Source organism: Tenebrionibacter intestinalis (assembly GCF_016632365.1).
GTDB lineage: Bacteria > Pseudomonadota > Gammaproteobacteria > Enterobacterales > Enterobacteriaceae > Tenebrionibacter > Tenebrionibacter intestinalis.
This window is the reverse complement of record NZ_JAEPBH010000016.1, coordinates 1-57,671: the sequence shown is the minus strand read 5'-3', so window position 1 is coordinate 57,671 and position 57,671 is coordinate 1. Positions and strand designations below refer to the sequence as shown.

General features: G+C 51.7%; 51 protein-coding genes, 2 pseudogenes and 1 other annotated feature (1 of these 54 running past the window's edge). Of the genes and pseudogenes, 34 read left to right on the top strand and 19 right to left on the bottom strand.

Going from position 1 to position 57,671, the window contains the following annotated elements:
• The 16 genes and pseudogenes from JJB97_RS07855 to JJB97_RS07780 form a co-directional block, all read left to right on the top strand.
• Nucleotides 1-238, top strand: a pseudogene (locus JJB97_RS07855) (polysaccharide export protein Wza); its annotated part reaches 154 nt to the left of the window's first position; the annotation flags it as partial.
• 204 nt (nucleotides 239-442) lie between these two features.
• Nucleotides 443-823, top strand: coding sequence for a hypothetical protein (locus JJB97_RS07850; RefSeq protein WP_238713490.1), 381 nt, complete (start codon nucleotides 443-445; stop codon nucleotides 821-823).
• Between the two features lie 392 nt (nucleotides 824-1,215).
• Entirely contained in the window at nucleotides 1,216-2,109 is an 894-nt protein-coding gene (gene galF / locus JJB97_RS07845; RefSeq protein ID WP_238713471.1) for a UTP--glucose-1-phosphate uridylyltransferase GalF, read from the top strand.
• Nucleotides 2,110-2,499: 390 nt separating this feature from the next.
• Nucleotides 2,500-3,627 (top strand): non-hydrolyzing UDP-N-acetylglucosamine 2-epimerase, encoded by a 1,128-nt coding sequence (wecB, locus tag JJB97_RS07840; protein ID WP_238713470.1) that lies wholly within the window; start codon nucleotides 2,500-2,502, stop codon nucleotides 3,625-3,627.
• Nucleotides 3,628-3,676: 49 nt separating this feature from the next.
• Complete coding sequence (locus tag JJB97_RS07835; RefSeq protein WP_238713469.1) at nucleotides 3,677-5,077, top strand: lipopolysaccharide biosynthesis protein; 1,401 nt, start codon at nucleotides 3,677-3,679, stop codon at nucleotides 5,075-5,077.
• The gene (locus JJB97_RS07830) at nucleotides 5,074-6,306 is read left to right on the top strand and encodes a glycosyltransferase family 4 protein (protein WP_238713468.1); all 1,233 of its coding nucleotides are present in this window, start codon (nucleotides 5,074-5,076) and stop codon (nucleotides 6,304-6,306) included. Before JJB97_RS07835 ends, JJB97_RS07830 begins: the two co-directional genes overlap by 4 nt.
• Nucleotides 6,307-6,321: 15 nt before the next feature.
• A complete protein-coding gene (gene glf / locus JJB97_RS07825) occupies nucleotides 6,322-7,434 on the top strand; it encodes a UDP-galactopyranose mutase (RefSeq protein WP_238713467.1) in 1,113 nt (370 codons plus the stop codon).
• Nucleotides 7,435-7,453: 19 nt separating this feature from the next.
• Nucleotides 7,454-8,500: an EpsG family protein gene (locus tag JJB97_RS07820; RefSeq protein WP_399198271.1), complete on the top strand. Its 1,047-nt coding sequence runs from the start codon at nucleotides 7,454-7,456 to the stop codon at nucleotides 8,498-8,500.
• A gap of 25 nt (nucleotides 8,501-8,525) precedes the next feature.
• Nucleotides 8,526-9,344 (top strand): glycosyltransferase family 2 protein, encoded by an 819-nt coding sequence (locus JJB97_RS07815; RefSeq protein ID WP_238713465.1) that lies wholly within the window; start codon nucleotides 8,526-8,528, stop codon nucleotides 9,342-9,344.
• 1 nt (nucleotide 9,345) lies between these two features.
• Nucleotides 9,346-10,263 carry a glycosyltransferase family 2 protein gene (locus JJB97_RS07810; protein ID WP_238713464.1) on the top strand — a complete coding sequence of 306 codons (918 nt, stop codon included), beginning with the start codon at nucleotides 9,346-9,348 and terminating at the stop codon, nucleotides 10,261-10,263.
• 38 nt (nucleotides 10,264-10,301) lie between these two features.
• Complete coding sequence (locus tag JJB97_RS07805) at nucleotides 10,302-11,468, top strand: nucleotide sugar dehydrogenase (protein WP_238713463.1); 1,167 nt, start codon at nucleotides 10,302-10,304, stop codon at nucleotides 11,466-11,468.
• 124 nt (nucleotides 11,469-11,592) lie between these two features.
• Nucleotides 11,593-13,002 carry an NADP-dependent phosphogluconate dehydrogenase gene (gndA, locus tag JJB97_RS07800; RefSeq protein ID WP_238713462.1) on the top strand — a complete coding sequence of 470 codons (1,410 nt, stop codon included), beginning with the start codon at nucleotides 11,593-11,595 and terminating at the stop codon, nucleotides 13,000-13,002.
• Between the two features lie 147 nt (nucleotides 13,003-13,149).
• Nucleotides 13,150-14,217 (top strand): dTDP-glucose 4,6-dehydratase, encoded by a 1,068-nt coding sequence (gene rfbB / locus JJB97_RS07795; protein ID WP_238713461.1) that lies wholly within the window; start codon nucleotides 13,150-13,152, stop codon nucleotides 14,215-14,217.
• Nucleotides 14,218-14,231: 14 nt separating this feature from the next.
• Complete coding sequence (gene rfbA, locus JJB97_RS07790) at nucleotides 14,232-15,119, top strand: glucose-1-phosphate thymidylyltransferase RfbA (protein ID WP_238713489.1); 888 nt, start codon at nucleotides 14,232-14,234, stop codon at nucleotides 15,117-15,119.
• Between the two features lie 158 nt (nucleotides 15,120-15,277).
• Nucleotides 15,278-16,267, top strand: a complete 990-nt coding sequence (gene wzzB / locus JJB97_RS07785) for an LPS O-antigen chain length determinant protein WzzB (protein WP_238713460.1) — start codon at nucleotides 15,278-15,280, stop codon at nucleotides 16,265-16,267.
• Between the two features lie 79 nt (nucleotides 16,268-16,346).
• On the top strand, nucleotides 16,347-16,601 hold the full coding sequence (locus tag JJB97_RS07780; protein WP_238713459.1) for a hypothetical protein: 255 nt from the start codon (nucleotides 16,347-16,349) through the stop codon (nucleotides 16,599-16,601).
• A 120-nt stretch (nucleotides 16,602-16,721) separates the two neighbouring features.
• On the opposite strand, the gene hisIE is transcribed toward JJB97_RS07780, so the two are convergent.
• Genes hisIE through hisG form a run of 8 tightly spaced genes read right to left on the bottom strand, consistent with a single transcriptional unit; the run spans nucleotide 16,722 to nucleotide 23,755 of the window.
• Complete coding sequence (gene hisIE / locus JJB97_RS07775) at nucleotides 16,722-17,342, bottom strand: bifunctional phosphoribosyl-AMP cyclohydrolase/phosphoribosyl-ATP diphosphatase HisIE (protein ID WP_238713458.1); 621 nt, start codon at nucleotides 17,340-17,342, stop codon at nucleotides 16,722-16,724.
• Entirely contained in the window at nucleotides 17,336-18,112 is a 777-nt protein-coding gene (gene hisF, locus JJB97_RS07770) for an imidazole glycerol phosphate synthase subunit HisF (RefSeq protein WP_238713457.1), read from the bottom strand. Before hisF ends, hisIE begins: the two co-directional genes overlap by 7 nt.
• Entirely contained in the window at nucleotides 18,094-18,831 is a 738-nt protein-coding gene (gene hisA, locus JJB97_RS07765; RefSeq protein ID WP_238713456.1) for a 1-(5-phosphoribosyl)-5-[(5-phosphoribosylamino)methylideneamino]imidazole-4-carboxamide isomerase, read from the bottom strand. The genes hisF and hisA overlap by 19 nt, the downstream gene beginning before the upstream one ends.
• Nucleotides 18,832-19,422, bottom strand: coding sequence for an imidazole glycerol phosphate synthase subunit HisH (gene hisH / locus JJB97_RS07760; RefSeq protein WP_238713455.1), 591 nt, complete (start codon nucleotides 19,420-19,422; stop codon nucleotides 18,832-18,834).
• On the bottom strand, nucleotides 19,422-20,489 hold the full coding sequence (gene hisB / locus JJB97_RS07755) for a bifunctional histidinol-phosphatase/imidazoleglycerol-phosphate dehydratase HisB (protein ID WP_238713454.1): 1,068 nt from the start codon (nucleotides 20,487-20,489) through the stop codon (nucleotides 19,422-19,424). The genes hisH and hisB overlap by 1 nt, the downstream gene beginning before the upstream one ends.
• On the bottom strand, nucleotides 20,486-21,550 hold the full coding sequence (gene hisC / locus JJB97_RS07750; RefSeq protein ID WP_238713453.1) for a histidinol-phosphate transaminase: 1,065 nt from the start codon (nucleotides 21,548-21,550) through the stop codon (nucleotides 20,486-20,488). Before hisC ends, hisB begins: the two co-directional genes overlap by 4 nt.
• Nucleotides 21,547-22,851 carry a histidinol dehydrogenase gene (gene hisD, locus JJB97_RS07745; RefSeq protein WP_238713452.1) on the bottom strand — a complete coding sequence of 435 codons (1,305 nt, stop codon included), beginning with the start codon at nucleotides 22,849-22,851 and terminating at the stop codon, nucleotides 21,547-21,549. Before hisD ends, hisC begins: the two co-directional genes overlap by 4 nt.
• Before the next feature lie 4 nt (nucleotides 22,852-22,855).
• A complete protein-coding gene (gene hisG, locus JJB97_RS07740; protein ID WP_238713451.1) occupies nucleotides 22,856-23,755 on the bottom strand; it encodes an ATP phosphoribosyltransferase in 900 nt (299 codons plus the stop codon).
• A 45-nt stretch (nucleotides 23,756-23,800) separates the two neighbouring features.
• Nucleotides 23,801-23,926: a sequence feature (His leader region), on the bottom strand.
• 271 nt (nucleotides 23,927-24,197) lie between these two features.
• Here hisG and JJB97_RS07735 point away from each other — a divergent pair.
• The 11 genes from JJB97_RS07735 (at nucleotide 24,198) to JJB97_RS07685 (ending at nucleotide 34,103) form a co-directional block, all read left to right on the top strand.
• Nucleotides 24,198-25,022, top strand: a complete 825-nt coding sequence (locus tag JJB97_RS07735) for an SDR family oxidoreductase (RefSeq protein ID WP_238713450.1) — start codon at nucleotides 24,198-24,200, stop codon at nucleotides 25,020-25,022.
• Nucleotides 25,023-25,402: 380 nt separating this feature from the next.
• On the top strand, nucleotides 25,403-26,764 hold the full coding sequence (locus JJB97_RS07730) for an APC family permease (protein ID WP_238713449.1): 1,362 nt from the start codon (nucleotides 25,403-25,405) through the stop codon (nucleotides 26,762-26,764).
• Nucleotides 26,765-27,331: 567 nt separating this feature from the next.
• A complete protein-coding gene (gene hinT, locus JJB97_RS07725; RefSeq protein WP_238713448.1) occupies nucleotides 27,332-27,691 on the top strand; it encodes a purine nucleoside phosphoramidase in 360 nt (119 codons plus the stop codon).
• 2 nt (nucleotides 27,692-27,693) lie between these two features.
• On the top strand, nucleotides 27,694-28,068 hold the full coding sequence (locus JJB97_RS07720; RefSeq protein ID WP_238713447.1) for a YcfL family protein: 375 nt from the start codon (nucleotides 27,694-27,696) through the stop codon (nucleotides 28,066-28,068).
• 13 nt (nucleotides 28,069-28,081) lie between these two features.
• The gene (gene lpoB, locus JJB97_RS07715) at nucleotides 28,082-28,723 is read left to right on the top strand and encodes a penicillin-binding protein activator LpoB (protein WP_238713488.1); all 642 of its coding nucleotides are present in this window, start codon (nucleotides 28,082-28,084) and stop codon (nucleotides 28,721-28,723) included.
• Entirely contained in the window at nucleotides 28,707-29,525 is an 819-nt protein-coding gene (thiK, locus tag JJB97_RS07710) for a thiamine kinase (RefSeq protein WP_238713446.1), read from the top strand. The genes lpoB and thiK overlap by 17 nt, the downstream gene beginning before the upstream one ends.
• On the top strand, nucleotides 29,522-30,562 hold the full coding sequence (gene nagZ, locus JJB97_RS07705; protein ID WP_238713445.1) for a beta-N-acetylhexosaminidase: 1,041 nt from the start codon (nucleotides 29,522-29,524) through the stop codon (nucleotides 30,560-30,562). Before thiK ends, nagZ begins: the two co-directional genes overlap by 4 nt.
• Before the next feature lie 23 nt (nucleotides 30,563-30,585).
• Entirely contained in the window at nucleotides 30,586-31,128 is a 543-nt protein-coding gene (gene ycfP, locus JJB97_RS07700; RefSeq protein ID WP_238713444.1) for an alpha/beta hydrolase YcfP, read from the top strand.
• A 227-nt stretch (nucleotides 31,129-31,355) separates the two neighbouring features.
• Nucleotides 31,356-32,657, top strand: coding sequence for an NAD(P)/FAD-dependent oxidoreductase (locus tag JJB97_RS07695; protein ID WP_399198263.1), 1,302 nt, complete (start codon nucleotides 31,356-31,358; stop codon nucleotides 32,655-32,657).
• 201 nt (nucleotides 32,658-32,858) lie between these two features.
• Nucleotides 32,859-33,398, top strand: coding sequence for a glycine zipper 2TM domain-containing protein (locus tag JJB97_RS07690; RefSeq protein ID WP_238713443.1), 540 nt, complete (start codon nucleotides 32,859-32,861; stop codon nucleotides 33,396-33,398).
• A gap of 441 nt (nucleotides 33,399-33,839) precedes the next feature.
• Nucleotides 33,840-34,103, top strand: coding sequence for a YdgH/BhsA/McbA family protein (locus JJB97_RS07685; protein ID WP_238713442.1), 264 nt, complete (start codon nucleotides 33,840-33,842; stop codon nucleotides 34,101-34,103).
• A 95-nt stretch (nucleotides 34,104-34,198) separates the two neighbouring features.
• On the opposite strand, the gene ldtC is transcribed toward JJB97_RS07685, so the two are convergent.
• The 3 genes and pseudogenes from ldtC to JJB97_RS07670 form a co-directional block, all read right to left on the bottom strand.
• Nucleotides 34,199-35,164 carry a L,D-transpeptidase LdtC gene (ldtC, locus tag JJB97_RS07680; protein WP_238713441.1) on the bottom strand — a complete coding sequence of 322 codons (966 nt, stop codon included), beginning with the start codon at nucleotides 35,162-35,164 and terminating at the stop codon, nucleotides 34,199-34,201.
• A gap of 135 nt (nucleotides 35,165-35,299) precedes the next feature.
• Complete coding sequence (gene mfd, locus JJB97_RS07675; protein WP_238713440.1) at nucleotides 35,300-38,746, bottom strand: transcription-repair coupling factor; 3,447 nt, start codon at nucleotides 38,744-38,746, stop codon at nucleotides 35,300-35,302.
• 357 nt (nucleotides 38,747-39,103) lie between these two features.
• Nucleotides 39,104-39,323: pseudogene (locus JJB97_RS07670) on the bottom strand (acyltransferase family protein); the annotation flags it as partial.
• Between the two features lie 292 nt (nucleotides 39,324-39,615).
• Here JJB97_RS07670 and lolC point away from each other — a divergent pair.
• The 4 genes from lolC to cobB all read left to right on the top strand — a co-directional run bounded on the left by lolC (nucleotide 39,616) and on the right by cobB (nucleotide 43,739).
• A complete protein-coding gene (lolC, locus tag JJB97_RS07665) occupies nucleotides 39,616-40,815 on the top strand; it encodes a lipoprotein-releasing ABC transporter permease subunit LolC (protein WP_238713439.1) in 1,200 nt (399 codons plus the stop codon).
• Nucleotides 40,808-41,512, top strand: coding sequence for a lipoprotein-releasing ABC transporter ATP-binding protein LolD (gene lolD / locus JJB97_RS07660; RefSeq protein WP_238713438.1), 705 nt, complete (start codon nucleotides 40,808-40,810; stop codon nucleotides 41,510-41,512). Before lolC ends, lolD begins: the two co-directional genes overlap by 8 nt.
• On the top strand, nucleotides 41,512-42,759 hold the full coding sequence (gene lolE / locus JJB97_RS07655) for a lipoprotein-releasing ABC transporter permease subunit LolE (RefSeq protein ID WP_238713437.1): 1,248 nt from the start codon (nucleotides 41,512-41,514) through the stop codon (nucleotides 42,757-42,759). Before lolD ends, lolE begins: the two co-directional genes overlap by 1 nt.
• 167 nt (nucleotides 42,760-42,926) lie before the next feature.
• Entirely contained in the window at nucleotides 42,927-43,739 is an 813-nt protein-coding gene (gene cobB / locus JJB97_RS07650) for a Sir2 family NAD+-dependent deacetylase (protein ID WP_238713436.1), read from the top strand.
• A gap of 184 nt (nucleotides 43,740-43,923) precedes the next feature.
• Here the strand turns inward: cobB and potD are convergent, their stop codons facing one another.
• The 4 genes from potD to potA form a co-directional block, all read right to left on the bottom strand.
• The gene (gene potD / locus JJB97_RS07645) at nucleotides 43,924-44,970 is read right to left on the bottom strand and encodes a spermidine/putrescine ABC transporter substrate-binding protein PotD (protein WP_238713435.1); all 1,047 of its coding nucleotides are present in this window, start codon (nucleotides 44,968-44,970) and stop codon (nucleotides 43,924-43,926) included.
• 65 nt (nucleotides 44,971-45,035) lie between these two features.
• Nucleotides 45,036-45,818 carry a spermidine/putrescine ABC transporter permease PotC gene (gene potC, locus JJB97_RS07640; RefSeq protein ID WP_238713434.1) on the bottom strand — a complete coding sequence of 261 codons (783 nt, stop codon included), beginning with the start codon at nucleotides 45,816-45,818 and terminating at the stop codon, nucleotides 45,036-45,038.
• Entirely contained in the window at nucleotides 45,815-46,672 is an 858-nt protein-coding gene (gene potB, locus JJB97_RS07635) for a spermidine/putrescine ABC transporter permease PotB (RefSeq protein WP_238713433.1), read from the bottom strand. Before potB ends, potC begins: the two co-directional genes overlap by 4 nt.
• Nucleotides 46,656-47,780 carry a spermidine/putrescine ABC transporter ATP-binding protein PotA gene (gene potA / locus JJB97_RS07630; protein ID WP_238713432.1) on the bottom strand — a complete coding sequence of 375 codons (1,125 nt, stop codon included), beginning with the start codon at nucleotides 47,778-47,780 and terminating at the stop codon, nucleotides 46,656-46,658. Before potA ends, potB begins: the two co-directional genes overlap by 17 nt.
• Nucleotides 47,781-48,142: 362 nt before the next feature.
• Here potA and pepT point away from each other — a divergent pair, with 362 nt between their 5' ends.
• A complete protein-coding gene (pepT, locus tag JJB97_RS07625) occupies nucleotides 48,143-49,375 on the top strand; it encodes a peptidase T (RefSeq protein WP_238713431.1) in 1,233 nt (410 codons plus the stop codon).
• 104 nt (nucleotides 49,376-49,479) lie between these two features.
• On the opposite strand, the gene JJB97_RS07620 is transcribed toward pepT, so the two are convergent.
• From JJB97_RS07620 to JJB97_RS07605, 4 genes are all read right to left on the bottom strand, one after another.
• Nucleotides 49,480-50,601, bottom strand: coding sequence for a ribosomal protein uL16 3-hydroxylase (locus JJB97_RS07620; protein ID WP_238713430.1), 1,122 nt, complete (start codon nucleotides 50,599-50,601; stop codon nucleotides 49,480-49,482).
• 73 nt (nucleotides 50,602-50,674) lie between these two features.
• On the bottom strand, nucleotides 50,675-52,135 hold the full coding sequence (gene phoQ / locus JJB97_RS07615; protein ID WP_263457903.1) for a two-component system sensor histidine kinase PhoQ: 1,461 nt from the start codon (nucleotides 52,133-52,135) through the stop codon (nucleotides 50,675-50,677).
• Nucleotides 52,135-52,806, bottom strand: a complete 672-nt coding sequence (gene phoP / locus JJB97_RS07610; RefSeq protein ID WP_238713429.1) for a two-component system response regulator PhoP — start codon at nucleotides 52,804-52,806, stop codon at nucleotides 52,135-52,137. Before phoP ends, phoQ begins: the two co-directional genes overlap by 1 nt.
• Before the next feature lie 97 nt (nucleotides 52,807-52,903).
• A complete protein-coding gene (locus JJB97_RS07605) occupies nucleotides 52,904-53,827 on the bottom strand; it encodes a DUF7916 family protein (protein WP_238713428.1) in 924 nt (307 codons plus the stop codon).
• 573 nt (nucleotides 53,828-54,400) lie between these two features.
• Here JJB97_RS07605 and JJB97_RS07600 point away from each other — a divergent pair.
• Both JJB97_RS07600 and JJB97_RS07595 read left to right on the top strand, forming a co-directional pair.
• Nucleotides 54,401-56,773, top strand: coding sequence for a type VI secretion system Vgr family protein (locus JJB97_RS07600; protein ID WP_238713427.1), 2,373 nt, complete (start codon nucleotides 54,401-54,403; stop codon nucleotides 56,771-56,773).
• A 2-nt stretch (nucleotides 56,774-56,775) separates the two neighbouring features.
• The gene (locus tag JJB97_RS07595; RefSeq protein ID WP_238713426.1) at nucleotides 56,776-57,558 is read left to right on the top strand and encodes a DUF4123 domain-containing protein; all 783 of its coding nucleotides are present in this window, start codon (nucleotides 56,776-56,778) and stop codon (nucleotides 57,556-57,558) included.
• Nucleotides 57,559-57,671: the final 113 nt, after the last annotated feature.

Here is a 57,671-nt window from a genome sequence, read left to right as displayed (position 1 = left end):
ACAGGGGAGGCGAAAAAAAGCACCTTCAAAATGGACTTTAGCGGCATCTTTGTGCTTCATCCCATCAGGGGACAGAGGGGGCAGGTTTGCCAACGTTGACCAGGTGGATATGTCTTGCCACATCGGGGTGATGGCGAACACGCTCCGTCTGCAACCGTATGACGTAGTTTACATGACCGCTGCGCCGGTTGCGCGCTGGAACCGCCTGGTCAGTCAGCTTCTGCCGACTATCAGCGGATCAATAACAACTGCTAACGCGATATGTTCAACAACATTCTTGTGCATGCGTGGGCAATATTTGCCATTCTCTGCGGCGGAGCGTCTGCCTGAGCGCTATCAGCCGCGGCTTGTGTTCGCTTGCGCCGGTGGGCAAGGGGCAAACGCATGGCCTGTCGCAGGCAGGTCACCGCGCCCGCCAACGCACCGCCGATATGGGCCGTGGTTGCATTTTATTTTCCGCATTATTTATGCACAAAATATTACGCCTAAATTCAGTAAGAATGCAGGTATAGATAATGTAACAGCAGCTAATTATGGCTGTGATACGTTCGTTCTGGATAATATAAATGTGATAAACAATGCCGGGTTGTTGACAGGCTACGGCACGGTAAAAGATAGATATCTTTCGATTGCGCAAAATTTCCGAATTAATCAGTTGTTGTTAAATAATAAAGCGTTGCCCTGTAATGTGCGCGGTGCGCAAATAGCAGCCGGGACCCCGGCATTGTTTATATCGCTCACGAATATGATGCTGCGCTACGCCAGCCTGGAATTGCACAACAAGCCGCAGCGCCTGTTTATGCGTAACCTTCTCGTCATGTAAACTGTGTCGCGCGGCCCCGCAATCAGACTGCACATTGACCGGCGTAAAGTTGTGCGTGGACAAATTATGGCAAAGCAAGACACGCTTCTGTCTGTGGAAAAATTGAGACGGTTAACGGAAATGGAGAACAGTTGGTTAACGTAGAGGAGGTGAGCAGACTTATGTTTATGTTAAGAAAATAAATTTCACTCTCCTGTAGCGCGGTAATAATGAGGAACCCGTGCATGTTTTTCGATAACTCTGATTGATATTTAGACGAGAGCTGCTTTTCTTTAACTTGCAGCCTTAAAAAGCTGCGAAGAAGTCAATGAATTAATTGTAGTTAACAAAACATGCTGGCTTCAGGACGTGAAAAGGTTATAATTCGTAAATTATTCAAAGGTGGGATTGAAATGGTGAATTTAAAAGCAGTCATCCCGGTAGCTGGTCTTGGCATGCATATGCTCCCTGCGACTAAAGCGATACCTAAAGAAATGTTGCCGATCGTTGATAAGCCAATGATCCAGTACATTGTCGATGAAATCGTCGCGGCAGGCATCAAGGAGATTGTGCTGGTTACTCACTCTTCCAAAAATGCTGTTGAAAACCATTTCGACACCTCCTATGAGCTGGAATCTCTGCTGGAGCAGCGCGTTAAGCGTCAGCTTTTAGCGGAAGTGAAGAATATTTGTCCGCCGGGTGTGACGATAATGAACGTGCGACAGGCGCAGCCGCTGGGGCTTGGACACTCTATACTTTGCGCGCGCCCTTCGGTGGGTGATAATCCTTTTGTTGTTGTGTTGCCAGATATTATTTTGGATGATGCGAGTGCCGATCCGTTAAGGTATAATCTGGCGGCAATGGTGGCGCGTTTTGAAGAAACAGGGCGCAGCCAGGTACTGGCAAAGCGTATGGCGGGCGATCTTTCAGAGTATTCCGTTATTACCACTAAAACAGCGCTGGAAAACTCAGGTGATGTAGGGCGTATCGTTGATTTTATCGAAAAGCCTGATGAACCGCAGACGCTGGATTCAGATTTAATGGCGGTAGGCCGCTATGTATTGTCGGCAGATATCTGGCAGGAGCTGGAGAAAACCGAGCCGGGCGCATGGGGGCGTATTCAGCTCACCGATGCTATTGCAGCGCTGAATGGAAAACAGCCTGTAGAAGCGATGCTAATGACCGGTGAAAGCTATGACTGTGGCAAAAAAATGGGCTACATGCAGGCGTTTGTAAACTATGGTTTACGTAATCTCAAGGAAGGGCAGAAATTTCGTGAAGGGATTGAGAAACTACTGGCAAAATAAGCGCGAAATCTGTGCTTGTAGTGTCTGACAGAACGGCAGTCGCAGGTCGGGAGAAATCCTGATGCGTACTGCCGTTTTTGCTATATATAAATATAAAATTTATATTCCAGAATATATAATGTATATGCTTTTTGTTACTTTAAGGGATTCTTGATTGTGAGTTTTAGCTGTTTTTGCAAACTTAAATTAAGAGAAACTATTGTTGTCATGTGACAACTTATGACATAAGTATATTCCTGTCAGGGTGAACACCTCACCTCCAGTGCACTGGTAGCTGTAGAGCCAGGGGCGGTAGCGTTTTTTATGCAAAGAATATTGCATCATTAATAACATTTTCACTAAATTTGAAAGTTTAGCGTAGATCGAATTAATTAAAATGGATAAATAGTTATGTTAAAAAAAGTATTAGTTGTTTTTGGTACTCGTCCTGAAGCCATAAAAATGGCTCCGCTTGTTCATGCTTTAAAATATGATGTGCGTTTCGAACTTAAAATTTGTGTTACTGCTCAGCATAGGGAGATGTTAGATCAGGTATTACAGCTATTTTCCATCAAGCCAGATTATGATCTGAACTTAATGCGTACGGGACAGTCGCTTAATGATGTTACAGCAAAAATTATCATTGAGATGAAAAATATTTTAAAGGATTGTCAGCCAGATATAGTATTAGTTCATGGGGATACGGCCACAACGCTCGCTACAAGTCTGGCCGCATATTATGAAAAAATTCCTGTGGGGCATATTGAAGCTGGTTTAAGAACGGGCGACATATACTCTCCATGGCCAGAAGAAGTAAATCGAAAAGTAACGGGTGCCATTGCTAAATATCATTTTTCTCCGACTAATCAGTCGAGAGAAAACTTGCTTAAAGAAAATTATGACAGCAACTATATATATGTAACAGGTAATACCGTTATTGATTCGCTCTTCATGGTTAAAAACAAAATTGAGAGCGATAAACAATTAAATAATTCTTTAAGAAATATGTTTCCTTTCCTTGAACTGGAAGGAAAAACACTTCTAGTTACAGGACATCGACGTGAAAATTTCGGCGATGGATTTGAGAGTATTTGTAGTGCAATTGCTGAAATAGCGAATTCAGAAAAAAATATTAAGGTGATATATCCAGTACATTTAAACCCAAATGTACAAGAACCAGTAAGAAGGATATTGGGGGGGATAAAAAATGTTTATCTTATCTCTCCTCAGGATTATTTACCCTTTGTTTATCTAATGATGAAAGCTGATATTATACTTACAGACTCCGGCGGCATTCAGGAGGAAGCCCCATCGCTGGGAAAACCTGTGCTGGTAATGAGAGATACTACTGAAAGGCCTGAGGCCGTTACTTCCGGTACGGTACGCTTAGTTGGAACAGATAAGAAAAATATCATTAATCAGTTGAAATTGTTGCTTAATGATGAGTCTCAATATAATGCTATGGCATATTCTCATAATCCATATGGAGATGGAAAAGCTTGCGAGAGAATAATTGATATACTTTCTCTTAATTTATAATGTTTATATATTCTTAGTCTAGGGTTTGGCTGATTATTATTGAGAATGTATGTTTAATATTAATAGAACAAATAAACTTTTTTTTGTACTGGGTACAGGACTTAGTGGGATAATATCTATTTTAACTTTACCGATATTAACATGGTTTTATGCTGTAGATATTATTGGTATCTACAGTATTTTTACAGTTACTTTCATACTATTTAGTACGTTATTTAGTCTCGCTCTTGAACAAGCGGTTATCCGGGAATATTATGAGACGGAGAATAAAACTGCACTTATTTCAGGCGCTTTTTGTAGTGGGATTCTGGCTGCGATAATCCTATCATTGTCATTTGCTGTTTTTTATCAATATATATCAGAGTTTGTTTTTGAAACTCATAATGGTTATGGCTTCATTTTAATTATTTTATCCGCGCTAGTTTATCACTGGTATCGATATCAGTCTTTGCTCTTAAGAATGGAAGGGGAGTCTTTTTATTTTTTCATTCTACAGATAAGTCAAAAAATATTTTTTCTAGTTATAACATGGGTTGTTTTTATATTTAAAAAGAAATTGGGTTGGATTGATATAGTTAGTATTTTCATATTCTCATCAATATTATCCAGTTTGATTTCTGTCGTTTGTATGCGTAAATTAAAAGTAACATTATATGCTGGAATAAAAAAATCATATAAAAAGAAATTTAAAGTTTATATAAATTATTCATTACCGCTTTTATTTTCATGTGTTATAGTTTGGGGGATGGGAGCAGTGGATAAATATGCTTTAAAAATTTATTCAAATGCTTACGAGCTTGGTATTTATGCTAATGCTTTTAGAGTTGCATCGGCGTTAGTTTTATTACAGCAATTGATATCCACGATCTGGATACCTACGGCTATGAAATGGTATACAGATGGTGAACCAATAAATAAATATGAACGTGTTGCTTCATTAGTTTTATTCATTTCGGCAGTCTCCTTTTTTATCATTTGTGCTGCTTCACCTTTGCTGCACCATCTGATTCATCCTGATTACTGGCCATCGATAAAACTAATTCCTATAATTTTACTTTATCCAGTATTTTACATTCTTTCAGAAATTACAGGCGTTGGTTTATATTTTAACAGAAAAACTAAACATACGGTGTTTATTTCATTTTGTACTTTTATTTTCTGTATGCTCATAAACGCCGTTTTAGTTAAGAAATTTCAATCACTGGGAGCAAGTGTTGCCATCGCAACCAGTTATTTTATTTTTTTCTTCCTTCGTACTATTTTCTCATCAATAGCGTGGAAATATCTGTTATCTATAAAGGATTTGTTTACTTTATTCCTGTTGGTTGCGGGTGGAATTGGTATATATAGGGAAGTTATTTCTTTTACGCTTATTATTTGTATAATAATAACGCTTTTTGTATTGTACTATAGCTTACTGAAAGCTGTAATCAAGGAGGGAATCAAATGAATATTGGCATAGTCACAACGTGGTTTGAACGCGGGGCAGCGTATGTATCACGTCAGTATAAAGATGCCTTTGAAGAACAAGGGGGAAGTGTATTTATTTATGCCAGAGGCGGAGAAAAATTTGCAAAAAATGATCCTAACTGGGATTCCTCGAAAGTTTACTGGCAAGAAAAAAATGCTTTTCCTATATATAATTATGTGGATAAAAAAGAGTTTGAGAGTTGGTTATTACAAAAAAAAATAGATGTTGTTTTATTCAATGAACAAGTGTGGTTTGAGCCTGTAATCTTATGTAAACGCCTTGGTATCAAAGTTGGCGCTTATGTTGATTACTATACGGAGTTGATGTTGCCATGTTACGATATTTATGATTTCCTTATTTGTAATACTAAAAAACATCTATCAGCGTTTTCTACGCATAAAAATGCTATTTATTGTCCATGGGGAACCGATGTAAATATCTTTGCTGCACATGAACAAAGAGTAAAATCAGATAAAGTTCGTTTTTTTCATTCTTGCGGAATGAATGCTCACCGTAAAGGTACCGATCTACTATTAAAAGCTTATCTTTCGTTAACAATAGCTGATTTAAAAAAATCAGAGCTTATAATACATAGCCAGTTAAGTATAGATCAACTTGGAGAAAAACTTACATGTGAAGAGAAAAAATTATTTGAGAGTTATGTGAAAAATAATAATATTAAAATAATTACCAAAACGGTAACTGCACCAGGACTATATCATTTAGGTGATGTTTATGTTTATCCATCGCGGCTCGATGGGCTTGGTTTAACGATGGCAGAGGCAAAAAGCTGTAGCATGCCTCTCATTGTACCTAATGATGGACCGATGAATGAATTTATAAACCAATCGATAGATACCGCAATTAAAATTAATAAAAAATTTGCACGAGCAGATGGATACTATTGGCCACAAAATGAATGCTCAATAACAGATTTAACCTCAGGATTAGTAACTTATATAGAAAACAGGGAACAATTATCTGAATGGCAGGAAAAAGCAAGGGCCGATGCTTTGGAGAATTATGTCTGGAAAAAGAATTCTGCCTTCCTTTTAGATAAAATTAAGGATATTAGTATTACTCCTTTAGATGAGACTGTTGTCAAATTATGTGTTGCTTTTAACGAGAAAAGATTCCCTAAAATTTATCAATGGAAAACACTTTATGCTTTAGCATTTAAAATTTATAATTCTATATTTAAAAGCTAATAAGGATATGAAGATATGTACGATTACACTATAGTTGGTGCTGGCTTTTTTGGTGCAGTGTGTGCACATGAATTAAATAAATTAGGTAAAAAAGTACTGGTAATTGATAAAAGAGGACATATTGCAGGTAATGCATATACAGAAGACTGTAATGGAATACAGATGCATAAATATGGAGCTCATATATTTCACACAAATGATAAAATAATATGGGATTACGTTAACTCTTTTTGTGAGTTTAATCGTTTTACTAACTCACCGATGGCCAATTTCAAGGGAAAACTTTACAACTTACCGTTTAATATGAATACTTTTTATCAGTTATGGGGAACTATTACACCCGCTGAAGCTATTGCTAAAATTAAAGAACAAAAAGAAGGTTTTGTTCTTGATCTAAATGGCGAACCTTCTAACCTTGAAGAAATGGCTATCTCATTAGTTGGTAGTGATATATATAATATTTTAATTAAAGGATATACAGAGAAACAGTGGGGAAGAAAAGCTACTGAACTGCCTTCATTTATTATCAAGAGGATTCCTGTAAGATTTACATTCGATAATAATTATTTTTCTGATAAGTATCAAGGTATCCCTATAGGTGGCTATACAAAGTTAATACAAAAGATGCTTTCAGGAGTTGAAGTGAAGTTAAACTACGATTACTTCGAACATAAAGAAAACATACAACAAAATACAAAAAAGTTAATTTATACAGGGCCTATAGATCGGTATTATGACTATAAGTATGGAGAACTTGAATATCGTTCTCTGGACTTTAAAACTGAAAAACTAGATATAGAAAATTATCAAGGTTGTGCTGTTATTAATTTTACGGATGCAGAGACGCCTTTTACCAGAATAATTGAACATAAACATTTTGATTATGTAGATACTGATTTTACTCTTATTACTAAAGAATATCCACAGAATTGGGATAGGTCAAAAGAAGCTTATTATCCGGTTAATAATGAAAAAAATATGCATGTTTATAAACAATACGCTAAATTGGTGAAGCAGGAAGTGGATGTAATATTTGGTGGAAGGTTGGCAGAGTATAAGTATTATGATATGCATCAAGTAATACGATCAGCCTTACACACAATACAAAAAATTACTGCTCTGAGTTAATATTAAATAAGGGCCGTTTGTGATATATATATTAATTCTCATACCATTGTTTGTTGGAGCTTGTACGTCTATTTTCTCTCGAAGGAAATACGCGGGCTTTGCTTTTATAGTAATGCTGTCACTTGCTATTATCGCTTCAATAAGACCGGGCACTGGTACTGATTATCAAGAGTATAGTAACATATGGTATGCTATAAGTGCATCATTGAATACCAGTCAGTTGGACCTACATTATGCTGGTATTGAGTTTGGATATAAGTATTTTATATATTTCCTTTCGGCAGTAGGCGATATAGATACATTTTTTGTACTGAATGCTGTAATAACGATAGGCTTAGTTTATATTGGCTTGTATCGATTGCGTGATATATTAAAATTTAACCTATTGCTGGCTGTTTTTATTTTTTTTTGCTGCTTTTATATCCCCTATGTATTTAATGCAATGCGACAAGGTATAGCTATGGGGATGTTTGTTTTTGCTCTAAAAGATTTCTTTAATAAAAAGACGTTTAGAGTTTTAACTATTAGTGTATTAGCGAGTATGTTGCATTCTACGGGATCTTTGATTTTTATATCCTATCTCATATTTATTGCAGAATTACGTTTAACTTTATTTTGTTATATCACGATAATAATATCTACAATTCTTTATTTGAGTAATGCCCTTGTCAAACTGGTAAATATTATAGCACCAGGGAAATTTGAGCATTTTATGGTTTCATGGGGTGGGGTAGATATTGTATCTCTGTTGCTTCGATTAATAATAATTTTTTGTCTATTATTTTTTCGATATTCATCGCTACAAAAATCAAAGGCTCTAGATAACTTACTGATAATATATATAACAGGATTCTGTTTGTACCTTATTTTTTATGATGCCGCTATGCTGGCAGCAAGGTTTAATATGTTTTTTAGGGTGTTGGAGATAGTAATATATCCTTGCTTATTAGTGTTTCTTCGAAAACGTGAAAAAATTCTATTTTTCTTGTTTGTTATTTCCGTGTGTTCTGCTCAATTATATATAGCAGCATCAAACCCTGATAATTATTGGGAAGGATTCTTTTGAGGTTTATATGATAAGTAACAATAATATGAAATTTATAGATGTAGTTATACCAAGCTATGAGCGACTTGAATTGCTTGTAAGTGCAGTGAAATCTGTACTGTTGCAAACCATTCCAGTAAAAACTATATTTGTTATTGATGATAATTCTTCCTTTACTGAAGTAGAGCTTAGAGCACATTTGACTTCGGTTGGTTTAGATGACAGTAAAGTGCTTTTTTATAGAAATGAAAAAAATCAAGGGGCCTGCTTCAGTCGTAATCGAGGTATTAATTTATCTTCAGCTAAATTTGTCGCTTTTCTTGATGATGATGATACATGGCAAGAAAATCACCTTGAAACTTTGATGAACCAATTTATAGAAGTACCTGAAGCAGTATTAGCTTATAGTGGTAAGAATATTATAAATTATTCAAAAAATAAAATCCGAAGATCCTTAAATATTATTCCAAAAAACGATCAATTTAATGCTATGTTGGGATGCAATTACCCTGGATCAACTTCTTCCGTATTAGTTGATAGAGAAGCAATAATTTCTATCGGGGGGTTCGATTCCTCGCTTCCGGCTATTCAAGATTACGATATGTACTTGCGATTAGCTAAAAAAGGAAGCATAGTTACTTCGAGAGAATATACATTAAATTACAGAGATGATACAGCGCTAAAAATAACTAACCAGCTTGATAAAGCAAGAAGGGCCTATCAGGTAATAATGCATAAATATTCTGGTTCTGAACGTAAAAAACTGAAAAAAACGATCTGTATACAAAATTTAAAAAAATCGGTCAGATATTTTAATGTTAACTATTTTTTTATTTTTTTAAGTGATTATCTAAAAGGGGGTTAATATGTTAACGAATAAATCCGTTATAGCTGTGATAGTAACTTATAAAAGGAAGAATTTCCTGAAGAGCATAATTAAAAGCCTCAGTGAACAGACAGTTAATATAGAAAAAATATTAGTTATTGATAATAATAGCTCTGATGGTACGGAAGAATTAGTCAGGAATATTATTCGAAATAATCAAAATATTTCATATCATAATACAGGAGATAATCTTGGTGGAGCTGGGGGATTTAGATACGGTTTTACTAAAGCTCTGGAGTTTAACTTTGATTATTTATGGCTCATGGATGATGATTTACTTCCGGAGATAGACTGTCTGGAAAAATTGCTTGAAAATTGCCAAGGATCAGGAATTTTTCAGCCTATGAGATATGATAAAAGTGGCAACTGTGCTGAGCTTTCCCCATTAGAATATAATCTCACCAATCCTTTTCTTATAAGATCTAAAACTAAAACAGTAAAAGAAGCTGTATTAGAAGGCACTATTAATACTGAATCTATTTTTGAAATTCATAGCGTGCCTTTTGAGGGACCTTTAATTACCAGAGATATTATAGATTCAATTGGTTTGCCTAATGCAAAATTTTTTATATTTAATGATGATTTGGATTATTCTATACGAGCTAAAAAGAAGGGATATACTATTAAATGTGTGCCTAAGGCTAAAGCGATCAGATTACTAGATAACAATCTCTCAGCAGACCTGTCTTCATGGAAAGGTTATTTTATGTGGAGGAATTATTTTTATATTAACAGGACTTATGGAGAGAATTTTTTTGTTCGAATAAAACCATATTGGTTATCTGCAGCAGTATTTACATATTCACTCCTAAAATTTGATTTAGCTGCATGTAAAGTTATCTATCACGCTTTTTGTGATTCAAAGAAACTAACTAATTCTGAACTGTACAAACCGTAATGCTTGAGTCAAAATCTATAAATTATTTTGGTGATTAAATGAAAATATCAATTAGCGGTACAGGCTATGTTGGCCTTTCAAACAGCATCTTGCTTGCGCAACATAATCATGTAGTTGCATTTGACATTGATCATAAAAGAATTACGCTTTTAAATAAAAAAATTTCTCCAATTGCGGATGAGTATATCCAGGAATATCTTGAGCACCAGCCTCTCAATTTAGAGGTGACAGATAATAAATATGAAGCTTATAAAGATGCTGAATACGTCATTATCGCTACGCCTACAGATTACGATCCAAATACTAATTATTTTAATACAAAAACCGTAGAGGAAGTTATACAAGATGTCCTGAAAATTAACCCATCAGCAACTATTGTTATCAAGTCTACAGTTCCAGTTGGTTTTACAAAATTTATTAAAGAAAAATATTCGACTGATAACGTTATATTTTCTCCAGAATTTTTACGGGAAGGACGAGCCTTATATGACAATTTATACCCATCAAGGATTGTTATTGGTGAAAATTCCGAGCGTGCTATTCGATTTGCTGAATTGCTCAAACAGGGCGCAATAGAGAAGAATATTCCCGTTTTATTCACCGACTCGACGGAGGCCGAAGCTATTAAGCTTTTTGCTAATACTTATCTGGCGATGCGGGTTGCCTATTTTAATGAACTGGATAGTTATGCTGAAAGCTTCAACTTGAATAGTCGACAAATAATTGAAGGTGTTTGCCTGGATCCAAGGATTGGCACTCACTATAATAACCCTTCTTTCGGATATGGCGGCTATTGCCTTCCTAAAGACACTAAACAGCTTCGGGCTAATTATCAAACAATACCTAATAATCTTATTAGTGCTATAGTTGATGCTAATTGCACTCGTAAAGATTTTATCGCAAATTCAATTTTATCACGCAAACCGAGAGTTGTAGGAATATATCGGCTTGTAATGAAATCTGGATCAGATAATTTTAGAGCATCTTCAATACAGGGTATAATGAAGCGAATTAACACAAAAGGCGTTGAAGTTATAGTTTATGAGCCAACTCTATCTGAAGATGTTTTCTGTAATTATAAAGTTATCCATGATTTCGAAGTATTTAAGAAGTTATCTGACGTAATAGTTGCAAATAGAAAAACAGATGAACTTAATGATATAATTGAAAAAGTTTATACACGCGATTTATTCGGTAGTGATTAATTGTTGCAAAATATTTCATTGTATGGACACCAATAGCTATTCATATCTTGTTAAGCTGAGTTATTATTGTAACGATTACAAGACTGTGTATGTACGCAGTGAGCACACCTGACAGGAGTATGTAATGTCTAAACAGCAAATCGGCGTTGTTGGTATGGCCGTCATGGGGCGCAATCTGGCGCTCAATATCGAGAGCCGCGGCTATACCGTTTCCGTTTTCAACCGCTCCCGTGAAAAGACCGATGAAGTGATTGCCGAAAACCCCGGCAAAAAGCTCGTTCCTCACTATTCAGTACAGGAGTTTGTTGAGTCTCTGGAGAAGCCGCGCCGTATCCTGTTGATGGTTAAGGCAGGCGAGGGGACGGATAAAACGATCGCGTCTCTGAAGCCCTATCTCGAAAAGGGCGATATCCTGATAGACGGCGGCAATACCTTTTTCCAGGATACTATTCGCCGCAACCGTGAACTGTCTGCTGAAGGCTTTAACTTCATCGGTACCGGCGTATCCGGCGGTGAAGAGGGGGCGCTCAAAGGTCCTTCCATCATGCCGGGCGGGCAGAAAGAGGCTTATGAACTCGTCGCGCCTATCCTTAAGCAGATAGCCGCTGTAGCCGAGGGTGAACCCTGTGTGACCTATATTGGCCCTGATGGCGCAGGCCACTATGTGAAGATGGTTCATAACGGCATTGAATATGGCGATATGCAGCTAATTGCCGAGGCTTATGCTCTGTTAAAGCACGGGCTGAATCTTTCCAATGAAGCGCTGGCGCAAACCTTCTCTGAGTGGAACCAGGGGGAGCTTAGCAGCTATCTGATTGATATTACCAAAGATATCTTCACGAAAAAGGATGAGGCCGGCAATTATCTCGTCGATGTTATCCTTGATGAAGCCGCGAATAAAGGTACCGGTAAATGGACCAGCCAGAGCGCGCTCGATCTCGGTGAACCCCTTTCGCTGATTACGGAATCGGTCTTTGCTCGCTATATCTCCTCGCTTAAAGAGCAGCGCGTGGCTGCGTCAAAAGTGCTCTGCGGCCCCACTGTAAAAACATTTTCAGGCGATAAGGCTGAGTTTATTGAGAAAGTACGCCGTGCGCTCTATCTGGGGAAAATCGTTTCTTATGCCCAGGGCTTCTCTCAGTTGCGCGCTGCGTCACAAGAGCATAAATGGGATCTGCATTACGGCGAAATCGCGAAAATTTTCCGCGCCGGCTGCATCATTCGTGCTCAATTCCTGCAAAAGATCACCGATGCTTACGCTGAAAATCCGGCCATTGCTAACCTGCTGCTGGCGCCATACTTTAAGAAAATTGCCGATGATTATCAGCAGGCGCTGCGTGATGTGGTTGCTTATGCCGTACAAAACGGTATCCCGGTCCCGACGTTCTCTGCCGCAATTTCTTATTATGACAGCTATCGCTCGGCGGTATTGCCTGCAAACCTGATTCAGGCGCAGCGCGACTATTTTGGTGCGCATACCTATAAACGCATCGATAAAGAAGGGGTATTCCATACCGAATGGCTGGAAGGCTAAACGGTACTGGTAGCACCCATGACTCAAAAAACCAGCTTAAAAATAGCTGGTTTTTTTATTGTTAGCTTTACCCGAAACCGCATTTTGTTAACATTGCGCGCTGTGCTTATTTAAAGCTCAACGCTATTGCTACGGGGTTAAGCGTTTATGAACTTCCTTGTAACAGGCGGCGCTGGTTTTATCGGTTCTGCCGTTGTTCGATATCTGATTAATCATACCGATGCCAGGGTGGCCGTTGTAGATAAACTCACCTATGCAGGCAATCCTGATTCCCTGGCCCCTGTCTCAGACAGCGCACGCTATCGTTTTCACCGCGTCGATATCTGCCATCGAGCCGCGCTTGATGCTGTTTTTGCATCTTTCGCGCCTGATGTGGTTATGCATCTGGCGGCGGAAAGCCACGTCGATCGTTCGATTGATGGTCCGGCCGCGTTCATTGAAACCAATATTGTAGGCACTTACACTTTGTTGGAAGCCGCGCGTGGATGGTGGGATACGCTTCCTGCTAAACGTAAGGCGTCTTTTCGTTTTCACCATATTTCCACCGATGAAGTGTATGGCGATCTGGAAAGCAGCAGCGATTATTTTCGGGAAAACACGCCTTATGCGCCGAGCAGCCCCTATTCAGCATCAAAAGCAGCAAGCGATCATTTAGTTCGTGCCTGGATGCGCACGTATGGTCTGCCGACTATCGTGACAAACTGCTCGAACAACTATGGCCCTTATCATTTTCCTGAAAAGCTTATTCCATTGACCATCATTAATGCGCTGAGTGGCAAACCGCTGCCTGTTTATGGCTCAGGCAATCAGATCCGGGACTGGCTGTACGTTGACGATCACGCCCGTGCGCTCCACCGCGTGGCGACACAAGGCGTGCCGGGAGAGACATATAACATTGGCGGTCGCAATGAGCGAAGAAATATTGATGTGGTCACAACAATTTGTCGTCTACTGGATGAGCGGGTGCCTGAAAAACCCGCGGGCATTCAGAAGTTTGAAGACCTGATTACATTTGTTGCCGATCGCCCCGGCCACGATTTGCGCTATGCTATTGATGCGTCAAAAATCGAATGTGAACTGGGCTGGACTCCCCAGGAGACGTTTGATTCGGGTATTCGTAAAACAGTTGAATGGTATCTCACCCATCGCAACTGGTGGCAGCGAATTCTGAATGGCGCATATCACGATCAATGTCAGAAGGCCGGTAAAGAATAATGACAAAAGCAACGATGAAAGGAATTGTGCTTGCGGGCGGTTCAGGCACACGGCTTTATCCGACAACGCGCGGCGTTTCAAAACAGCTACTGCCGGTGTATGACAAGCCCATGATTTACTATCCCATTTCGGTACTGATGCTGGCGGGCATTCGCGACATTTTAATCATCACAACGCCGGAGGATCAGGCTGCTTTTCAGCGATTATTGGGCAATGGCGAGCGTTATGGCGTGACGTTTACCTGGCAAGCGCAGCCTAAACCCGAAGGCCTGGCGCAGGCGTTTTTGATAGGCGAAGAATTTATTGCAGGTCAGCGCTGTGCTTTGGTTCTTGGCGACAACATCTTTTTTGGCCATGGCTTTGGCCATCGGGTGCAGGACGTGGCGAGTCGCCTGTCGGGAGCGACGGTGTTTGGCTATCAGGTGACCGATCCGCATCGGTTCGGCGTGATTGAGTTTGATAAAGATTATCGGGTGCTTTCCATAGAGGAAAAGCCTGAACATCCCAAATCAAACTGGGCTGTTACCGGCCTCTATTTTTATGACGAGCGCGTTTGCGATTTTGCCCGCCAACTGGCGCCTTCAGCGCGTGGCGAACTGGAAATTACGGCCATTAACCAGCTATATCTTGAAGAACAGGCGCTAAATGTGGAGTTATTTGGCCGGGGTTTCGCCTGGCTTGATACCGGTACGTGGGACAGTATGACTGACGCTTCTCAGTTTGTGCATACGATAGAGAAACGTCAGGGGCTTAAAATTGCCTGCCTGGAAGAGATTGCCTGGCGTAAGGGCTGGATCACCACACAGCAGGTGCTTGATGAAGGCGCGCTGCTTGGAAAAACAGCCTACGGTAAATATTTACAGCGGATAGTGACCGCCTCCCGGGCAGAAGATGACGCGTAGCGCCGGTATTCACCGCGGGTTAAGATTTATGTCGGTTACCGGGCTACCGTTACGCATTATTTTCATGGCAAAGTGGATCCCCGTTTGGTTGTACTTGTGTAATACTATGCCGTTTCAATTGATGTGTATGAATTTGGTTAATAATTAATAAGGTCAATATGAATCATAATTTTCCTACAGCAAATGGCCACAATCGCGAGCCAGAAAACATTGACCTACTGGATATTGTGATGCAGCTTTGGCGCAGCAAGTTTACCGTCATCGCTTTTGTTGTGGTATTTATACTTCTGGCTGCCGCCTGGCTGTTTATTGCTAAAGAAAAATGGCGTTCTGATGCAATCATTACGATGCCGGATTCGGGGCAGATTGCCAACTATAACAACTCAATGAGCGTAATTTATGCACAGAACAAAACCAGCGCGCCTTCGGTCGTTGATATTCAAAACCGCTTCTTTAACCGGTTCAGTGCGTTAATTTCCGCGCTGTCTGAAGAGCTGGATAATCAGGGGGAGCCTGAAAAGCTGACTATTGAGCCTGTGGCAAAAGGCCAGGCGATGCCATTGAAAATTAGCTATATCGGTTCGTCTGCGGAAGTGGCGCGCAATACTCTGACCGCCTACATCGACAAAATTAATCAGCGTGTGATTGATGAGCTGAACCAGGATCTGGTGACGAATATTAACGCCACCATGAAGGATTTGAAGAGTTCGCTGGACACTCAGGAACTGGTCGCGAAAGAGAAACGTGAGAAACGTTTGTTAGTGCTGCGCCAGGCGCTGGCGATTGCTCAGCAGAGCAATCTTAAGAAAACGGAAGTTCAGCAGGCGGAATCACTGTCAGAAGATACGTTATTCGTGTTAGGTAGCGATGCGCTGTCTGCAACCATTCAGAATGAAGCCACGCGGCCGCTTCCGTTGGGCGAGAACTACTATAACACTCTGCAAGCCTATATGGCGGTAAAGGCGCTGGCACAAAAGGCCGATGTCAAATTCTCTTATCATTACGTGATGAAACCCACCTTGCCGGTGCGTCGGGACAGCCCGAAACGCGGCTTAACGCTGATACTGGCATTACTGTTAGGGGCGATGGCGGGCAGCGGCTACGTACTGGCCCGCAACGCTTTTCGCCACTATAAGCCTGCTGATTAAACGTGACGCGTAACGGGAAAGGGCCGGTTTTTTCGTCATGCTGAGCTGAGTGCTTAAGGTTTAGGGGAAACCCGTTTACGTGAAGCCCGATGATAAAGAGGGCTTCATCAACGGTGAACGGGTAAAGCGTGCTGTTTGCAGGCGCCTGCAAACAGCAACGCAACCGTTGCTTCGCAGCGCGCTCGCCTTCGGCCACTGCTGCGATCGGCCCGCCGTCCTGTCTCGTTTCGCCTCAGCCTGCCTGCGGTTTGCTAATTTCAGCGGGCGTCAGCCCCACGCGGTAAGCCCGTACGTGTTAAAAGCGAGCAGGGATGCTGATTTAAATAACAAGTAAAGAGGCCCAAAGCCGGGCCTCGACATGGCATGCTTTCTTGCATTAACAGTTAACGTTATTCATAAACAGGCTTTACTGACGGTATGGCGGCTTTTTCCAGTCTTTGTTAAATATGCAAGCTTATTTATGCGTATGCCTTTCCCGCAAATTTTCAATCACGTTACCCAAATCAAGTTCCTGGTCCTGAAGCAGTACCAGTAAGTGATATAGCAGGTCGGACGCCTCATCAACTAATTCTGTACGATCGTTAACGGTTGCCGCCAGTGCGGTTTCCACGCCTTCCTCGCCCACTTTTTGTGCGATGCGTTTGGTGCCGCTGGCGTAAAGCTTCGCCGTATAAGAGCTGCCCGGGTCAGTGTGTTTACGCCCGGCCAGCAGTTGTTCAAGTTGGTAGAGAAAGTGCCATGCGTGGCGCGTTTTTTCGCCAAAACAGCTTGATGTCCCAAGATGACAGGTTGGGCCGACAGGGTTTGCCAGTATCAGTAATGTGTCGTTATCGCAGTCCGGCGCTATGCTGACAACCTTAAGAAAGTGGCCGGAGGTTTCGCCTTTCGTCCACAGCCGCTGTTTGGTGCGTGAATAAAAGGTGACGTTGCCTGAGGTTTCGGTTTTTTCAAGGGCCTGCGGGCTCATATAGCCGAGCATCAATACTTCACCGGATACCGCATGCTGGATAATGGCAGGCATCAGGCCGTCGGTTTTAGCCCAGTCCAGTTTGCTACGTTGTATTGTCGTTAACACGGCCTTATCTCCACGCCCTGTTGAATTAAATAACGCTTCAGTTCACCGATATTGATTAGCTGCTTATGGAACACTGAAGCTGCCAGCGCGCCGTCAACGCGGGCGTCGCGAAAAGCCGACAGGAAATGTTCCATTGTGCCCGCGCCGCCGGAAGCAATGAGCGGTACGCGGCAAACCTCGCGTACTTTCTTTAATTGCAGCAGATCGTAACCGTTGCGTACGCCGTCCTGATTCATCATGTTAAGCACAATTTCACCGGCGCCGCGTTTTTGCGCTTCCAGCACCCAATCCAGCGTTTCCCACTGCGTGACGCGGGTGCGGCTTTCATCGCCGGTATACTGATTAACGTGATATTTACCGCCCTGGTCGTCAAACCAGGTATCAATGCCTACCACAACGCACTGTACGCCAAAGCGTTCAGCCAAGCGCGTAATCAGCGAGGGATCGGCAAGCGCGGGAGAGTTAATGGAAATCTTATCTGCGCCACAGGAGAGAATATGCGCCGCATCGTCAACAGTTTTAATGCCGCCCGCCACGCAAAAGGGAATATCAATCACTTCCGCTACGCGTGAAATCCAGCTTTTATCGACCACGCGGCCATCGCTGGAAGCGGTAATATCATAAAATACCAACTCGTCGGCGCCTTCTTCGGCATAGCGTTTTGCCAGCGGTACGATGTCGCCGATGATTTCATGATTACGAAACTGCACGCCTTTGACCACCTGGCCGTTGCGTACGTCAAGGCAGGGGATTATCCGTTTTGCCAGCATTGAATCGCCTCTTTTACATTAAATTTGCCTTCCAGCAACGCGCGGCCAACGATAACGCCTTTCACGCCGCTGCCGCGCAGCGCGGCGATATCATCAAGTCCGCCAATACCGCCGGAGGCCTGAAACGCCACCCGGGGGTAACGGGCGCAAATGTTCCGATAAAGCGCCACATTCGCGCCAGCCAGCGTGCCGTCGCGGGAAATATCGGTACACAAAACGTGCGCCAGGCCAAATGGCGAAAAGCGCTCCACCAACTGCTCCAGAGTAATGCCGGAGGTCTCCTGCCAGCCGCTGACCGCGACCTGTTTATTGCCCTGTGCGTCAATGCGTACGTCGAGCGCCAACACAAGCTTTTCCGGGCCGAAACGTGTAAACCAGCCTTCAACCCGCGTCGGTGATTTCACTGCTGTTGAACCCACCACCACGCGGCTCGCGCCGGCGTTCAGCAGCGCCTCAACGTCTTCTTCGGTTCGCACGCCGCCGCCTACCTGTACCGGCACGCTGACGCCTGCCAGCAACATTTTCAGCAACGGTATCTGGCGTCTGCTGGGCTCTCTGGCGCCGGTCAGGTCGACCAGGTGCAACGTCTGCGCGCCCTGGGATTGATAATCCTGCAGGCGCGGCAGCGGATCGGCGCCGTAGTCGCGCTGCTGGCCGTAATCCCCTTGATGCAGGCGCACAACACTGCCTTCAATTAAATCTAATGCCGGGATAATCATTTACATCTCCAGGAAGTTTTTTAGCAACTGCGCGCCCGCCTTGCCGGAGCGCTCAGGGTGGAACTGCACGCCGTAAAAATTCTCTTTTTGTACGGCGGCGGTAAAAGGTTCGCCGTAATTGCACCGGGCGATGGTGCAGGCGTTTACCGGCATCGCGAAGCTGTGTACAAAATAGAAGTACGCGCCGTCCTCAATATCGCGAAACAGATGATGTCCCGCCTGTGCGAAGACGCGGTTCCAGCCCATATGGGGCAGCGGCAGGCCGTGGTCCGTCATCTTGTTTACCGGCTCCTCCAGGATGCCGAGCGTTTCCACGCCGTTACTTTCGTCGCTGCGGCTGCCCAGCAACTGCATGCCCAGACATATCCCCAGCACCGGTTGGGTACAGGCCTGGATAAGCGCTACCAGCTCGCGTTCGCGTAACCGATCCATTGCTGCCTGCGCGGTGCCCACGCCGGGTAGCAGCAGTTTGTCTGCGCGTAACGCTACGTCAGGGTAGCGGCTGACCACGGGGGCATGGCCCAGCCGTTGTATCGCCCATTTTACTGAAGAGAGGTTGGCGCAGCCGGTATCAAGAATCACTATATTCATCACAGCACTCCCTTTGATGAGGGAAGCGTGTCGCCTTGCACGCGTATGGCCTGACGCAGCGTGCGGCCAAAGGCTTTAAATAAACTTTCCACGCGGTGATGATCGTTTTTGCCTTTGGTTTTCAGGTGCAGCGTCACGCCCATTGCGTAGGAGAGCGAACGAAAGAAGTGCTCAACCATTTCAGTGCTCAGGTCGCCCACGCGCTGAAAATGGTATTCGGCTTTATATTCAAGGTGCGGGCGGCCGGAGATATCCAGCGCACAGCGCGCCAGGCACTCGTCCATCGGCAACACAAAGCCGAATCGGGCAATGCCGCGTTTGTCGCCAAGCGCCATTTTCAGCGCTTCGCCAAGCGCCAGCCCGGTGTCTTCCACCGTGTGGTGATCGTCAATATACAGATCGCCCTTTACGTCTATCGCCATTTGAAAGCCGCCGTGCGTGGCAATTTGATCCAGCATGTGATCAAAAAAACCTACGCCAGTGTTAATTTTGCTGCCGCCTTCGCGATCGAGCCATACCTGTACGTCTATCTGTGTTTCTTTTGTGTTGCGCGCTACGTGGGCGTAACGGTCGCGTCGCGTCAGCCGTTCCCCGATGGCGCGCCAGCTCAGGCCGTCGCAGCCGTAGCGCAGGCCGTTGATGCCCATGTTATCCGCCAGTTGCAGGTCGGTCGCGCGGTCGCCAATGACGTAGCTGTTGGTTTTATCCATTGCGCCGTCTTCCAGATAGCGCGACACCAGCGCCGTTTCAGGTTTGCGGCAATGGCAGTTATCGGCGGGCAGATGTGGGCAAATCAGCACCTCTTCAAAGTTTATGCCCTGAGAAGTGAAAATCTGCATCATTAGATTGTGCGGGCCGTCAAAATTCGCCTGCGGCAGACTGGCGGTGCCAAGCCCGTCCTGGTTGGTTATCATCACAAGCTTGTAACCTGCCTGCTGGAGCGTCAGCAGCGACGGGATAACGTCGGGTTCAAAAGCGAGTTTTTCAAAGCGATCGACCTGGTAATCGTCCGGCGGTTCGGTTATCAAAGTTCCGTCACGGTCAATAAAAAGATATTTTTGGCTCATTGGCCCTCCTGGTCGCGCAGTGCATCCAGCACGCGCAGGCACTCTGCCCGGGTGCCGACGGTAATACGCAGGCAGCCGCTAAGGCTCGTTTGTTTGCTCTGGTCTCTGAGAATAATGCCCCGATCCCATAGCGATTTAAACAGGCGGCCGGAATCAACAAAGCGCGCCAGCACATAGTTAGTTTCTGAGGTAAAAACCTGCTCCACGTCGTTTATCGCCTTCAGGCCGTCTACCAGCAGGCGGCGGTTTTCAATCGTTTCCGCCACGCGTGCGCGCATGGCTTCAATACCGGCTGGCGACAACGCCTGAGCGGCGATATCGGCAACGGGAGTGGAAAGCGGATAAGGCGCAATGACCTTTAGCAGCAGGTTAATCACCTCCTCGTTAGCAAGCGTGAAACCGCAGCGCAGCCCGGCCAGCGCAAAGGCTTTGGATAGCGTGCGCAGAATGGCAAGGTGGGGATAGTCGTTCAGCCAGCCCGCAAGCGTCGCCTGCGGGCAGAACTCAATATAGGCCTCGTCGATAACCACGATGGCCCGATCGCGGGTCATTACCAGCAACGCGCGCAGCGCGTCAGGGTTAATCAACTGGCCGGTTGGGTTATTGGGGCTGCAAACAAAGACCACTTTTACCCCGTCCAGCCGCTGTTCGATAGCCGCAAGATCCAACTGCCAGTCGCTAAGCGTTGGCGCCGTGCGGCATTCCACGCCGGTGGTTTCAGCGCTGACGCTATACATGCCATAGGTGGGCGGGCAGTAGAGTACGGCATCCTGTCCCGGTTCGCAGAAGGCGCGAATAAAGAGTTCAATTCCTTCGTCCGCGCCGCGGCTTACTACGACCTGGCCTGGCTTGACGCCAGCATATGCCGCGTAACGCTCAATAAGCGCTGTGGGTTGGCACTCCGGGTAGCGGTTTAGCGTTTGCTGTGTCAGCGTAAATTCCACGGCGCAGGGATATTCATTGGCATTCAGCCAAACATCGCCTTTGCCGCCAAGCCGCCGTGCGGACTGGTAGGGCGTCAATGCGCGTACGCTGGCGCGCGCCAGGGCTTCAGTTTTCATTGCTGCTCCTTAAGCGCGTTCACGCGCAGCGTTACCGCGTTTTTGTGGGCCGTCAATTGTTCTGCGCCGGCAAGCGTTTCAATGGTTGGAGCCAGGGCGGCAAACCCCTGCGGGCTAAGTTCCTGCACAGTCATACGCTTTTGAAAATCGGCAAGCCCAAGGCTTGAACACGTGGCGGTATAGCCGTAGGTCGGCAGCACGTGATTAGTGCCGGAGGCATAGTCTCCGACGGATTCCGGCGACCAGTCGCCAAGGAAAACGGAGCCGGCGCTGGTTACGTTGTCCACCAGTTCGCGGGCGTTACGGGTCTGGATTATCAGGTGTTCGGGGCCGTACTGGTTGGAGATGTCCACACATTGCGCAAGATCGCGCGTCACAATCAGGCGGCTGGCGGCCAGCGCCTGGCGTGCGGTTTCGGCGCGCGGCAGAGCGGCAAGCTGGCGTTCAACGGCGTGCGCCACGCGTTGAGCCAGCGCTGCATCCGGCGTGAGCAGAATAACTTGTGAATCCGGGCCGTGTTCGGCCTGGGAGAGCAAATCGGCGGCGATAAAATCGGGGGTAGCGCCGCTGTCGGCAATGACCAGCACTTCTGAGGGCCCGGCGGGCATATCAATTGCCGCGCCGTCCAGGCGCTGGTTTACCTGGCGCTTGGCTTCGGTCACGAAAGCGTTGCCAGGGCCAAAAATTTTGTCCACGCAGGGGAGGCTTTCGGTGCCAAACGCCATTGCCGCAATTGCCTGCGCGCCGCCAACCTGAAACACCTCTTCAATGCCGCACAGTTTAGCGGCATAAAGAATTTCATCGGCAACAGGCGGCGGCGAGCACAGCACCACGCGGCGGCAGCCGGCGATGCGCGCAGGGATGGCCAGCATCAGCACCGTAGAGAACAGCGGCGCTGAACCGCCGGGAATATAGAGGCCGACGGCCGCTATCGGGCGCGTGACCTGCTGGCAGCGCACACCCGGCAGGGTTTCCACATCCACTTCCGGCAGCCGCTGGGCGCGGTGGAAGGCGTCAATATTGGCGGCGGCAACCGCCATCGCCTGTTTAACGTCATCGCCAGGGCGCATCGCCGCGGCGCTTATCTCATTTGCGCTGATGCGTATATTCTGCACGCAGGTTTTGTCAAACTGCGCGTTGTAGTCGCGCAGCGCCGCGTCGCCGCGATTTTTTACATTATCCAGGATCTCGCTGACGGTACGGCTGATACTGTCGGAGGCGGAAATCGCCGGGCGCATCAGCAGCGCGCGTTGTTGCGCGCCGCTGAGCGTATTCCAGTCGATGATTGTGCTAAAGGCCATATCGTTACTCCATCATCTTCTCAATAGGCAGGACGAGAATAGAGCTGGCGCCCAGCGCTTTAAGCTTCTCCATCGTTTCCCAGAACAGGGTCTCGCTGCTGACCATATGCATCGCTACACGCTGTTTGTCGCCTGCCAGCGGCAGGATGGTCGGGCGCTCGGCGCCGGGCAGCAGCGCGACGACTTCTTCCAGGCGATCGCCTGGCGCGTGCAGCATAATGTATTTAGATTCACGTGCCTGAATAACGCCCTGGATACGCGTGAGCAGTTTGTCGATGAGATCTTGTTTCATCTGCGGCATATCGCCATCGCGCTGAATCAGGCAGGCTTTTGAGCGGTAGATGACTTCCACTTCGCGCAGGCCGTTAGCCTCAAGCGTGGCGCCGGTTGACACCAGATCGCAGATAGCATCTGCCAGACCGGCGCGCGGGGCGACCTCCACCGAGCCGTTCAACAGACAGGATTTGAACGGCACCTCTTTCTGGTCGAGATAGCGCTTGAGCAGGTGAGGATAAGAGGTGGCGATGCGCCGGTTGCTGAGGCTTGCCGGGCCATCCCATGGTTCATCGACCGGCGTTGCCAGCGACAGGCGACAGCCGCCAAAGTCGAGGCGGCGCAAGGTGAAATAGCGTGGATCTTCACCCTGGGCGCGGCGGCTTAGCAGCTCTTCTTCCAGCACATTTTCGCCAATAATGCCAAGATCCACGACGCCATCCATCACCAGACCGGGAATATCGTCATCGCGAACGCGCAGGATATCTATTGGCATGTTTTCCGCCAGCGCAATCAGCCGCTGGGTGTGCAGGTTGATTTTTATGCCGCAGCGGGCCAGTAATTCGCGCGAATCATCGCTAAGTCGTCCTGATTTTTGCATAGCTATGCGTAAGCGGCTGTTGTCTGTCATCTCTTCCTCTCCTGAATACTGCGTTAACCGGTGTAGCGCGCGAAATAAAAAAAGCCCCCGGAAGACAATCTTCCGGGGGCTTTTTATGAAGCGTTACTCACCGCTGGAAGATTCTGAACGTCTTCCAGCACACATCGCCTGAAAGACTAGTCAGGATGATGGTGGTGGTGATGGAAATTATTCGCGGTACGCTTCATTACAATCTCATTGAATGTTTATTCATTGTCTGTTCGATAACCTAAACCAGATTATGGCGGGAACGCAAGGGCTTTTTTAGCGCTTTTTTCGGTACGGACGTACACAGGCGGATAGCTGCCGGGGATTTCGCGCCCAAACCGTTTGATTCGGAGTTTGACAACAGTCTCATTGTCACTTTTTATTCGCTGGCGTAGCCTTAAATACAGCATCAGGACACTCTGTGGCGACGGGCGGGAGAAAAGGCATGAAAAGGGTGGCGATTGTCGGGTTAGGTTGGCTGGGGATGCCGCTTGGCATGGCGCTGTTGGCGCGCGGCTGGGAGGTCGTCGGCAGTAAAACGACGCAGGATGGCGTAGAGGCCGCGCGCATGTGCGGCATTGAAAGCTATAAGCTGACGCTGGCGCCTGAGCTTGTGTGCGACAGCGACGATCTGGATGCGCTGCTTAACGTTGACGCGCTGGTCATTACGCTGCCTGCGCGCCGCAGCGGCGATGGCGAACGCTTTTACCTGCAGGCGGTACAGGAAATTGTCGACAGTGCGCTGGTCTACGCTATTCCACGCATTATTTTTACCAGTTCCACCGCCGTCTATGGCAATGCCGCCGGTATAGTGAAAGAAAGTTCGCCGCTGGCGCCGGTAAGCGAAAGCGGCCGCACGTTGCGCGAGCTGGAAAACTGGCTGCACGGGCTGCCGGGGACGTCGGTGGATATTTTGCGCCTGGCGGGGCTTGTAGGGCCGGGGCGACATCCCGGCCGCTTTTTGGCCGGGCGCAGCGTGCCGGGCGGCAATCATGGCGTTAACCTGGTTCATACTGAAGATGTTATTGATGCCATTATTTTGCTGTTACAGACGCCGCGCGGCGGGCGCATTTATAATTTATGTGCGCCTGAGCACCCGCCGCGCGCGCTGTTTTATCCGCGCATGGCGCGTAAACTGGGGCTGGCGCCGCCGGTATTTCAGGTTACGGCGGGGAGTGAGGGCGGTAAAATCGTTGACGGCAGCCTTATTTGTAAAGCGCTGGGGTTTGAATATCAACATCCGGACCCGATGAATATGCCGATGGAGTAAGCGAAGGGAGCGGTTAAAAATATGCTGAAAAAGCTTATTAGGCTCTTTGCCGGCGTCAATATCGGGTAACGGAAATGTTGTGTAATCCCAGGTCTGGCGCGGTCTGGCGGGGCGGTGAGAATTTGTGTAAAAAGAATTTCGCCGTCAGGGCGATGGAGTCTTGTCATCGCGCTTTTACTGGGGCAAAATACGCCGCCTGCAAAATGAGACAAACCGACGCTTTACTGGGTGTCGGTTATTTTTTTGCAGTAAACAAACCCAATTAAACAAGAGGCCGGGCTCAGTACCGGATAGATACACATTTAAGAATCGACAGACGTGTCGCCGAGGAAAAACTAAGATGGGGCAATTTGTTGCTTTTGCGTTTGGGGGATATCACCATGTCGCATAACGTCACCGCTACTTCTTCCCGCGTGGGGCTGCGTAAGACGCTTACGCTGCTTCCGGTTGTCATGATGGGACTGGCCTATATGCAGCCCATGACGCTTTTCGATACGTTTGGCATTGTATCCGGCCTGACACACGGTCACGTCGCTACCGCGTATGCCTTTGCGCTCGTCGCCATCCTCTTTACCGCGCTAAGCTACGGTAAGCTGGTGCGCCGCTTTCCGTCGGCAGGTTCGGCGTATACCTACGCACAAAAGTCCATCAGCCCGACAGTGGGTTTTATGGTGGGCTGGTCATCGCTGTTGGATTATCTGTTCATGCCGATGATCAACATTCTTCTGGCGAAAATTTACTTCGAAGCGCTCATCCCTTCTGTGCCGTCGTGGATTTTTGTTGTGGCGCTGGTGGCGTTTATGACCATCTCCAACATGCGCAGCATTAAGACCGTGGCGAACTTTAACACCGTTATCGTGGTGCTGCAGATGGGTATTGTCGCCGTGATTGTCGGTATGGTTATCTGGGGCGTGGCCCACGGCGAAGGCGCCGGTACGCTGGCCAGCTCGCGCCCGTTCTGGAGCAATGACGCCCAGGTTGTGCCGATGATTACCGGGGCTACGATTCTGTGCTTCTCGTTTCTGGGCTTTGACGGCATCAGTTCGCTCTCAGAAGAGACTAAAGACGCAGGCCGCGTCATTCCGAAAGCCATCTTCCTGACGGCGCTGATTGGCGGGCTGGTATTTATCCTCGCCTCTTATTTTCTGCAACTGTACTTTCCGGATATTTCCCGCTTTAAAGATCCGGATGCGTCACAGCCAGAAATCATGCTTTACGTTGCGGGCAGGGCGTTCCAGTTCGGGGTGCTGATTTTCTCGACTATTACCGTGTTGGCCTCTGGCATGGCGGCGCATGCGGGCGTTTCTCGCCTGATGTATGTGATGGGCCGCGATGGCGTCTTCCCGTCCCGCTTTTTCGGTTATATCCACCCGGTGTGGCGTACGCCGGCGTTCAATGTGCTGCTGGTCGGCGCGATTGCGCTGCTTGCGATTAATTTCGATCTGGTGACCGCGACTGCGCTTATCAACTTTGGCGCGCTGGTTGCGTTTACGTTCGTGAATCTGTCAGTTATTTCGCAGTTCTGGATTCGCGAGAAGCGTAATAAAACGCTTAAAGATCATATTAACTATCTGATCCTGCCGATATGCGGCGCGCTGACCGTGGGGGCGCTGTGGGTGAACCTGGAGGCCAGCTCTATGAAGCTCGGCCTGATTTGGGCCGCTATTGGCCTGATTTATCTGGCTTGCGTGACCCGCAGCTTCCGCAATCCGGTTCCGCAGTACGAAGATGTTGCGCACTAAAGGTTAATAAGACGCAGACGCCTTTCAGTGTGTTGATAAAAGGGGGCAAAACAGGGTTTTGCCTCCTCAGGTTGTTGACAAAGAAGGAAAAACGAAGCTTTTCCTTCTTTGTGGTAAGCAGGCGAAAATCAATACATTGATTTTCCTTATTTTTTTATTGTATTTCATCCATCCTGTCTGCGACAGGATGGGATTTGTCAGCAGTCTCGGGGGGCAAAACAGGGTTTTGCCTCCTTTGTCGTTAACAGAATCACTTCAACTTTTTGTTTTCCAGGGTTTATATTCCAGAAGGGCATGAACCCCCGTCTCGGTGCGCCTTTGCGGCGCTTTTTTGTTTTGAACCGATGCGTGAATGCTTGCCGGGAAGGCCGACGTTTGACTTAAAAACGCAGCGCGCCGGCGGCCTGGACGCGCCTTTGGGGCCACTGTTACTCACACAAAACGGTTTGTAGTCCGGTTTTTTTTGTTGTTAACGTTGACGCTTAACAGAAGAATTCATGCCGGAAGGTTGAAAGAAAAGGGGCATCTCACTCATACTTCCTGCAGGTTTTGTAAAAGGACAAAGTCATGGCCGAAGAAACAATTTTCAGCAAAATTATACGCCGCGAAATTCCTGCGGATGTTATTTATCAGGATGAACTGGTTACCGCTTTTCGCGATATCGCGCCCCAGGCGCCGAGCCATATACTTATCGTTCCCAATACGCTTATCCCAACGGTTAACGACGTTAAGCCCGAACACGAAATGGCGCTGGGCCGTATGATGACCGTTGCGGCAAAAATAGCTGAACAGGAAGGTCTGGCTGAAGAGGGTTATCGGCTGATTGTGAACTGCAATCGCCATGCAGGGCAGGAGGTTTATCATCTTCATATGCACCTGCTTGGCGGACAAGCGCTGGGGCCGATGTTGACGCGTAAAGGGCTGTGAAGATGCGCCTGCAAACGCCGTTTACCGTCTTTTGCGCGCTGCTGCTGGCGGCCTGTAGCGCAAAGCCGGTTATTCCGGTTAACGACAGGCAGACGCTGGTCATGGAGGCGACGGTGCTGGCGGCGGGGGTCACGGCCGATGAGCCGAGGTTTTCTTCACGCGTTATTCAGCCGATAGCGACCTCGCGTTTGTATAACGAACGCGACAGTGCCGTAAAAATTCATTACCGTTTTTACTGGTACGATAGTAAAGGGCTGGAAATGCATCCGCTGGAACGCGCCAGAGAGATTGTTATACCGCCACGCGCTGGCGTAACTGTCGCTTCCAGCGGTAATTTTATAGGCGCACGGCAGGTGCGCTTGTCTATCTGGCTCTGAGGGGTGAAATTTGATTAGGGAACTTCATCGTTACATTCTACTGGCGACGACAGCGGTGTTGCTGGTCGGCTGCGGGCTTAACGACGGCGCAAGGCAGCCTGCGCCGATAAAAGAGATTAAACCAGAATCTCCGCAGCCGGCGCCGCCGACGACCGTACCGCCGGCGCCTGCCCTGCCGCAGGATAAGCCGGGGCCTGTCGTTCAGCCGCCAAAACCTGCGCAGCCGCCGCGCGAGCGCGTATGGAACTGGAGCGGCGCCGTGCAGCCTATGGTCGGCAGGATGCTGCAGGTTGGCGGCGTGAGCGCCGGCAGCGTGCTGTTGGTTGATAACGTCAATAACCGCACCAACGGTAGCCTGCCAACGGCAAAAGCCACCCAGGCGCTGCGCAGTGCGCTGGCAAATAACGGTACATTTACTCTGGTAGGCGACCAACAACTGGCGATGGCGAAGCAGCAGCTTGGGCTGTCGGCGCAGGATAGTCTGGGCAGCCGCAGTAAGGCGATAGGTATCGCGCGTAATGTCGGCGCGCAGTATGTGCTCTATACCAGCGCAGGCGGCAATGTAAATTCACCGACGCTGCAAATGCAACTGATGCTGGTGCAAACCGGTGAAATTGTCTGGTCGGGAAAGGGCGGCGTTGAACGCATCCAGTAAACTGACGCCTGAGGCGTTGATTGCGCGGTATTTTCCGGCGGCTCAGGCCGCCGGTACTGTTTCTACCGTGCAGGGATTAAGCGGCGGCAGTATCAGAATTGCCTGCGGCGATCGTATCTACGCTGCGCGGCGCAGCTTACCGCAGGCGCCGCCCGGCGTTTCGCTTGCGCGCCAGTATCGGGCGTTAAAGCAGCGCTTGCCGGGCACTGGCCCCACGCCGCGCCTGCTGGCTGGCGGCTGGCTGGTGACCGACTGGTTGCATGGGCGGCCGTGCGCAGAGGCGGTGAATATAAACGATCTGGCTGCCTTGCTGCGCCACCTGCACGCCCAGCGGCGTTTTGGCTGGCGTATCTCGCTGCCATCGTTGTTAACGTTTTACTGGCAGGCGGCTGCCCCGGAGCGCCGTTCTCGGTTCTGGCTAAGCATGCTCAAACGCCTGCATCAGCAGGGGGAACCGGCTGCGTTGAAGCTGGCGCCGCTGCATATGGATGTACACGGCGATAATCTGATTCAGACGCCTGACGGTCTGCGTCTTATTGACTGGGAATATGCAGGCGATGGGGACATCGCGCTGGAGCTGGCGGCGACGGGAATGGGTGAGGCGCTCACCCAGGCCTACGCCGAACGGACGCGGTATTCCGCCGCCGCGCTTGCGCGCCAGGTGCGGCGCTGGCAGCCGTGGGTACAGGCATTAATGGCCTCCTGGTATGAATGGCGCTGGCAGCAAACCCGGCAGCGCCAATTTATTCAACTGGCGGACGACGCGTGGCGGCGTCTGCGATTTATGGAGTATGAAAGATGAGCACAGGACCGGTAATGTTGGATGTGGCAGGTTTTGAGCTGGATGGCGAAGAACGCGACATTTTGCAGCACCCGCTGGTGGGGGGGCTGATCCTCTTTACGCGTAATTACCACGATCCGGATCAATTGCGCGAACTGGTGCGCCAGATCCGCAGCGCGTCACGCCAGCGCCTTGTGGTAGCGGTAGATCAGGAGGGGGGACGCGTACAGCGTTTTCGTGAAGGGTTTACCCGTCTGCCTGCGGCGCAGTCTTTTGCCGCAATACTGGGGATGGAGGAAGGAATGAAGCTGGCGCATGAAGCGGGCTGGCTGATGGCAAGCGAGATGATTGCGATGGATATCGATATTAGTTTTGCGCCGGTGCTGGACGTAGGCCATATTAGCGCGGCAATTGGCGAGCGCTCCTGGCATGACGATCCGGAAAAAGCGCTGAGGCTGGCCGAGCGTGCGATTGACGGTATGCATGAAGCAGGCATGAAATGTACCGGTAAACACTTTCCCGGTCACGGCGCGGTTACGGCCGACTCGCATAAAGAAACCCCGTGCGATTCGCGTTTGGAAGCTGACATTCGGGCGCGGGATATGGCGGTATTTCGCACGCTCATTGAGCGCAACAAGCTGGATGCGGTGATGCCCGCGCATGTGATATACAGCAATGTGGACCCGCGTCCTGCCAGCGGCTCGGCGCACTGGTTAAAAACCGTGCTGCGCGGCGAGCTGGGTTTTAACGGCGTTATTTTCTCTGATGATTTGTCGATGGAAGGCGCGGCTATTATGGGCAGCTATGCCGAGCGCGGGCAGGCGTCGTTGGATGCGGGTTGCGATATGATCCTCGTCTGTAATAATCGTAAAGGCGCGGTAGATGTGCTGGATAACCTGTCGCCGAAAAACGCCCTGCGTGTTACAAATTTGTACCATCGCGGCGCGATAACCCGGCAGGCGCTCAGGGAGTCATCGCGCTGGAAACAGGCGAACCAGCAGCTTGAGGCGCTGAATGCGCGCTGGCTGGCGCATAAGGCGCAGATGCCGGTTGAGTAAATTTTTAGCGCGGTGAGGGTGCAATGATTATCTATTTACACGGTTTTGATTCCAGTAGCCCCGGCAATCATGAAAAAGTGCTGCAACTGCAGTTTATCGATCCTGATGTCCGGTTGATCAGCTACAGTACGCGCCATCCGAAGCACGATATGCAGCATTTGCTCAAAGAAGTCGACAAAATGCTACAGCTAAATATTGACGACAGGCCGCTGATTTGCGGCGTTGGGCTGGGCGGCTACTGGGCGGAGCGCATTGGTTTTCTCTGCGATATACGTCAGGCGATTTTTAACCCAAATCTGTTCCCTTACGAGAACATGGAAGGCAAAATCGACCGCCCGGAAGAGTATCTGGATATCGCCACGAAATGCGTGGAGAATTTTCGGGAGAAAAATCGCGATCGCTGTCTGGCTATCCTGTCACGTAATGATGAAGCGCTGGACAGCGAACGTTCAGCCGGGCTGCTGCACCATTTTTACGAAATTGTCTGGGATGAGCGGCAGACGCATAAGTTCAGCGATATTTCTCCCCATCTTCAGCGTATAAAAGCCTTCAAAACGCTCGGTTGAGCGACATACCTCCTGAGAGTTAAAGCGCCAGCATTTGCTGGCTCTTTTGTCTATGTTTTAAACGATAAAACTTGATACATATCAAATTTGGTATGACCAATGCGCCATTCATGTTACTCTGCCGTAAAATGTGACGTTTCATCATAGATAACTGGTTGTTAATTAAAGGATATATAAATAAGCCTTAATTAACAGATGGTAAGCAAAACCGGGGAGTTTTTATCTTCATGACAGCAATGAAAAAAATCGTGATTGTGGGCGGCGGCGCCGGCGGGCTGGAGCTGGCGACGCAGTTAGGCAGAAAACTGGGGCGGAGTAAAAAAGCCAAAATCACGCTGGTTGATCGCAATCACAGCCACTTGTGGAAGCCGCTGTTGCATGAAGTCGCGACGGGGTCGCTTGATGAAGGCGTGGATGCGCTAAGCTATCTGGCGCACGCGCGCAATCATCATTTTCAGTTTCAGCTTGGCTCAGTAATGGATATCGACAGGGAAGGAAAAACAATTACCCTTGCCGCGTTGCATGATGAAAAGGGTGAACTGCTGGTGCCTGCGCGCAGGCTGGCCTACGACACGCTGGTGATGGCGCTGGGGAGCGCCTCTAATGATTTCAACACGCCGGGCGTCAAAGAACACTGCATTTTTCTTGATAACCCGCACCAGGCGCGCCGCTTTCACCAGGAGATGTTAAACCTGTTTTTGAAATATTCGTCCAGCCTTGGCGTTAACGGCAAAGTCAATATCGCCATTGTCGGCGGCGGCGCAACCGGCGTGGAGTTGTCCGCCGAGCTGCATAACGCCGTTAAACAGCTACACAGCTATGGCTATAAAGGGCTGACCAGCGAAGCGCTGAACGTTACGCTGGTGGAAGCGGGCGAGCGCATTTTGCCCGCGCTGCCGCCGCGTATTTCCGCTGCCGCCCAAAGCGAGCTGACCACGCTTGGCGTACGCGTGCTGACTAACACTCTGGTCACCAGCGCCCAGGCCGATGGTCTGAATACGAAGGATGGCGAATTTATTCAGGCTGATCTGATGGTATGGGCGGCAGGGATTAAAGCCCCGGACTTTATGAAAGAGATTGGCGGGTTGCAGACCAACCGTATAAACCAACTGGTGACTGAACCAACGCTTCAGACAACCCGCGATCCGGATATTTACGCTATCGGCGATTGCGCCTCCTGCGCCCGCCCGGAAGGGGGCTTTGTGCCGCCGCGCGCGCAGGCCGCACACCAGATGGCCGCCTGCGCGCTGCACAATATTCTGGCGCAGATGAAAGGCAAAACGCTGAAAAACTACGTTTACAAAGATCATGGTTCGCTGGTGTCGCTGTCTAAATTCTCCACCGTAGGCAGCCTGATGGGCAACCTGATGCGCGGCTCGATGATGGTGGAAGGGCGTATGGCGCGGCTGGTTTACCTTTCGCTGTATCGCATGCATCAAATAGCGCTACACGGCTATTTTAAAACCGGCCTGATGATGCTGGTCGGCAGCATCAACCGCGTTATCCGCCCACGTCTCAAACTGCATTAATAATGCCTGCCGCGGCTTGCCTGTTAAGTTGCAGGCGAGCCGCTTAATCCGCCGTGCTTTCCTGCGCTTATTCCAGGAATTTTCTTTTATCTGGCATTTTATTCCGCCACTCCCCCCCCTCTTTCAGCTTTTGTCTGATGGGGCAACGCTGACATAACGTTACAAAATGATCGGCTTAACACAGCTCTGGAGGAAGATCTGGTGAATAAATCCATGTTAGCGGGTATTGGTATCGGCGTTGCCGCCGCGCTGGGCGTGGCGGCTGTGGCCAGTATGAACGTATTCGAAAGCGGCCCGCAGTATGCGCAGGTATTATCCGCCGTGCCTGTTAAAGAGACCATAAAGACGCCGCGCAAGGCGTGCCGTAATATGACGGTTACGCATCGTCGCCCGGCGCAGGATGAAAATCGCCTGATCGGTTCTGCGTTGGGCGCGGTGGCAGGCGGCGTTATCGGCCATCAGTTTGGCGGCGGGCGCGGTAAAGATGTGGCGACGGTGGTTGGCGCGCTTAGCGGCGGCTATGCCGGAAACCAGATTCAGGGCGCTATGCAGGAAGGGGATACGTACGCCACAACGCAGCGGCGTTGTAAAACGGTATATGACAACACAGAGAAAATGCTGGGTTATGACGTCACGTACCAGATTGGCGATCGGCAGGGGAAAATCAGAATGAGCAGCGATCCCGGTACCCGGATCCCGCTTGATAATAAGGGGCAACTGGCGCTGAACCAGAAAACCTGAATATAGAGTAACCACGCCTGTTACTGACATACGGGATTTCATCAAAGTGAACGGACAAGGCGGGCTACCCCGGTCCGCTTTGCAATCTCAGATGGCTTCGTAAAGCGATCGTTGCTTCACGGTGCGCCACTGCCCGTCTGTCAGACAGCGGCCGGTTCGGCTTCCTGCCTGGTTTCGCCTCAGCCGCTATGCCGGGCGCGCTGTACTTGCCTACGCCTGCGGTTCGTGGCGTCAGCAATCCCGTATATGTTAAAAAAGCGAACCAGGCCGCTGACCAAATAAAAAGAAAAGGGGGCCGGTAAAGGGTCTGACCCTATAAAGTTGGATGGGTCAAATAACCCATTAAAAAATGCGTTAGCATGTGATGCAGATCACGTCTATGCTTACTTTACTGATCGTTATTTGTTCCGTTAAGCCGTGCTCAGCGCGAGGGCGTTAAATATGAAAAGTGCAAAACGGCTTTTAGCCATTGCCGCGCTTAGCGCGCTCTCTTTTTCTTTTACAGGCCAGGCCGCGCTTGAGGTTGAAACCCCGCCTGCGGGCCTGCGGCAGATAGGTATAATCTCGATGTCGGGCGGGGCAAATCGACAAACGTTGCAGTCTCAACTTTCGGCAAAAGCGGACGTAAAGGGGGCGATAGCCTACCGTATTATCTCAGTTAACGGGCCGCCGCCTCTTTATGGCACTGCCGCTATTTATAAATAAGCGTTAGCGCTCATTGCCTTTATTTCTTATCCGTAACAGGGCAAGGCGCTACAGCCTGTTTAAAACTCAGCGCTTTTGGCGGCCTGCGCAGGGCCTTAAATTTTGTGGCCTGCTGAGCTGTCGTAACCGACCGTAACCGGCATTCCGGCCCGCATGGACATTGCTTTTCCAACGATTAAAGACTCGGGGTCCGCTTGCGCCAGAAATTTACGCATATCAGCATCGGGCGTGATGGGCAGCGTTTGCGGATCGTCGTCAATAGATTCTGACAGCGGCTGGTGCACCTCCACCAGATAGCGGCCGTCCGGCTCACGGGATGCCTTAATCGGCGTATTAATGATATTGACGCGCTCGCCAGGCTGTACGTTGTCATATAACCACTTAATATCATTATCGCGCAGGCGAATGCAGCCTGAGCTTACGCGCATGCCGATGCCAAAGTCGGCGTTGGTGCCGTGCAGCAGATAAACCCCGCCCTGGGCTGCCAGACGAATAGCGTGATGCCCCATAGGATTATCCGGCCCGGCCGGGACAACCGCCGGCAAAATTATGCCCTGAGCTTTGTAGCGCGCCCGGATATTCGCCGTGGGCGTCCATGTCGGATTGGTGCGTTTTTCAGAAACGGTTGTCAGCATAGTAGGGGTGACGGTGTCATCGCCAGGTTGCCCAATCCCGATTGGGAAGACCACGACGTTTTGCTTACCGGGAGGATAATAGTAGAGCCGCAGTTCTGCCAGGTTAATAACGATGCCCTGGCGTGGCGCATCGGGTAATAGTGACTGAAGCGGGATGGTCAGTACGCTGCCCGGACGCGGCATATACGGGTCAACGCCCGGGTTGGCCTGAAGCAGCCCAAGAAAACCGACGTTATATTTCCTGGCAATGGCCTCAAGCGATCCGCCGTCGCGGGCGACGGCGTGGTAGCGGTTCTCGCCTACAACCCGGCTGCCCGGCGGCGGAAGCGGCCAGGTGTTAGCGACGGCAGACAGAGCGCTTAACGCGCACGCTGTGGTGATGCCCAAAGCAATCAGCCAGCGGAATAAACGTGAAAAGGTTATCATGGTGTTAAAAATTGGATCCATATTTAAATAAAAAGGGATTATGCGTGGGGGTCTGTCGGGAAAGCCTGGCCGTTTGCAAGGGTTTGTAAATATGGCCGGTTGAGCGCCCCCGCAAGCAGGGGCGCCGAAATACACTTATACGATAGCGTTTTCAGCCAGTTGCCGCATAAAGTCGCGTACCCAGTCCATACGCGCTTTGCGTTCCTCCAGGGCCTGGGTAAAGCGCAGCCGGGTCGGGCCATCCAGCCGGTAGTGCTGGGGCTGCTTTTGCAAAAGGCCGATAAGCCAGGCGGGATCGATATGGTTTTGTTCGCCGAACTCCATCATGCCGCCTTTCTCGTTAGCTTCTAGTTTACGAATACCGAGTTTTTGCGCCTGCTGGCGTAGCGCCGCGATATCCAGCAGCGTGCGCGCCGCATCGGGCAGTTTGCCAAACCTATCGATGAGTTCAACCTTAATATCATCCAGCTCGCCGGCGTTTTTTGCGCTGGCGATACGCTTATAAAATGACAGGCGCGTGTTGACGTCAGGGATAAAATCATCGGGCAACAGAGCGGGTATCCGCAGTTCTACTTCCGTCTGCTGGCTGGTTAAATCCTCAAGCGACGGCTCGCGCCCGGCCTTTAGCGCATCAACGGCGTTTTCCAGCAGCTCCATATACAGCGAGAAGCCGATAGTTTCCATCTGGCCGCTCTGATCTTCGCCCAGCAGTTCGCCTGCGCCGCGAATTTCAAGATCGTGCGTGGCAAGCGCGAATCCGGCGCCAAGATCTTCGAGCGAGGCGATCGCTTCCAGGCGTTTCTGGGCATCGCTGGTCATTGCTTTTGGATGCGGCGTTAACAGCCAGGCGTAGGCCTGATGATGCGAGCGCCCGACGCGGCCTCGCAGTTGGTGTAACTGAGCCAGGCCAAAATGGTCTGCGCGCTCGATGATAATGGTATTGGCGGTGGGGATGTCGATGCCGGTTTCGATGATGGTGGTACACACCAGTACGTTAAAGCGCTGGTGGTGGAAATCGTTCATTACCCGTTCCAGCTCGCGCTCGCGCATCTGGCCATGTCCGATGGCGATACGCGCCTCCGGCACCAGTTCTTCAAGGCGCTGCGCGGCTTTCTGTATGTTTTCCACATCGTTATAAAGATAGTACACCTGTCCGCCGCGCAGGACTTCGCGCAGGATCGCTTCGCGTACCACCAGGCTGTCGTATTCACGCACAAAGGTTTTTACCGCCAGGCGACGCGCGGGCGGCGTGGCGATAATCGACAGATCGCGCATACCGCTCATTGCCATATTCAGCGTGCGCGGAATGGGCGTGGCAGTAAGGGTGAGGATATCCACATCGGCGCGCATAGCTTTAATACGCTCCTTGTGCCGCACGCCGAAGCGGTGCTCCTCATCAACGATTAACAGCCCCAAATCGCGCCATTTTAGATCGCTCATCAGAAGCTTATGGGTGCCTATCAGGATATCCACTTTGCCGTCTGCCGCCTGTTCCAGCACCTGCGCCTGCTCTTTGGCGCTGCGAAAACGAGACAGCATTTCAATGCGTACCGGCCAGTTGGCGAAACGGTCGCGGAAGTTATCGAAATGCTGTTGGGCCAGCAGCGTGGTGGGCACCAGCACCGCTACCTGCTTGTGGTTTTCCACCGCGAGGAAGGCTGCGCGCATGGCGACTTCGGTTTTACCGAAGCCTACGTCGCCGCACACCAGCCTGTCCATTGCCAGCGGTTGACACATATCGCTCAGCACGGCGTTAATGGCCTGCGCCTGATCCGGCGTGGTTTCAAACGGGAAGCTGTCACAAAAAAGCCGGTATTGTTCCTTATCATGCTTAAAGGCGAAGCCGGCTTTAGCGGCGCGCTGGGCGTAAATATCCAACAGTTCGGCAGCGACATCCCGCACTTTTTCTGCGGCCTTCTGGCGCGCTCGCGTCCAGGCATCGCCGCCAAGCTTGTGCAGCGGCGCATTTTCTTCCGCTCCGCCTGCGTAGCGGCTGATAAGGTGTAAAGAGGTAACCGGGACGTAAAGTTTGGCGTCGCCTGCGTAGGTGAGAATCAGATACTCACCCTTGATGCCGCCTGCTTCCAGCGTCGTCATTCCCGCGTAGCGGCCTACGCCGTGCTCCAGATGGACTACCGGCTGGCCGGGGTGCAGTTCAGCCAGGTTGCGGATCAGTATGTCCGGGTTGATGGCGCGGCGGCTTTCCTGGCGGCGGCGGCCAACGCGCTCGCCAAGCATATCGCTTTCACAAATGAGAGCCCGGTTGCGCCAGGTGTCGATAAAGCCGTGCTCGCTGGCGCCAATAGTCAGCCAGCGGCCGCCGGGCGCGGCGTCATCCAGGCGCTGAATAGGTTTCGGCGCAATTTTGATACGCGCCAGCAGTTCTCCCAGCGCTTCGCGGCGGCCCTCGCTCTCTACGGAGAAAATAACCGCGCCGTCAAAATGCTCAAGAAAGCGGCGCAGATTATCCAGCGGCGCCTTTTGCTGCGGCTGTACGGAAAGGTCGGGCAGGGGTTTATAGCCAAGGTTGACGTTGGCGGCCTTTTGCGCCAGCGATTCTTTCTTTAACTGTATCCGCGGCCAGCCTTTCAGCGCGCCGTGCAGTTCATCCGGCGCCAACCACAGCGCGGCGGGGGGCAGCAGCGGGCGCATCGGATCGACGCGGCGGTTTTCATAGCGGGCATTCACATCAACCCAGAAGCGTTCAGCGCTTTGCGCCAGATCGCCGGTGTTAATGACCAGCGTATTTTTCGCAAAGTAGCTGAACAGCGGCGGCAGCGGTTCGTTAAAAAATAGCGGCTGCCAGTATTCAATACCCGCAGGCAGCATGCCTTTGCTCACTTGCTGATAAATATGCTCCGGATCGCGGCGCACCTCGAACGTATCGCGCCACTGGCTGCGAAACAGCTCGATTGCCGCTTTGTCGGTTGGGAACTCGTGGGCCGGAAGCAGGTTGACTGCCTCAACTTCTTCGAGCGTGCGCTGGCTGTCTACGTCAAACAGGCGCAGGCTGTCCAGCTCATCGTCAAAAAAATCAAGCCGATAGGGCGATTCGCTGCCCATCGGCCACAGGTCGAGCAGCGCGCCGCGTGTGGCATATTCGCCGTGCTCCATGACCTGATCCACATGGCGATAGCCCGCATTTTCCAGCCGATCGCGCAGCGCGTCTCGCGACAGCGTTTGGCCTTTGGTCAATACCAACGCGTGAGCGTGCAGATAATTGTGCGGGCAAACGCGCTGCATCAGGGTATTGACCGGCAAAATGAGCACGCCATGGCGCATGGTCGGCAGATGATAGAGCGTGGAGAGGCGGGATGACACAATATCCTGGTGCGGCGAGAAACTATCGTAAGGCAGGGTTTCCCAGTCGGCGAGGCTCAGGACCTGCGTGTCAGCAAATTGCTGAACCTCGTCCTGTAGCCGCAGCGCATTTTGCATATCGGGCGCGATCAGCACGATGGGCCCGGGGTGTCGCTGCGCGATTTCCGCTACTTCACTGGCGCAGGCAGCGCCGGTAAGTTCGCCAAACTGGCGCTGGTCGCCCGCGCTTACCGGCAGGCTGTATCGATTTTGTTCAGACATAGAAAAGCGACTGTCTCTCTGCTGTGGCCCGCGCGGTGCGTGGGTAAATTCCGTAGGATTGCCAGAGCATTATTATCGCTTATCAATCGAACCTGGCAAGCGCGTTTGCCCACAGGGCATAAATCAGGCGCGATGAGCGCCTCCTGCGGGGCCGCCTGAACACCGTTAAAGCGCCCGCGCAGCGCTGTAACAGCAGGTCGCCGGTAAGCCTGCGAGAGAGCTTACGATGAGAAGCCGAAATAGTGTGTATAGCGCGAGGCTTAGTTACTGTACGCCCGGCGCCAGCGTATGCAGGCCGTACAGCGTGAGGGTGAAAGGGCTTATGGCTTTAATTAAAATGCGATGAGTCGTGTAAGCGATATAGCGCATTATCAGATAGCCGGGAATAAAGAAAATACGGCATGCGCAACGGTGCAAGGCAGGCATTGCCGTAGATCCACCGTTTGGGGATATACGCGACATTACCCTGTAGCCGCCCCGGAATATGCGGATAAAACGCGATGACGCTGTGGTCTGGCGCCACCAGACAAATATATAAACCTTTTATCTGGTTAATCCACAGTTGCTTGTTTTTCATACTTACCCGGTATGTCAGCGGGAAGGAATTCGGGAGGAGATGCGAAATCGACACCGGTTTCGTACTCCAGTTAACCGCTTTTGTAACGTATTGACATATTTAAGAAAAACTTCAGGTTAGTTTCTGTTTGCGATTCTGATTTTCATAATCCGGGAAAATAAGTTTATTTTGTTGATTTAACAAGCTTTTTTATGCGATACGCCTCCTGAAAAACGTTATCTTTCATTTACCTGCTGCGGTATCGCTTATATACTCCACGCTCAATCTCTAAAACCGCGGTGACACGGATTTCATGTATCAACCTGTCGCGTTATTTATTGGCCTGCGTTATATGCGCGGGCGTGCAGCGGACCGCTTCAGCCGCTTCGTCTCCTGGCTTTCCACGATAGGCATTACGCTTGGCGTAATGGCGCTGGTAACCGTACTGTCGGTGATGAACGGTTTTGAGCGTGAGTTGCAAAACAACATCCTGGGGCTGATGCCGCAGGCGCTTATCACCTCGGCCAAAGGTTTCATTAATCCCGAACAACTTCCCGCCGCCAGGCTTAACCTGCAGGGCGTAAACCGCGTGGCGCCGCTAACTACAGGCGATGTGGTGTTGCAAAGCCCGCGTGGCGTGGCCGTGGGCGTAATGTTAGGCATTATGCCGCAGGAAAACGATCCGCTTACGCCGTATCTGGTTAACGTTAGCCAGAGCGCGCTGGAGGCCGGAAAGTACAACGTTATTCTCGGCGAGCAACTGGCCGGGCAGCTTGGCGTTAAACGCGGCGACAGTGTTCGCATTATGGTGCCTTCCGCCAGCCAGTTTACCCCTATGGGGCGTCTGCCGAGCCAGCGGCTGTTTAACGTGGCGGGAACTTTTGCCGCCAACAGCGAAGTTGACAGCTATCAATTGCTGGTCAATCAGCAGGATGCATCACGCCTGATGCGCTACCCGGCGGGGAATATCACCGGCTGGCGGCTTTTTCTGAATCAGCCGCTGGCGGTAGATACGCTCAGCAAACAGGCGCTGCCGGAGAGCGCGCAATGGCAGGACTGGCGCGCGCGCAAAGGCGAGCTGTTCCAGGCCGTGCGCATGGAAAAAAATATGATGGGGCTGCTGCTAAGCCTGATTGTCGCCGTGGCGGCGTTTAACATTATCACCTCGCTTGGCCTGATGGTGATGGAAAAGCAGAGCGAGGTGGCGATTCTCCAGACCCAGGGGCTGACGCGGCGCCAGATAATGGCGGTGTTTATCGTCCAGGGGGCCAGCGCCGGCGTGATTGGCGCGCTGCTTGGCGCGCTGCTCGGCACGCTGCTGGCCAGCCAGCTTAATAACCTGATGCCGGTGATTGGCGCAGCGCTTGACGGCGCGGCGCTGCCTGTGGCCGTTGAGCCGGTTCAGGTTATCGTCATTGCGCTGGCCGCGATGGCCGTTGCGTTGCTTTCCACGCTTTACCCGTCATGGCGCGCCGCCGCCACCCAACCCGCTGAGGCTTTACGTTATGAGTAATTCGGTGCTGTTACAGTGTAACAAACTGTGCAAACGCTATCAGGAAGGTAAAGTGCATACTGATGTACTGCACGATGTCAGCTTCAGCATCGGCATGGGCGAGATGATGGCGATTGTCGGCAGTTCGGGGTCAGGCAAAAGTACGCTTTTGCACCTGCTGGGCGGGCTGGATACGCCGACTTCCGGCGAGGTTATTTTTGACGGGCGGGCGGTGAGCGCAATGTCTTCATCGCTCAAGGCCGAGTTACGCAACCGCGAACTGGGCTTTATCTATCAGTTTCATCACCTGTTGGCGGATTTTACCGCGCTGGAAAATGTGGCGATGCCGCTGCTGATTGGCCGTAAAAAGGGCGCTGAGATTGAAACACGCGCTCGCGATATGCTCACGGCGGTGGGGCTTGCGCATCGCGCGGATCATCGCCCGTCTGAACTGTCCGGCGGTGAGCGCCAGCGCGTAGCGATTGCCCGCGCGCTGGTGAATAACCCGCGTCTGGTGCTGGCAGACGAGCCAACCGGCAACCTTGATGCCCGCAACGCGGACGCCATTTTCGACCTGCTCGGTGAACTCAACGTGCGTCAGGGTACGGCGTTTCTGGTCGTCACTCACGACCTGCAACTGGCCAAACGCCTGTCGCGGCAACTGGAAATGCGCGATGGCCGCCTGAGCCCGGAACTGACGCTAACGGGGGCGGACTAATGGCTTCGCCGCTTTCATTACTGATTGGGCGCCGCTTTAGCCGCGGACGCCGGCGCGGCGGTATGGTCTCGCTTATCTCCGCTATTTCCACCACCGGCATCGCCCTGGGCGTGGCCGTGCTGATTGTCGGCCTCAGCGCCATGAACGGTTTTGAGCGCGAGCTGAATAACCGCATTCTGGCGGTGGTGCCGCACGGCGAAATTGAACCGGTACATCAGCCGTTTGAAGGCTGGAAGGATGTGTTGGCGCGCGTTGAGAACGTTAAAGGCATTGTCGCTGCCGCGCCTTATATTAACTTCACCGGCCTGATTGAGAGCGGAAGTAGCCTGCGCGCGGTTCAGGTAAAAGGCGTCGATCCGGCGCAGGAGGCGCGTTTGAGCGCGCTGCCGGGCTTTGTGCGGAACAACGCCTGGGGGCGTTTTCATGACGGCGCGCAGCAAATTATTATTGGTAAAGGCGTGGCCGATGCCCTGAAGGTGAAGCAGGGCGACTGGATTTCTATCATGATTCCCAATAATGCCGACAGTGGCCGGAAGCTGCTGCAACCAAAGCGCGTGCGTCTGCAAATTGCCGGAATACTTCAGCTTAGCGGCCAGCTTGATCACAGTTTCGCTATGGTGCCGTTGCAGGATGCTCAGAATTATATGGATATGGGAAGCAGCATTACGGGGATCGCCATCAAAGTGCGCGACGTTTTTAACGCCAACAAGCTGGTGCGTGATGCCGGCCAGGTGACCGATAGCTATGTTTATATCAAAAGCTGGATTGGCACTTATGGCTACATGTACCGCGATATTCAGATGATCCGCGCCATCATGTATCTGGCGATGGTGCTGGTCATTGGCGTGGCCTGCTTCAACATTGTATCCACGCTGGTCATGGCGGTAAAAGATAAAAGCAGCGACATTGCGGTGTTGCGCACGCTGGGGGCGAAAGATGGGTTAATTCGCGCCATCTTTATCTGGTACGGGCTGCTGGCGGGGCTGCTGGGCAGCATCACTGGCGCGGCGCTGGGCGTGCTGGCGTCGTGGAAGCTAACGGATATTATCCGCGGGATTGAACGGCTGACCGGGCATCATTTCCTGTCAGGCGATATTTACTTTATTGATTTTCTGCCGTCTGAACTGCACTGGCTGGATGTGGTATATGTGCTGATTACCGCGCTGCTGTTAAGCCTGCTGGCAAGCTGGTATCCGGCGCGGCGCGCGAGCAATATCGATCCGGCGCGCGTGCTGAGCGGGCAGTAAACGCGGGCAGGCGATGCGCCGGGGCTTCCGGGGCTTTCCTGGCGGTGCCGCTGCCGAGGCAGAAGCCATAGCGAAAGCGCTGTGAATAACTGAACAGGCGCGCCACGGTGACGCGCACGGTATGCGCGGCGCTTCTTCATCTTGCGCAATAGCAACCTGAGGACTCTATGCAATCGCGACGTTTACACCGTTTCAGGAAAAATAAACGCCAACTGCGCCAGCGGTTACGACAGCGAATTTTTTTCACAGACAGAGCGGGGCCAGACGTGATGGAACGACCCAGAATTGTGGTACTGACCGGGGCGGGCATCTCCGCCGAATCAGGCATAAGGACATTTCGCGCCGCAGACGGCCTGTGGGAAGAGCACCGAGTGGAAGATGTGGCGACGCCGGAAGGCTTCAGCCGCGATCCGCAGCTCGTGCAGAATTTTTATAACGCCCGCCGCCGCCAGCTTCAGCAACCGGAAATCCAGCCTAACGCGGCGCACCTGGCGCTGGCGAAACTGGAACAGGCGTTCGGCGATCGCTTTTTGCTGGTTACGCAAAACATTGATAATCTGCACGAACGCGCGGGCAATGTGAACGTTATACACATGCACGGCGAACTGCTGAAGGTGCGCTGCGCCCGCAGCGGCCAGACGCTGGCGTGGGAAGGAGATGTGAGCGCCGCAGACCGCTGCCATTGCTGTCAGTTCCCCGCGCCGCTGCGCCCGCACGTAGTGTGGTTCGGAGAAATGCCGCTCGGGATGGATGACATTTACCAGGCGCTGGCGAAGGCGGACGTGTTTATCGCCATTGGCACCTCCGGCCACGTTTATCCGGCGGCGGGTTTTGTGCATGAAGCCCGTCTGCAGGGCGCGCATACGGTGGAGTTAAATCTGGAGCCAAGCCAGGTCGGCAGTGAATTCGAAGAAAAGCACTACGGGCTGGCAAGCCAGGTGGTGCCTGCGTTTGTGGAAAAACTGCTGAAGGGGCTGTGAACCGGCGCCGCCTCAGTCTGCTGACCAGGAAGAAAAAACGGGGTTTTTCCTTCCTGGTGGTTAGCAGGCGAAAATCAATGAATTGATTTTCCTGATTTATGGTGTGCCGCCCATCCTGACTGCGACAGGATGGGGGATCATCAGTCTCAGGCGATACGCGTAAGCCTGAGCGCAGGAGAGGCGCTTAACGCCCTGCCTTCAGCCGTTGATAATACGTTTCATACAGCGTGCTGGCGTTGCCTACGTCGTTTTGCCATTCGCCTTTTTCCACAATCGCTTCAGGCGGATAGAGCGTTTGGTCACCGGCGATTTTGGGATCAAGCAGCTTGCGGGCCGCCAGGTTTGGCGTAGGGTAACCGATGGTTTGCGCTACCTCTTTAGCTACCTCCGGGCGCAGCAGGAAGTTAATGAGCTTCAGCGCGCCGTCAACGTTTTTCGCATTCGTGGGGATAGCCAGGCTGTCCATCCAGAAGATGCCGCCTTCCTGCGGCCAGACTACCGTTAGCGGCGTGCCGGCCTGGCGGGCCACCCAGGCGGAGCCGTTCCACACCATACCCAGATTCACTTCCCCTTCCATATAGGGGTTAGCCGGGTTATCAGAATTGAACGCCGCTACGTTCGGCATCAGCTTTTGCAGCTCTTTGTACGCAGCCTCAATCTCTTTCGGGTCGGTCGAGTTGCCGGAGTAGCCCAGCTTGCGTAGCGCCATCTGGAACACTTCGCGAGCGTCGTCGGTTAAAAGCAGGCTGTTTTTGTATTCCGGTTTCCACAGGTCTGCCCAGCGGGTAATACTGGCCGGATCAATGGCATCGCCGTTTACGCCAATGGCCGTTGCGCCCCAGATATAGGGAATGGAGTAATCGTTGTCAGGATCGAATGGTTTGTTCAGCATCTGCGGGTCGAGATTGCTGAAGTTGCTAAGTTTACTTTTGTCGATCTTCTGGATCATGCCTTCTTTGCGCATCTTATCGACAAAATAGGTGGATGGCACCACCAGATCGTACGCCCCGTCTTTATAGGTTTTTAGCTTGGCATACATGGTTTCATTCGACTCATAGGTCGAATAGATAACTTTAATGCCGGTTTCTTTGGTGAACTGTTCCAGCAGGCCTGGCGGCACGTACTCAGTCCAGTTGTAAAAGTAGAGCGTTTTGCCGTCGTCGGCATGGGCGGCGCTCATGCCCAGAGCCAGAGCGCCCGCCGTCAGCAGGCGGCGTGACCATTTTTTCATTCTAACGTCCCCTGAGTTCTGGCCTGCCGGGGCAGGCCGTTAATAAAGTTGAAAGCGTGCGGCCTTCAGGCCCGGCCGCGGGTCTTATCGCGGGCGATAAGCTGGCTGATGATGACAAGCGCCAGCGACAGTAACAATAAAATGGTCGCCAGCGCGTTAACTTCCGGCGACACGCCCACTTTCACCATCGAATAAATCTTTAAGGGCAGAATCTCATAGCCTGGCCCGGTGACAAACGATGATACAACCACATCGTCCATTGATAGCGTAAAGCTCAGCAGCCAGCCTGCGGCTACCGCCGGCATCGCCAGCGGCAGGATAATTTTGCGCAGAATAGTGAATTCGCTGGCGCCAAGATCCTTTGCCGCCTCCAGCATTCGTACATCAAATCCCTTAAGGCGCGAATAGACCGATACCACCACAAACGGCAAACAGAAGGTGATATGCGAGAACAGCAGCGACCAGAAACCAAGCTTAATGCCGAGCAGCATAAACAGCACCAGCAGGGAAATGGCCATAACAATATCCGGCGACATCATCACCACAAACAGCATACCGCTCACAAACGGTTTGCCGCGAAAGCGGTAGCGGTAGAGCGCCACCGCAGTGAGCGAACCGATGAGCGTGGCGAAGCTTGCCGATACCACGGCCATTGTTAGCGAATGCTGCGCGGCCTGAAGCAGGCTATCGTTATTTATCAAAAGGCTGTACCATTTGGTCGTCAATCCCTGCCAGCTAATACCAAAACGCGAACTGTTAAACGAGTTCACAATAAGTATAACGATAGGAATATACAAAAAGGCGTAAATGGCGGACATAAAACCGCCGCGAAGCCAGCGACCCATCATTCCAGTTCCACCTTCTTGTTAAGCAGGCGCGAGGCGCGCCAGTAGACTAACAGCATCAGCCCCATCACTACGGTCAGCGTGATGCTGGTGGCCGCGCCAAACGGCCAGTCGCGGATGTTCAGAAACTGGCTCTTAATCACATTGCCGATAAGCAGATTTTTGGCGCCGCCCATTAGATCAGAGACATAGAATAGCCCCATCGCTGGCAGCATCACCAGCAGGCAACCGGCGATAATACCCGGCATGGTCAGCGGAATGACAATGCGGATAAAGGTTTGCAGCTTGCTTGCGCCGAGATCGCGCGCGGCCTCAAGCAGCGGCTTGTCGAGCTTTTCGATGCTGGAGAAAAGCGGCATCACCATAAACGGCAGCAGAATATAGACTAGACCGATAATCACCGCGCCCGGCGTGTACATAATACGAACCGGCGTATCAATCAGGCCGGTCCACAGCAGGAACTCGTTAAGGTAGCCGCGGGTGCTGAGAAAAATTTTCAGGCCGTAGATGCGAATCAGCGAGTTGGTCCAGAACGGCACTATCAGCAAAAACAGCATCAGCGGGCGAAGCCGGGCGGGCAGCTTTGCCAGAAACCACGCGAACGGCCAGCCGAGCAGCAGGCAGGCCGCGGTTGCCAGTAACGCCATATTCAACGAGTGCAGCAGCACGTCGAAATAGAGCGGGTCTGACAGGCGTGAATAGTTATCCAGCGTGAAGACCATACTGACGAAATTCGCGTCGTCGCGGGTCAGGAAACTGGTGATGATTATCATCAGATTAGGCAGGAAAACAAACAGCACCAGCCAGCCGACAATAGTGGCTATCACCCCATTCTGGAACTTACGCGAGTTCTTCATCAGCCAGCACGACCTCCCAGCTTTCAACCCAGGTTACCGCCATTTTCTGATTCAGCGAGTGGTCAAAATCGGGATCGTCTTCGTTAAAGAATTCGCTCACCATCACCATCCTGCCGTTTTCCAGCTCCACGGTCGATTCCAGCGTCATGCCTTTGTAGTTGCGCTCGCGCACGTAGCCGATAAAGCCTTCTACATCCTGCGTGTGCGCATCGTTAATCTCTTCCACGCGCACATCTTCAGGGCGCAGCAGCACTTTCAGGCGCTGGCCTGGCGTTACCGGGAAGCTAACGTAGATATTGCACTCGCGGCCTTCCACGCTTGCGCGCACGCGCTGTTCGTCCACGCGCGTAATCACGATGGCGTCAAATATATTGATTTCGCCGATAAAGCTTGCCACAAACAGATTGCTCGGTTCTTCGTAGATTTCTCGCGGGGTGCCGTCCTGCTCAATTTTACCGTCGCGCATCACTACGATGCGGTCTGACATGGTTAGCGCCTCTTCCTGATCGTGGGTGACGAACACAAACGTAATGCCGAGTTTGCGCTGAAGCGCCTTGAGCTCATTTTGCATCTGCTTGCGTAGTTTATAATCAAGCGCGGAGAGCGATTCATCAAGCAGCAGCAGGCGCGGTTTGTTCACCACGGCGCGGGCAATCGCCACGCGTTGCTGTTGGCCGCCGGAAAGCTGATGCGGGCTTCGTTGGGCGAAGGATTCAAGCTGCACCATTTTCAGCGCTTCTTCCACGCGCGGCGCGATCTCCGCCGCAGGGCATTTTTGCATCCGCAGGCCAAAGGCGACGTTTTCAAATACCGTCATGTGGGGGAAGAGGGCATAGCTTTGAAAAACGGTGTTAACGTGGCGGTTTTCCGCCGGATCGTGGGTAATATCCCGGTCTTCGAGAATAATTGTTCCTTCATCGACGCTTTCCAGCCCGGCGATAAGCCGCAGTACGGTAGTTTTGCCGCAGCCGGAAGGCCCCAGCAGCGTCAGAAATTCGCCGTGGTTGATCGTCAGAGAAAGATCGGAGATAACGCTTTTGCCGTCAAAACTTTTGCCGATGCCCGACAGTTGTACCAGCGGTGAAAGTGAACGTCTCTTTGTATTCAATTTCTTACTCGGTCCCGTATTGGGGCGCCGGTAGGCACCGACGCGGGGTGTGTAGTAAACCCTCTCAGGTTGACGCGATCAGATAATTAACCGCGTAAAGCGGACGCGAAAACACAGCGGCCTACGCCGGTTAAGGGCAGGCATTCTACGGCAAAGCGCGCAAATCGCCAATGCTCTCAGGGCAATATGGCGATAACGGCGCAAAGACAGCGGTTAAAGCGGGTAGCGTGAGCTTAATTGTAAGTAACGATCACGTTTGTTGAGGGGATTTTTTCAAAGATGCAAGCCGAAAAGTGACCTGAAGCAATATTTGTTGCAGAGCGGTTACTGATAATGAACATCAGTTTCAAGAGGGCGGACGCATGGATAAATTACTGGAAAGGTTTTTGCACTATGTCTCCCTGGATACCCAATCCAGGCCAGGTGTAAAACAGGTGCCAAGCACGGAAGGGCAGTGGAAGCTGTTACGCCTGCTTCAGACGCAGATGGAAGAGCTGGGGTTGGTTGATGTTACCCTGAGTGAGCACGGCACGCTAATGGGCAGGCTGCCGTCTAACGTGAGTACGCCGACGCCGGCTATTGGCTTTATCGCTCACGTGGATACCTCGCCGGATTTTACGGGCAAAAAGGTGAACCCGCAGATAGTGGAAAACTATCGCGGCGGCGATATTGCGCTCGGCGTTGGCGATGAAGTGCTGTCGCCGGTGATGTTTCCCGTGCTCCACCAGTTGCTGGGTCAGACGCTTATTACTACCGATGGTAAAACGCTGCTCGGCGCCGACGACAAGGCAGGTATAGCGGAAATCATGACCGCGCTTGCGGCTATAAAGGCAATGAAAACGCCGCACGGCGACATTTGCGTGGCGTTTACGCCTGACGAAGAAGTGGGCCGGGGCGCGGAGTATTTTGACGTAGAGGCGTTCGGGGCCGAATGGGCCTACACCGTTGACGGCGGCGGCGTGGGCGAGCTGGAAATTGAGAACTTTAACGCCGCGTCGGTGAATATTAAAATCGTCGGCAATAACGTCCATCCGGGAACGGCCAAAGGCGTTATGGTCAATGCGCTCTCGCTGGCTGCGCGCATCCATGCCGAGGTGCCTGCGCAGGAAAGCCCGGAGTGTACCGAAGGCTATGGCGGTTTTTATCATCTCGCCAACCTCAAAGGCAGCGTTGAACGCGCCGAAATGCACTATATTATCCGTGATTTTGACCGCGAACAGTTTGAGGCGCGCAAGCGCAGGATGATGAATATTGCTAAGCGCGTCGGCAAAGGCCTGCATCCGGACTGCTATATTGAGCTTGTTTTTGAAGACAATTATTACAATATGCGCGAGAAGGTGACGGCGCATCCGCATATTGTTGAGCTGGCGCAGCAGGCCATGCGCGACTGCGGTATTGAACCACAGATGAAGCCGATTCGCGGCGGTACAGACGGCGCGCAACTGTCGTTTAAGGGGCTGCCGTGTCCGAATATTTTCACCGGCGGCTATAACTACCACGGCAAGCATGAGTTTGTGACGCTTGAAGGCATGGAAAAGGCGGTGCAGGTTATTATACGTATTGCCGAGCTCACAGCGCAGCGCGCGAAGCCGTAACGGGTAACGGGATGGAATGGTTTTCCCATCCGTTAACGCGTAGCGATTAAAGTAAAAACGCCCCTGCATAAACCATGCAGGGGCGTTTTTATAGTGTCCTGAGGTTAGTCGGTGAAATACCAGTAGCCGCTGTTGATAAGCGCAGCCAGCGTTGCAAGGAATGAAGGATCATCCAGCGCGTCGCCAAAGTGTTGGGCGTTAAGCTCGATGGCGTCGGCCAGCGCATTAAGCGCCGGGCGGTGCGGGCTTTCCACCTTTTCGCCGTTGACGAACACCTCTTCCCCGATGCGCAGCACGCGCAGGCCGCCAAGCCGGGTCAGCGTATCGCCCTGGGCAAGCGCGTCGTAAATCTCGTCTGGCTGATACGGCGGCTCAGGCGCCGCGATGTCCAGTTCATGGCGCGGCTGGGTAATGAACTCGCCAAACCATTCGCGCAACTGAACGGGGTCGTTAATCAGCGCCAGCATCATTTCTCGCATGCTGTCCAGCTCCTGAGGCAGGATCTCGGCAGGGCTGGCGCGGGCTGGCACGTCCGGGTCGGCGTAGCGCTGGCTGCCTGACTCGCGGCTGAGCACAAAATCGGCAAAGCCGCTGATAAGTTCGCGGGCGCTCGGCGCGCGAAAGCCGACCGAGTAGTTCATGGCATTTTCCAGCGAGTAGCCTTCGTGCGGGAAGCCGGGCGGAATATACAAAATGTCGCCTGATTCAAGCTCCTCATCAATGATGGCGGTAAACGGATCGACCTGGAGTAAATCGGGATGCGGGCAGTGCTGCTTCATCGGCGTTTTCTCGCCCACGCGCCAGCGGCGGCGGCCAATCCCCTGAATAATAAAAACGTCATACTGATCGAGGTGCGGGCCGACGCCGCCGCCTGGCACAGAGAAGGAGATCATTAAATCATCCACGCGCCAGTCGGGCAGCGCGCGAAAGGGGCGCATCAGCGCCGCGGTGGGTTCGTGCCAGTGGTTCACGGCCTGCACCAGCAGCGACCAGTTGCTTTCACCCATGTGATCGTAGCTTTCAAACGGCCCGTGGCTGACCTGCCATTTGCCGTCAAGATGGCTGACAAGGCGGCTGTCTACCTCGCTTTCCATTGCCAGCCCGGCCAGTTCGTCTGGTGAAATAGGATCGATAAAGTTGGCAAACCCGCGTTTTATCACTACCGGGCGCTTTTGCCAGTAGCGTTGAAGAAAGTCGGGCCAGTTAAGCGCTAAGTGATAGTCCATATGTTTTCCATCGCACGAGAAATGGTGTCTATTCTGGCACAGGCGCGGGCGTTCGTCGTGAAGAATCTCCGGGCTATGCCCCGTCATCGCCGGGGCGCTGGCGGCCAAATATTACCTCCATACGCGCGCCGCCCGCTGTGCCGCTCGCAGCGCGGATCTCGCCGCTATACTGGCCAACCACGTCACGCGCCACCGAAAGCCCAACGCCCTGGCCGGGGCGTAGCGTATCGATACGCTGGCCGCGCTCAAATATCACCGCCCGCTTGTCTTGCGCAATGCCTGGCCCATCGTCTTCGACAATCAGATGCAGGGTGTCGTTCTGTTGGCGGGCGCTGATGTCCACAAACTCCAGGCAATATTTGCAGGCGTTATCCAGCACGTTGCCGAGCACTTCCATAAAGTCGTTTTTCTCGCCGATAAAGACCGTTTCCGGCGAGATATCCAGCGTTATCACGACGCCTTTACGCTGATAAACCTTATTGAGCGCCGAGGCCAGGCTGTCAAGCAACGGGGCGACCGGATGCAGCTTGCGGCTAAGGAGCGCGCTGGTGCCGCGCATGCTGGCGCGATGCAGGTAATAGCCTGTTTGCTGAGAGATTCGGCTTATTTGCTCCAGCATAACTGGCTCGGCCTGCTCCAGGTCCAGTTTATGGGTGCGCAGCGAACGTAGCGTGCTTTGCAGCACGGCGAGCGGTGTTTTCAGGCTGTGGGTGAGGTCGGTGAGCGTGGTACGGTATTTGTCGTGGCGCTCGCGCTCGCTTTTGAGCAACTGATTGAGATTATTCACAAGGCTCGTCAGTTCGCGGGTCGTATCCGGATTAAGGCTGTCGCGGTTATGTTGTTCGAGTTCGCGCACCTCGCGCGCCAGCGCTTCGATAGGGCGCAGACTCCAGCGGGCCGCCAGCCACAGCAGGGGGATAACCAGCAACAGATTGGCCAACAGGATGTAAATCAGCCAGTTCCACACTCTGTAGGCGCGATTGAGTTCGCCGGGGATAATATCGATCACCGCAATAGTGAGCGCAGGCAGGGAGGCGGTGGCCGGGTAGCGGTTGATCGCGACCGAGTGGGTCATATCGTCGTCGTTTTCTGCTTCGAGAAACGCTTTTAGCCGCTGTTGCAGCAGGGGGTTATTGTGCAGCAGCGCGTTAGTGAGGCTGTAGTGGGTTTCCAGTTCGTGAAAGCCGTTGGTCGTAAGCCATTCGCGACGTATCTTTTTCACCACATCCGGCACGGCGCGCTGTTGCCAAAGCAAATTACCGCTGTCGTCATAAATCAGCGTCAGCGTAGGGCTTTGCCTGTTGAGGTTTTCCGGCATGTGAACGCTGATGCGTCCGTCGCGCCACTCGGCCAGTGTGTAGAAGAGGTTGCTTTCGCCGCGCAGCAGGCGAAACGAGGTTTTGTCAACGCTAACGCTGTAGCCCACCAGCGTTACCATGCCATAGGCCAGCGACAAAACGATCATGACGACGGCGCTGGCCAGCAGAAAGCGGACCCGCAGCGACAAAGGGTGAAAATGGCGGCGTAATCTCATTATTCAGGATTGAAACGGTAGCCCTGGCTGCGCACGGTGGTAATCACTTCGCCGGCGTACTCGGCCTGGATTTTTTTACGCAGGCGGCCCATCAGCACGTCAATTGTGTGGCTCTCGCGCAGCCCGGCATCGGGGTAGAGCTGGCGCATCAGGGCCTCTTTACTGACCACTTTTCCGGCGTTGCGGATAAGCGTTTCTGTGATGGTGTATTCAAATGCGGTCAGCTTAATTACGCGTTCGTTGACGGACAGCTCGCGGCGCGACAAATCCACCTGAAACGGCGGTATTGCGATGGTTTGCGAGGCAAGGCCGCTGCTGCGGCGTATCAGCGCCTGCATGCGCGCGACGACCTCTTCGAGATGAAAAGGCTTAGTGACGTAATCATCGGCGCCGGCGCCCAGCACTTCAACTTTATCCTGCCAGCCTTCCCGGGCGGTGAGCACCAGCACGGGCACCGTTACCTTATGCCCACGCCAGCGGCGGATAAGGGATACGCCGTCTTCATTGGGCAACCCCAGATCCACAATGGCGATGTCCGGCGTGTGCTCGTGCAGGTAGTAGTCCGCTTCTCTGGCATCTTCAGCCGCATCGACCTGATGGCCCAGCTCGCGCAGTTGCACCGACAAATGATGGCGCAGCAGCGCATTATCTTCCACAACAAGAACGCGCATGATGTCTCCCTGTTAATGCGGTAGTTTGCGCATAGGTTAACGTAGATTACCGTTATAAGGGGAAATAATCTCCGGTAATGGCCCTGGCGCTGCGGGTTCAGCGCATGACCGAGCGCGCTATCCGCGCGTAAGTGTGGCGTATGCCGCGGATTGCCACGCTATAGGCAAAGATGTTTTCCGGCAGCGCCAGCCCCGGATAGCCGGTGTCGCCGATATGGTGTAGATCGGCGCCGGCCATTTTGCTCATCAGCGCTATCTGGCGAATTGTCTCTTTGTCTGCGCCTTCCTGAGAGGTGCCTATGGTTGTCATCGCCAGCGCGCCGCGGCGCTGGGCCGCCTCAATCAGCTGCGCGACCTTTTGCTGCGTCATGCCCGGGATAGTGCCGGGCGCCGGGATAAGCACAATATCCGCGCCGCTATCGACAAAGCGGGCGATATCCTCCTCACTGATAAGCTGGCTGCCGCTTTCGCGCACGATACCCGCGCCGTGCATTTTACCGGTCGCCAGCGTCAGCCTGTCGCCCACGGCAGCGCGGATTTCTGCCAGCGCCTGCGCCAGCGCGGCGTTGCTGACGCCGTTATTGGGGTTGCCGGTCAGCACCACCAGACGCGCGCCCATATCATAAAGCCGGCGAGCGTTATCGGCCGTGGCGGCGCGCCCGCGCGTCATGCGCCAGATATCCTGATGCTGGCTTGTAAACGCCGGATCGACGGCCTCCAGATTAACGCCCAACACACGTCCGGTCAGGCGCTGTAGTTCGCGCAGCGTATCAGCGGGAGCGGCGCCTTCCGGTAGTCCGGCAATAGCGGGATTATCGACGTCAAACAGATTAAGCAGCAGGATATCGGCGCCCTGGCTTGCGGCCAGCTCGGCATTGGTGATGCCGTTTAGCAGCGGTTGAGTCGCGCCAATCGTTTCACTAACGAGCACCCGGCCTTCGCTGGCGCGAATAGCGTAAATCAGCCCGGCTCTGTTGATATCACGCAGCTCAGAGGCGCTGCAATCAAGGTAACGTTTCATTACTGTCCCCTTTTATATTTCTCACGCTGAGCGTAGCGCGAAAAAATGATAAATATAACCGATATTATTGTCTGTATACGTATTACCGGATTCCTGCATTTACCGCGCCTGGATGACAATATTTATACACCATGCGAAGCGGCGACGGATGATATTAACGGAAAAGATAAGAATATTACGGCAATCTGTATTTTATTTGTGCGCTTTTCGTTATTTAATTCGTTGATTTAACGGTATTATTTTAATTTTCTTTAATATATTGATGGTGGTTATGGGTTGCTTTTACATATTGATGTAATGAATGGTTTTTGCTAATTCCCCAGAGTGTCGGATATACACTTTACAAGTTAGTGCATTCTGATTTAATAAAGTCCGCAAAATTATTGGGTCAACGTTTATTCCAGCATGGTGGCGCTTCGCGGTAAACATTTATCGGTATCGCAGGCGAACCCGGATGCGAATGCTGTTATCGGCCTGACCTGCGCGCCTGATGGGCCTGGGCTTATGGCTATGGGCGGTAGCATGTCTTTTTTATACCGGGCTTTATTCTGAAACCGACAACGGAGGTCAGTAATGACAGACGCTCTCCCGGCTTTACTCTTTAGCCACAACCACCACCGGCTGAACGTACAAAACTGTGACGCTCCCCTTGACGTACTGGCCCTGGAAGGCCGCGAATCCCTGAGCCGCCCGTTTCGCTGGGTGATTGAATTTACTTCTACTGACCATGCCCTCACCGCGCAGCGCATGTTGCTCAAACCGGCCTCGCTGGTGCTGCATGCAAAAGTGGCGCAGGCCTGGGGCGTGCCGCTTCAGCAGCCTGTGCGCACCGTGCAGGGCGTAGTGACGGCGTTTCGCCGGCTTTCTTCTTCCCGTGATGAAACCCGCTACGCCCTGACGCTGCGCCCGCGCCTTGCGCTGCTAAAGCGCAGCCATCAGAACGCCATCTACCAGGATATGTCGGTGCCGCAGATTGTGGAAAAAATCCTGCGCGAGCGTCACGGTATGCGCGGCCAGGATTTTTCGTTTGACCTGACGCGGGAATATCCGCGCCGGGAGCAGGTGATGCAGTATGGCCAGGACGACCTTGCGTTTATCAGCCGCCTGTTAAGTGAAGTGGGCATCTGGTTTCGCTTTAGCGCCGACACCCGGCTGCGTATTGACGTGGTGGAGTTTTTTGATGCGCAGAAAGGCTATGCGCCGCAACTCACCTTACCGGCGGTGGCGCCTTCCGGCATGCACGATGGCGCGGTGGAGTCGGTGTGGGGCATGGAAAGCCTTCATCGCGTGGTGGAGAAATCGGTGTTCACCCGGGATTATAACTATCGCGATGCGGCGGCCGATATGGATATGCAGGCGGACATCACCGCCGGAGATGACACCACCTACGGCGAGGCGTATCACTTTGCGGATAACTACCTGACGCAGGGAGACGCGCTGAAGGCGGAGCCGGAAAGCGGCGCGTTTTACGCCCGCCTGCGCCACGAGCGTTATCTCTGTAACCAGACGCGGCTGAGCGGGGTGTGCAACGCGCCGTCGCTGGCGGCAGGCGCGTGCTTAAGCGTGAGCGGCGGCGGGGTGGATGATGTGTTTGCAAAAGGCGTGGTGATAACCGGGCTGCGCTGTAGCGCGCGGCGCGACAGGAGCCTGGAAACCGCGTTTACCGCCATCCCGGCCCGGGGGCGCTACGGCTTTCGCCCGCAGCTTACGGGGCGACCTGTGATGGCGGGCACGCTGCCGGCGCGCGTAACCAGCACCACGGAAAACGATATTTACGGGCATATAGATAAAGACGGGCGCTATCGCGTCAGCATGCTGTTTGACCGGGCTGCGTGGGAGACGGGATTTGAGAGTCTGTGGGTGCGCCAGGCCAGGCCGTATGCGGGAGACACTTACGGGCTGCACCTGCCGCTGCTGGCGGGCACGGAAGTGGCCATTGCCTTTGAAGACGGCAACCCGGACCGGCCTTATATTATCGGCGCGCTTCATACCTCCACGCATCCGGACCACGTTAACATCGCCAACTACCGGCGTAACGTGCTCAGGACTCCCACAAATAACAAAATAAGGCTTGACGATAACCGGGAAAAGGAATCGATAAAGATTTCGACGGAAAACGGCGGTAAGTCGCAGTTAAATCTGGGTTTTCTGGTGGATGCCCGCAGGGAGCGGCGCGGCAGCGGGTTTGAGCTGCGCACCGATTCCTGGGGCGCGCTGCGCGCCGGTAAGGGTATTTTTATCAGCGCGGACGAACAAAGTAAAGCGCAGGGGCAGGTGCTGGAAATGCAGCCTGCTATTAGTCTGCTTAAGGGGGCGCTGAATCAGTTAACAGAATGGGGAAATATTGCGCAGACGCACCACAGCCCCCCGCCGGACAAAGCGCAGTTAGATACGCTGTTAACAAATACCGAGGCGCTGAAGTCGCCTTCATTACTGATGAGCGCGCCGCAGGGTATGGCCGCACTCACGCCGGAAGCCCTGTTACTGAAAGGAGGGCAGGCGCTTTATGCCCAGAGTAATGGTGAAATTAACCTCGTCAGCGGCGCGCGTTTTTCTGCTCATGCTTCACACGGCATTTCACTGTTGTCGCAAAGCGATGGTCTTCGCATGGTGTCCGGAAAAGGGGCGCTGGAGATTGAATCGCACGGCGATGCAATGTCGCTGACGGCGCTCAACGACATTACCGTACAGACGGTACAGGGGCATCTGCAACTGACGGCCAAACAGGGTATTACGCTGGCCTGTGGCGGGGCCTATATTCGTCTTTCGCCCCAGGGGGAGATTGAAATTCATGGCCCTGGCCTGTTGAGTCTGAAAGGGCGGCACCGGCTGGAATCGCCGGCCAGTGAAGCGTTCCCGTTGCCTGAGTTACCGTCTTCTATATGCAAAGAGTGTTTGCGTCGGGCGCAGGCGCAGGGGCAGGGTTTTGTTGTGAGGGAGAATTAAGTATGGGCAGCAAATGGCTGGAAAAGCTACAGGCCTCGTGTGAAGGCCTGAAAGCAGACGCCCTGTTCATCCTGGTCGATCAGACGGGTTCGAATATGTCTTTAGTTTCTTCGCTTAACACCTTTCAGCCGCCGCTGGAGTGGTGTTTTCTGTTTGAAGGTCTGCCGGAAGAGGCGATGGAAGAAGATGCTCCTTTGCTTATTCAACTCTCGCTTTCGCGGCCGCTTGAGCGCCTTTGGCTGGCCGGGTTGCTGGCCGCGCCGGTGTGGCAGGAGCGCATTTTATTGCTTTGTTCGCGCTGGCCTTTTGTGAAGTTAGCCGCATGCCTGAAGCAATGCGTGGATGCGCAATGGGAGGGGCGCGGCGGAATTTTGCGCTTTTACGATCCACGGCTTTTCCCTCTACTGATGTCAACCGTGCTGGATGAACGCCAGCGAGCGTATTTGCTTGCCCCGGCGCTGTTCTGGAGCTGGCAGGATCGGGACGGAAAACTTCGGATGCTGCCAGGTGAGGAAAAAGCGCCGGATGGCGATGAGAGCCTGAAGATTGATCTTAGCGATGCGCAGATAGAAAAACTGTTGTGCGTCGGCGATACCAACCTTTTTATTCTTCATAACGGCGGCACGGAATCATACAGGCTGAGCGAAGAGCAGCTTTTTATGCGTTGCTATAACGCCATGCTGGAAGCAAATGAAAGAGGGTTGATTATTGATGCGCAGCGTGATGCGCATGTCGCGGCAACGTTGACCCCGTGGCGCAAAGTAGACGATGGCGTGACGCAATAAACGCAGAGGCGAAAAGGAGAAGGTGATGAAGGTATTCAGGGCAGGCGTGGCGCTGGCGGGGTTAATGCTGGCGAGCTGCCAGCAGGCGCCGGCGCAGGCGGCGGGCGGCGCCA

Bases quoted from the DNA above. Each gene is read 5' to 3' on its own strand.
- nagZ (WP_238713445.1), top strand. From the start codon at position 29,522: ATGAGCACAGGACCGGTAATGTTGGATGTGGCAGGTTTTGAGCTGGAT.
- phoQ (WP_263457903.1), bottom strand. From the start codon at position 52,135: ATGAGATTACGCCGCCATTTTCACCCTTTGTCGCTGCGGGTCCGCTTT.
- JJB97_RS07730 (WP_238713449.1), top strand. From the start codon at position 25,403: ATGTCGCATAACGTCACCGCTACTTCTTCCCGCGTGGGGCTGCGTAAG.
- galF (WP_238713471.1), top strand. From the start codon at position 1,216: ATGGTGAATTTAAAAGCAGTCATCCCGGTAGCTGGTCTTGGCATGCAT.
- hisB (WP_238713454.1), bottom strand. From the start codon at position 20,489: ATGAGCCAAAAATATCTTTTTATTGACCGTGACGGAACTTTGATAACC.
- phoP (WP_238713429.1), bottom strand. From the start codon at position 52,806: ATGCGCGTTCTTGTTGTGGAAGATAATGCGCTGCTGCGCCATCATTTG.
- JJB97_RS07595 (WP_238713426.1), top strand. From the start codon at position 56,776: ATGGGCAGCAAATGGCTGGAAAAGCTACAGGCCTCGTGTGAAGGCCTG.
- JJB97_RS07805 (WP_238713463.1), top strand. From the start codon at position 10,302: ATGAAAATATCAATTAGCGGTACAGGCTATGTTGGCCTTTCAAACAGC.
- glf (WP_238713467.1), top strand. From the start codon at position 6,322: ATGTACGATTACACTATAGTTGGTGCTGGCTTTTTTGGTGCAGTGTGT.
- pepT (WP_238713431.1), top strand. From the start codon at position 48,143: ATGGATAAATTACTGGAAAGGTTTTTGCACTATGTCTCCCTGGATACC.
- potD (WP_238713435.1), bottom strand. From the start codon at position 44,970: ATGAAAAAATGGTCACGCCGCCTGCTGACGGCGGGCGCTCTGGCTCTG.
- JJB97_RS07695 (WP_399198263.1), top strand. From the start codon at position 31,356: ATGACAGCAATGAAAAAAATCGTGATTGTGGGCGGCGGCGCCGGCGGG.
- JJB97_RS07685 (WP_238713442.1), top strand. From the start codon at position 33,840: ATGAAAAGTGCAAAACGGCTTTTAGCCATTGCCGCGCTTAGCGCGCTC.
- cobB (WP_238713436.1), top strand. From the start codon at position 42,927: ATGCAATCGCGACGTTTACACCGTTTCAGGAAAAATAAACGCCAACTG.
- potB (WP_238713433.1), bottom strand. From the start codon at position 46,672: ATGAAGAACTCGCGTAAGTTCCAGAATGGGGTGATAGCCACTATTGTC.
- hisC (WP_238713453.1), bottom strand. From the start codon at position 21,550: ATGAAAACTGAAGCCCTGGCGCGCGCCAGCGTACGCGCATTGACGCCC.
- wzzB (WP_238713460.1), top strand. From the start codon at position 15,278: ATGAATCATAATTTTCCTACAGCAAATGGCCACAATCGCGAGCCAGAA.
- hisH (WP_238713455.1), bottom strand. From the start codon at position 19,422: ATGAATATAGTGATTCTTGATACCGGCTGCGCCAACCTCTCTTCAGTA.
- lolD (WP_238713438.1), top strand. From the start codon at position 40,808: ATGAGTAATTCGGTGCTGTTACAGTGTAACAAACTGTGCAAACGCTAT.
- JJB97_RS07720 (WP_238713447.1), top strand. From the start codon at position 27,694: ATGCGCCTGCAAACGCCGTTTACCGTCTTTTGCGCGCTGCTGCTGGCG.
- hisD (WP_238713452.1), bottom strand. From the start codon at position 22,851: ATGGCCTTTAGCACAATCATCGACTGGAATACGCTCAGCGGCGCGCAA.
- JJB97_RS07735 (WP_238713450.1), top strand. From the start codon at position 24,198: ATGAAAAGGGTGGCGATTGTCGGGTTAGGTTGGCTGGGGATGCCGCTT.
- ycfP (WP_238713444.1), top strand. From the start codon at position 30,586: ATGATTATCTATTTACACGGTTTTGATTCCAGTAGCCCCGGCAATCAT.
- rfbB (WP_238713461.1), top strand. From the start codon at position 13,150: ATGAACTTCCTTGTAACAGGCGGCGCTGGTTTTATCGGTTCTGCCGTT.
- JJB97_RS07810 (WP_238713464.1), top strand. From the start codon at position 9,346: ATGTTAACGAATAAATCCGTTATAGCTGTGATAGTAACTTATAAAAGG.
- potC (WP_238713434.1), bottom strand. From the start codon at position 45,818: ATGATGGGTCGCTGGCTTCGCGGCGGTTTTATGTCCGCCATTTACGCC.
- gndA (WP_238713462.1), top strand. From the start codon at position 11,593: ATGTCTAAACAGCAAATCGGCGTTGTTGGTATGGCCGTCATGGGGCGC.
- hisF (WP_238713457.1), bottom strand. From the start codon at position 18,112: ATGCTGGCAAAACGGATAATCCCCTGCCTTGACGTACGCAACGGCCAG.
- hisA (WP_238713456.1), bottom strand. From the start codon at position 18,831: ATGATTATCCCGGCATTAGATTTAATTGAAGGCAGTGTTGTGCGCCTG.
- hinT (WP_238713448.1), top strand. From the start codon at position 27,332: ATGGCCGAAGAAACAATTTTCAGCAAAATTATACGCCGCGAAATTCCT.
- wecB (WP_238713470.1), top strand. From the start codon at position 2,500: ATGTTAAAAAAAGTATTAGTTGTTTTTGGTACTCGTCCTGAAGCCATA.
- JJB97_RS07600 (WP_238713427.1), top strand. From the start codon at position 54,401: ATGACAGACGCTCTCCCGGCTTTACTCTTTAGCCACAACCACCACCGG.
- JJB97_RS07620 (WP_238713430.1), bottom strand. From the start codon at position 50,601: ATGGACTATCACTTAGCGCTTAACTGGCCCGACTTTCTTCAACGCTAC.
- mfd (WP_238713440.1), bottom strand. From the start codon at position 38,746: ATGTCTGAACAAAATCGATACAGCCTGCCGGTAAGCGCGGGCGACCAG.
- JJB97_RS07815 (WP_238713465.1), top strand. From the start codon at position 8,526: ATGAAATTTATAGATGTAGTTATACCAAGCTATGAGCGACTTGAATTG.
- hisG (WP_238713451.1), bottom strand. From the start codon at position 23,755: ATGACAGACAACAGCCGCTTACGCATAGCTATGCAAAAATCAGGACGA.
- JJB97_RS07605 (WP_238713428.1), bottom strand. From the start codon at position 53,827: ATGAAACGTTACCTTGATTGCAGCGCCTCTGAGCTGCGTGATATCAAC.
- rfbA (WP_238713489.1), top strand. From the start codon at position 14,232: ATGAAAGGAATTGTGCTTGCGGGCGGTTCAGGCACACGGCTTTATCCG.
- JJB97_RS07835 (WP_238713469.1), top strand. From the start codon at position 3,677: ATGTTTAATATTAATAGAACAAATAAACTTTTTTTTGTACTGGGTACA.
- lolC (WP_238713439.1), top strand. From the start codon at position 39,616: ATGTATCAACCTGTCGCGTTATTTATTGGCCTGCGTTATATGCGCGGG.
- JJB97_RS07830 (WP_238713468.1), top strand. From the start codon at position 5,074: ATGAATATTGGCATAGTCACAACGTGGTTTGAACGCGGGGCAGCGTAT.
- ldtC (WP_238713441.1), bottom strand. From the start codon at position 35,164: ATGATAACCTTTTCACGTTTATTCCGCTGGCTGATTGCTTTGGGCATC.
- lolE (WP_238713437.1), top strand. From the start codon at position 41,512: ATGGCTTCGCCGCTTTCATTACTGATTGGGCGCCGCTTTAGCCGCGGA.